This is a genomic window from Pseudomonas sp. W5-36 (genome assembly GCF_046540455.1).
GTDB lineage: Bacteria > Pseudomonadota > Gammaproteobacteria > Pseudomonadales > Pseudomonadaceae > Aquipseudomonas > Aquipseudomonas graminis_B.
The window spans coordinates 1-56255 of record NZ_JAXCIQ010000026.1 but is presented as its reverse complement, the minus strand read 5'-3'; the positions used below and the strand labels follow the sequence as shown (position 1 = coordinate 56255).

General features: G+C 60.4%; 53 protein-coding genes and 1 pseudogene. 29 read left to right on the top strand and 25 right to left on the bottom strand.

Annotation, left to right across the window (positions count from 1 at the left end; translation table 11 throughout):
* Positions 1 to 307 precede the first annotated feature (307 nt).
* The 5 genes from SLW74_RS25860 to SLW74_RS25840 all read right to left on the bottom strand — a co-directional run bounded on the left by SLW74_RS25860 (position 308) and on the right by SLW74_RS25840 (position 5305).
* Positions 308 to 1009, bottom strand: a complete 702-nt coding sequence (locus tag SLW74_RS25860; RefSeq protein WP_065992624.1) for an ABC transporter ATP-binding protein — start codon at positions 1007 to 1009, stop codon at positions 308 to 310.
* Positions 1010 to 1777: a high-affinity branched-chain amino acid ABC transporter ATP-binding protein LivG gene (gene livG, locus SLW74_RS25855; protein WP_065992627.1), complete on the bottom strand. Its 768-nt coding sequence runs from the start codon at positions 1775 to 1777 to the stop codon at positions 1010 to 1012.
* The gene (locus SLW74_RS25850) at positions 1777 to 3039 is read right to left on the bottom strand and encodes a high-affinity branched-chain amino acid ABC transporter permease LivM (RefSeq protein ID WP_065992632.1); all 1263 of its coding nucleotides are present in this window, start codon (positions 3037 to 3039) and stop codon (positions 1777 to 1779) included. The genes livG and SLW74_RS25850 overlap by 1 nt, the downstream gene beginning before the upstream one ends.
* The gene (gene livH, locus SLW74_RS25845) at positions 3036 to 3962 is read right to left on the bottom strand and encodes a high-affinity branched-chain amino acid ABC transporter permease LivH (protein WP_065992637.1); all 927 of its coding nucleotides are present in this window, start codon (positions 3960 to 3962) and stop codon (positions 3036 to 3038) included. The genes SLW74_RS25850 and livH overlap by 4 nt, the downstream gene beginning before the upstream one ends.
* Positions 3963 to 4177: 215 nt before the next feature.
* Positions 4178 to 5305, bottom strand: coding sequence for a branched-chain amino acid ABC transporter substrate-binding protein (locus SLW74_RS25840; RefSeq protein WP_065992639.1), 1128 nt, complete (start codon positions 5303 to 5305; stop codon positions 4178 to 4180).
* Positions 5306 to 5632: 327 nt separating this feature from the next.
* Here SLW74_RS25840 and SLW74_RS25835 point away from each other — a divergent pair, with 327 nt between their 5' ends.
* On the top strand, positions 5633 to 5932 hold the full coding sequence (locus SLW74_RS25835; protein ID WP_065992641.1) for a DUF2288 domain-containing protein: 300 nt from the start codon (positions 5633 to 5635) through the stop codon (positions 5930 to 5932).
* A gap of 346 nt (positions 5933 to 6278) precedes the next feature.
* The gene (locus tag SLW74_RS25830) at positions 6279 to 7634 is read left to right on the top strand and encodes a spinster family MFS transporter (RefSeq protein ID WP_410930533.1); all 1356 of its coding nucleotides are present in this window, start codon (positions 6279 to 6281) and stop codon (positions 7632 to 7634) included.
* Positions 7635 to 7721: 87 nt separating this feature from the next.
* Here SLW74_RS25830 and rapA read toward each other — a convergent pair whose 3' ends face one another.
* Positions 7722 to 10568 carry an RNA polymerase-associated protein RapA gene (gene rapA / locus SLW74_RS25825; RefSeq protein ID WP_410930532.1) on the bottom strand — a complete coding sequence of 949 codons (2847 nt, stop codon included), beginning with the start codon at positions 10566 to 10568 and terminating at the stop codon, positions 7722 to 7724.
* Between the two features lie 205 nt (positions 10569 to 10773).
* Between rapA and SLW74_RS25820 the strand changes: the two genes are divergently transcribed.
* From SLW74_RS25820 to ccoM, 3 genes are all read left to right on the top strand, one after another.
* The gene (locus SLW74_RS25820) at positions 10774 to 11121 is read left to right on the top strand and encodes an aspartate-semialdehyde dehydrogenase (RefSeq protein WP_065992645.1); all 348 of its coding nucleotides are present in this window, start codon (positions 10774 to 10776) and stop codon (positions 11119 to 11121) included.
* 66 nt (positions 11122 to 11187) lie between these two features.
* Positions 11188 to 11349, top strand: coding sequence for a hypothetical protein (locus tag SLW74_RS25815; protein ID WP_167355831.1), 162 nt, complete (start codon positions 11188 to 11190; stop codon positions 11347 to 11349).
* A 132-nt stretch (positions 11350 to 11481) separates the two neighbouring features.
* Positions 11482 to 11598, top strand: coding sequence for a cytochrome c oxidase subunit CcoM (gene ccoM / locus SLW74_RS25810; protein ID WP_296310393.1), 117 nt, complete (start codon positions 11482 to 11484; stop codon positions 11596 to 11598).
* A gap of 111 nt (positions 11599 to 11709) precedes the next feature.
* Here the strand turns inward: ccoM and SLW74_RS25805 are convergent, their stop codons facing one another.
* Together SLW74_RS25805 and SLW74_RS25800 are read right to left on the bottom strand one after the other, a co-directional pair.
* Positions 11710 to 12180, bottom strand: a complete 471-nt coding sequence (locus tag SLW74_RS25805) for a MaoC family dehydratase (protein WP_065992646.1) — start codon at positions 12178 to 12180, stop codon at positions 11710 to 11712.
* Between the two features lie 40 nt (positions 12181 to 12220).
* Positions 12221 to 13165 carry an alpha/beta hydrolase gene (locus tag SLW74_RS25800; protein WP_296310396.1) on the bottom strand — a complete coding sequence of 315 codons (945 nt, stop codon included), beginning with the start codon at positions 13163 to 13165 and terminating at the stop codon, positions 12221 to 12223.
* 226 nt (positions 13166 to 13391) lie between these two features.
* Between SLW74_RS25800 and fadD2 the strand changes: the two genes are divergently transcribed.
* The 4 genes from fadD2 to SLW74_RS25780 all read left to right on the top strand — a co-directional run bounded on the left by fadD2 (position 13392) and on the right by SLW74_RS25780 (position 23096).
* Positions 13392 to 15080: a long-chain-fatty-acid--CoA ligase FadD2 gene (gene fadD2 / locus SLW74_RS25795; protein WP_410930531.1), complete on the top strand. Its 1689-nt coding sequence runs from the start codon at positions 13392 to 13394 to the stop codon at positions 15078 to 15080.
* 356 nt (positions 15081 to 15436) lie between these two features.
* Complete coding sequence (gene fadD1 / locus SLW74_RS25790) at positions 15437 to 17134, top strand: long-chain-fatty-acid--CoA ligase FadD1 (protein ID WP_065992652.1); 1698 nt, start codon at positions 15437 to 15439, stop codon at positions 17132 to 17134.
* Between the two features lie 682 nt (positions 17135 to 17816).
* Positions 17817 to 21728, top strand: a complete 3912-nt coding sequence (gene hrpA, locus SLW74_RS25785; protein WP_410930530.1) for an ATP-dependent RNA helicase HrpA — start codon at positions 17817 to 17819, stop codon at positions 21726 to 21728.
* 228 nt (positions 21729 to 21956) lie between these two features.
* The gene (locus tag SLW74_RS25780) at positions 21957 to 23096 is read left to right on the top strand and encodes a beta-ketoacyl-ACP synthase III (RefSeq protein ID WP_410930529.1); all 1140 of its coding nucleotides are present in this window, start codon (positions 21957 to 21959) and stop codon (positions 23094 to 23096) included.
* A gap of 338 nt (positions 23097 to 23434) precedes the next feature.
* Here SLW74_RS25780 and SLW74_RS25775 read toward each other — a convergent pair whose 3' ends face one another.
* Positions 23435 to 24754 (bottom strand): putative porin, encoded by a 1320-nt coding sequence (locus tag SLW74_RS25775; RefSeq protein ID WP_410930528.1) that lies wholly within the window; start codon positions 24752 to 24754, stop codon positions 23435 to 23437.
* A 279-nt stretch (positions 24755 to 25033) separates the two neighbouring features.
* Between SLW74_RS25775 and SLW74_RS25770 the strand changes: the two genes are divergently transcribed.
* On the top strand, positions 25034 to 26158 hold the full coding sequence (locus tag SLW74_RS25770) for a GNAT family N-acetyltransferase (RefSeq protein ID WP_065992666.1): 1125 nt from the start codon (positions 25034 to 25036) through the stop codon (positions 26156 to 26158).
* Between the two features lie 73 nt (positions 26159 to 26231).
* Here SLW74_RS25770 and SLW74_RS25765 read toward each other — a convergent pair whose 3' ends face one another.
* From SLW74_RS25765 to SLW74_RS25755, 3 genes are all read right to left on the bottom strand, one after another.
* Positions 26232 to 28064 carry an ABC transporter ATP-binding protein gene (locus SLW74_RS25765; protein WP_369319767.1) on the bottom strand — a complete coding sequence of 611 codons (1833 nt, stop codon included), beginning with the start codon at positions 28062 to 28064 and terminating at the stop codon, positions 26232 to 26234.
* Positions 28065 to 28253: 189 nt separating this feature from the next.
* Positions 28254 to 28811 carry a peptidylprolyl isomerase gene (locus SLW74_RS25760; protein WP_065992670.1) on the bottom strand — a complete coding sequence of 186 codons (558 nt, stop codon included), beginning with the start codon at positions 28809 to 28811 and terminating at the stop codon, positions 28254 to 28256.
* Between the two features lie 358 nt (positions 28812 to 29169).
* On the bottom strand, positions 29170 to 30096 hold the full coding sequence (locus tag SLW74_RS25755) for a LysR family transcriptional regulator (RefSeq protein WP_410930527.1): 927 nt from the start codon (positions 30094 to 30096) through the stop codon (positions 29170 to 29172).
* 50 nt (positions 30097 to 30146) lie between these two features.
* Between SLW74_RS25755 and SLW74_RS25750 the strand changes: the two genes are divergently transcribed.
* The 3 genes from SLW74_RS25750 (at position 30147) to SLW74_RS25740 (ending at position 32106) form a co-directional block, all read left to right on the top strand.
* Positions 30147 to 30461 carry a 3-phosphoglycerate kinase gene (locus SLW74_RS25750; protein ID WP_065992674.1) on the top strand — a complete coding sequence of 105 codons (315 nt, stop codon included), beginning with the start codon at positions 30147 to 30149 and terminating at the stop codon, positions 30459 to 30461.
* Positions 30462 to 30850: 389 nt separating this feature from the next.
* On the top strand, positions 30851 to 31717 hold the full coding sequence (locus SLW74_RS25745; RefSeq protein WP_296307597.1) for a carboxylate/amino acid/amine transporter: 867 nt from the start codon (positions 30851 to 30853) through the stop codon (positions 31715 to 31717).
* A gap of 152 nt (positions 31718 to 31869) precedes the next feature.
* Positions 31870 to 32106 (top strand): hypothetical protein, encoded by a 237-nt coding sequence (locus SLW74_RS25740; protein WP_410930526.1) that lies wholly within the window; start codon positions 31870 to 31872, stop codon positions 32104 to 32106.
* Positions 32107 to 32178: 72 nt separating this feature from the next.
* Here the strand turns inward: SLW74_RS25740 and SLW74_RS25735 are convergent, their stop codons facing one another.
* The gene (locus tag SLW74_RS25735; protein ID WP_410930525.1) at positions 32179 to 32523 is read right to left on the bottom strand and encodes an antibiotic biosynthesis monooxygenase family protein; all 345 of its coding nucleotides are present in this window, start codon (positions 32521 to 32523) and stop codon (positions 32179 to 32181) included.
* Positions 32520 to 33677: a cytochrome P450 gene (locus SLW74_RS25730; protein ID WP_410930524.1), complete on the bottom strand. Its 1158-nt coding sequence runs from the start codon at positions 33675 to 33677 to the stop codon at positions 32520 to 32522. Before SLW74_RS25730 ends, SLW74_RS25735 begins: the two co-directional genes overlap by 4 nt.
* Positions 33678 to 33752: 75 nt before the next feature.
* Here SLW74_RS25730 and SLW74_RS25725 point away from each other — a divergent pair, with 75 nt between their 5' ends.
* The gene (locus SLW74_RS25725) at positions 33753 to 34466 is read left to right on the top strand and encodes an ArsR/SmtB family transcription factor (RefSeq protein WP_410930523.1); all 714 of its coding nucleotides are present in this window, start codon (positions 33753 to 33755) and stop codon (positions 34464 to 34466) included.
* 13 nt (positions 34467 to 34479) lie between these two features.
* Here SLW74_RS25725 and SLW74_RS25720 read toward each other — a convergent pair.
* Positions 34480 to 35768: pseudogene (locus SLW74_RS25720) on the bottom strand (mechanosensitive ion channel family protein).
* A gap of 180 nt (positions 35769 to 35948) precedes the next feature.
* On the opposite strand from SLW74_RS25720, the gene SLW74_RS25715 reads away from it, so the two are divergent.
* The gene (locus tag SLW74_RS25715) at positions 35949 to 37301 is read left to right on the top strand and encodes a DEAD/DEAH box helicase (RefSeq protein WP_192134008.1); all 1353 of its coding nucleotides are present in this window, start codon (positions 35949 to 35951) and stop codon (positions 37299 to 37301) included.
* Positions 37302 to 37426: 125 nt separating this feature from the next.
* Entirely contained in the window at positions 37427 to 37750 is a 324-nt protein-coding gene (locus SLW74_RS25710) for a hypothetical protein (protein WP_065992690.1), read from the top strand.
* A 17-nt stretch (positions 37751 to 37767) separates the two neighbouring features.
* Here the strand turns inward: SLW74_RS25710 and SLW74_RS25705 are convergent, their stop codons facing one another.
* The 4 genes from SLW74_RS25705 to SLW74_RS25690 form a co-directional block, all read right to left on the bottom strand.
* The gene (locus SLW74_RS25705) at positions 37768 to 38640 is read right to left on the bottom strand and encodes a DUF6279 family lipoprotein (protein WP_410930522.1); all 873 of its coding nucleotides are present in this window, start codon (positions 38638 to 38640) and stop codon (positions 37768 to 37770) included.
* 63 nt (positions 38641 to 38703) lie between these two features.
* Entirely contained in the window at positions 38704 to 39447 is a 744-nt protein-coding gene (locus SLW74_RS25700; protein ID WP_083233260.1) for a TorF family putative porin, read from the bottom strand.
* A 161-nt stretch (positions 39448 to 39608) separates the two neighbouring features.
* On the bottom strand, positions 39609 to 40094 hold the full coding sequence (locus tag SLW74_RS25695) for a hypothetical protein (RefSeq protein WP_410930521.1): 486 nt from the start codon (positions 40092 to 40094) through the stop codon (positions 39609 to 39611).
* A gap of 195 nt (positions 40095 to 40289) precedes the next feature.
* A complete protein-coding gene (locus SLW74_RS25690) occupies positions 40290 to 40469 on the bottom strand; it encodes a hypothetical protein (protein ID WP_037012170.1) in 180 nt (59 codons plus the stop codon).
* Between the two features lie 370 nt (positions 40470 to 40839).
* On the opposite strand from SLW74_RS25690, the gene SLW74_RS25685 reads away from it, so the two are divergent.
* Positions 40840 to 41676 carry a S1 RNA-binding domain-containing protein gene (locus tag SLW74_RS25685; protein WP_410930520.1) on the top strand — a complete coding sequence of 279 codons (837 nt, stop codon included), beginning with the start codon at positions 40840 to 40842 and terminating at the stop codon, positions 41674 to 41676.
* Positions 41677 to 41738: 62 nt separating this feature from the next.
* Here the strand turns inward: SLW74_RS25685 and SLW74_RS25680 are convergent, their stop codons facing one another.
* Positions 41739 to 42119, bottom strand: a complete 381-nt coding sequence (locus SLW74_RS25680; protein WP_410930519.1) for a hypothetical protein — start codon at positions 42117 to 42119, stop codon at positions 41739 to 41741.
* Between the two features lie 385 nt (positions 42120 to 42504).
* Here SLW74_RS25680 and SLW74_RS25675 point away from each other — a divergent pair, with 385 nt between their 5' ends.
* The 3 genes from SLW74_RS25675 (at position 42505) to def (ending at position 44563) form a co-directional block, all read left to right on the top strand.
* A complete protein-coding gene (locus SLW74_RS25675) occupies positions 42505 to 42696 on the top strand; it encodes a CsbD family protein (protein ID WP_065992700.1) in 192 nt (63 codons plus the stop codon).
* 268 nt (positions 42697 to 42964) lie between these two features.
* A complete protein-coding gene (locus SLW74_RS25670; RefSeq protein WP_410930518.1) occupies positions 42965 to 43963 on the top strand; it encodes a YihY/virulence factor BrkB family protein in 999 nt (332 codons plus the stop codon).
* A 60-nt stretch (positions 43964 to 44023) separates the two neighbouring features.
* On the top strand, positions 44024 to 44563 hold the full coding sequence (gene def / locus SLW74_RS25665) for a peptide deformylase (protein ID WP_410930517.1): 540 nt from the start codon (positions 44024 to 44026) through the stop codon (positions 44561 to 44563).
* 228 nt (positions 44564 to 44791) lie between these two features.
* On the opposite strand, the gene SLW74_RS25660 is transcribed toward def, so the two are convergent.
* Positions 44792 to 45607 (bottom strand): class I SAM-dependent methyltransferase, encoded by an 816-nt coding sequence (locus SLW74_RS25660; RefSeq protein ID WP_410930543.1) that lies wholly within the window; start codon positions 45605 to 45607, stop codon positions 44792 to 44794.
* 136 nt (positions 45608 to 45743) lie between these two features.
* Positions 45744 to 46157, bottom strand: a complete 414-nt coding sequence (locus SLW74_RS25655; protein ID WP_296306750.1) for a GNAT family N-acetyltransferase — start codon at positions 46155 to 46157, stop codon at positions 45744 to 45746.
* Positions 46158 to 46280: 123 nt separating this feature from the next.
* Here SLW74_RS25655 and SLW74_RS25650 point away from each other — a divergent pair, with 123 nt between their 5' ends.
* From SLW74_RS25650 to SLW74_RS25620, 7 genes are all read left to right on the top strand, one after another.
* A complete protein-coding gene (locus SLW74_RS25650; RefSeq protein WP_410930516.1) occupies positions 46281 to 47222 on the top strand; it encodes a fatty acid desaturase in 942 nt (313 codons plus the stop codon).
* Positions 47223 to 47265: 43 nt separating this feature from the next.
* Positions 47266 to 48045, top strand: coding sequence for a phosphate/phosphite/phosphonate ABC transporter substrate-binding protein (locus SLW74_RS25645; RefSeq protein ID WP_410930515.1), 780 nt, complete (start codon positions 47266 to 47268; stop codon positions 48043 to 48045).
* Positions 48046 to 48162: 117 nt separating this feature from the next.
* Complete coding sequence (locus SLW74_RS25640) at positions 48163 to 48672, top strand: sigma-70 family RNA polymerase sigma factor (RefSeq protein ID WP_410930514.1); 510 nt, start codon at positions 48163 to 48165, stop codon at positions 48670 to 48672.
* A 73-nt stretch (positions 48673 to 48745) separates the two neighbouring features.
* Positions 48746 to 49759 carry an ABC transporter substrate-binding protein gene (locus tag SLW74_RS25635; RefSeq protein WP_410930513.1) on the top strand — a complete coding sequence of 338 codons (1014 nt, stop codon included), beginning with the start codon at positions 48746 to 48748 and terminating at the stop codon, positions 49757 to 49759.
* 61 nt (positions 49760 to 49820) lie between these two features.
* Positions 49821 to 50405, top strand: a complete 585-nt coding sequence (locus SLW74_RS25630; RefSeq protein WP_410930512.1) for a GNAT family N-acetyltransferase — start codon at positions 49821 to 49823, stop codon at positions 50403 to 50405.
* Between the two features lie 239 nt (positions 50406 to 50644).
* Positions 50645 to 51142, top strand: a complete 498-nt coding sequence (locus SLW74_RS25625) for a hypothetical protein (RefSeq protein ID WP_369319755.1) — start codon at positions 50645 to 50647, stop codon at positions 51140 to 51142.
* A 59-nt stretch (positions 51143 to 51201) separates the two neighbouring features.
* Positions 51202 to 51639: a nucleoside deaminase gene (locus tag SLW74_RS25620; RefSeq protein WP_065992720.1), complete on the top strand. Its 438-nt coding sequence runs from the start codon at positions 51202 to 51204 to the stop codon at positions 51637 to 51639.
* 7 nt (positions 51640 to 51646) lie between these two features.
* Here the strand turns inward: SLW74_RS25620 and SLW74_RS25615 are convergent, their stop codons facing one another.
* The 3 genes from SLW74_RS25615 to SLW74_RS25605 form a co-directional block, all read right to left on the bottom strand.
* On the bottom strand, positions 51647 to 52648 hold the full coding sequence (locus SLW74_RS25615; protein ID WP_410930511.1) for a diaminopimelate epimerase: 1002 nt from the start codon (positions 52646 to 52648) through the stop codon (positions 51647 to 51649).
* A gap of 66 nt (positions 52649 to 52714) precedes the next feature.
* Positions 52715 to 53317: a LysE family translocator gene (locus tag SLW74_RS25610; RefSeq protein WP_410930510.1), complete on the bottom strand. Its 603-nt coding sequence runs from the start codon at positions 53315 to 53317 to the stop codon at positions 52715 to 52717.
* A gap of 54 nt (positions 53318 to 53371) precedes the next feature.
* Positions 53372 to 54208 carry an AraC family ligand binding domain-containing protein gene (locus SLW74_RS25605; protein WP_410930509.1) on the bottom strand — a complete coding sequence of 279 codons (837 nt, stop codon included), beginning with the start codon at positions 54206 to 54208 and terminating at the stop codon, positions 53372 to 53374.
* A 259-nt stretch (positions 54209 to 54467) separates the two neighbouring features.
* Between SLW74_RS25605 and SLW74_RS25600 the strand changes: the two genes are divergently transcribed.
* Both SLW74_RS25600 and SLW74_RS25595 read left to right on the top strand, forming a co-directional pair.
* Positions 54468 to 54809: a hypothetical protein gene (locus tag SLW74_RS25600; protein WP_296306770.1), complete on the top strand. Its 342-nt coding sequence runs from the start codon at positions 54468 to 54470 to the stop codon at positions 54807 to 54809.
* Positions 54810 to 54850: 41 nt separating this feature from the next.
* Positions 54851 to 56032, top strand: coding sequence for a PQQ-dependent sugar dehydrogenase (locus tag SLW74_RS25595; RefSeq protein WP_410930508.1), 1182 nt, complete (start codon positions 54851 to 54853; stop codon positions 56030 to 56032).
* Positions 56033 to 56255: the final 223 nt, after the last annotated feature.

Genomic DNA, 56255 nt, shown 5'->3' with positions numbered 1-56255 from the left:
CTTTGATCTGCTTTAAAAGCGCTTTTGATCTTCAAACACAAGATGCCCAGACACCACCAAACGCGACTTGGGTGCAGGCTGAACGGAGGTTTCGCGCAGTGGGCCGAGCCGCATGGATGCGGCGAGAGCGCCGTCAGGACAGGGATGTCCGTTCGGCGCGGGCCCACGGAGCGAGACCGGAGTGAAGGAACCCGACGAAGTCGGGCCCAACCGAGAGCAGGCACTTTTGGTTACTTTTAGTGCTTTTTAAAAGTAACTCGCCGAAGGCGAAACAGTCTGCCCCCAGGCAGACGCCCTTGATCCTGCTTTACCCGCCTAAATAAGCATCCCGCACTTTCGGATCGACCAACAACTCCGCCCCCGACCCCTGCATCACCACCCGGCCATTCTCCAGAACATACGCACGATCAGCGATCTTCAACGCCTGATTCGCATTCTGCTCCACCAGAAACACCGTCACCCCATCCCGCCGCAACTGCTCAACAATCTCGAAAATCTGCTGAATAATAATCGGCGCCAGACCCAGCGAAGGCTCATCCAGCAACAACAACTTCGGCTTACTCATCAACGCACGCCCGATCGCCAGCATCTGCTGCTCGCCGCCCGACATCGTCCCGCCGCGCTGATTGAACCGCTCCTTCAAGCGCGGAAACAACTCAAGCACCTTATCCATCTGCACCTGATAATCGGCCTTGTCCGTAAAGAACCCGCCCATCGACAGATTCTCCTCCACCGTCAGACGCGCAAACACCCGACGGCCCTCCGGCACCACCGCAATACTCTTGCGCATGATCACCGACGACTCCAGACCCACCAGCTCCTCACCCATATAACGGATGCTGCCACTGTGTGCGCGCGGCGAACCGCACAGCGTCATCAACAGCGTCGACTTGCCTGCGCCATTGGCGCCGATCAGCGTGACAATCTCGCCCTGCTGCACATCGATGCTGACACCGTGCAAGGCCTGGATCTTGCCGTAGAACGTGGAAACGTTATCGAACTGCAGCATTTACGCTTCCCCCAGATAGGCTTTGATCACTTCAGGATTGTCACGGATCTGCTCGGGTGTGCCATCGGCCAGCGGCGTGCCCTGATTGATCACCACGATATGGTCGGAAATACTCATGACCAGCTTCATGTCGTGCTCGATCAACAACACTGTGGCGTTGTGCTCGTTGCGCAACACGCCGATCAGCGCTTTCAAATCTTCGGTTTCTTTCGGATTCAGACCGGCCGCCGGCTCGTCGAGCATCAGAATGCGCGGGCGCGTCATCATGCAGCGGGCGATTTCCAGACGGCGTTGCTGACCGTAGGCCAGGGTGCCGGCAGGACGGTTGGCGAACTCCTTCAGATCGACCGCTTCCAGCCAGTGCTCGGCGTACTCCATCGCCTCGCGCTCGCTTTTGCGATACGCCGGGGTCTTGAACAGGCCGGAGAGGAAATTCGTGTTGAGGTGGCGATGCTGGGCCACCAGCAGGTTTTCCACCGCCGTCATTTCCTTGAACAGGCGCACGTTCTGGAACGTTCGCACCACGCCTTTACGGGCGATCTCATGGCCAGCCAGGCCCTGGATCGGCTCGCCGTCCAGCAGAATCGTCCCGGATGAGGGTTTGTAGAAGCCTGTCAGGCAGTTGAACACAGTGGTCTTGCCGGCGCCGTTCGGGCCGATCATCGACACCACCTGTTTCTCGTGGACGGTCAGACCGACGCCGTTGACGGCCAGCAGACCGCCGAAGCGCATGCACAAGCCGGACGCTTGCAGAAGTGGACGGCTCATCAGCGCTCCCCCTTGAGTTTCATGACGGGACGCTGCATCGGCAGGAAGCCCTGGGGACGCCAGATCATCATCAGCACCATCAAGGCGCCGAAGCCGAGCATCCGGTATTCGCTGAATTCGCGAAGCAGTTCAGGCAACAGAATCATCACGACGGCGGCGAGAATCACCCCCAGCTGCGAGCCCATGCCGCCCAGGACCACGATGGCCAGGATGATCGCCGACTCCAGAAAGGTGAACGACTCCGGCGTGATCAGACCCTGACGCGCGGCGAAGAAACTGCCGGCGAAACCGGCGAATGCAGCGCCGAGGGTGAAGGCCGACAGCTTGATGATGGTCGGATTCAACCCCAGCGCGCGGCAGGCGATTTCGTCTTCACGCAAGGCTTCCCAGGCGCGGCCGATGGGCATGCGCAACAACCGGTTGATCACGAACAGCGCCAATAGCGCCAGCAGCAGGGCGATCAGGTAGAGGAAGATCACCTTGTTGATGGAGTTGTATTGCAGGCCGAAGTATTCGTGGAACGTCTGCATGCCTTCTGCTGCCTTGCGCTCGAACGACAGGCCGAACAGCGTTGGCTTTTCGATGTTGCTGATGCCGTTCGGGCCGCCGGTGATGTCGGTCAGGTTACGCAGGAACAGGCGAATGATTTCACCAAAACCCAGCGTCACGATGGCCAGATAGTCACCTCGCAGCCGCAGGACCGGGAAGCCCAGCAGGAAGCCGAAAGTCGCCGACGCCAACCCCGCCAGTGGCAGACAGATCCAGAAACCGAAGCCGAAATAGTGCTGCAGCAGGGCGTAGGTGTACGCGCCCACGGCGTAAAAGCCGACGTAGCCGAGGTCAAGCAGACCGGCCAGACCGACAACGATGTTCAGGCCCAGGCCCAGCATCACGTAGATCAGGATCAGGGTCGCGATGTCCACTGCGCCGCGCGAACCGAAGAACGGCCACACCAGTGCCGCGATTACCAGCGCGCCGAGGAACCAGCGCTGGGTCGAAGGCAGGGTCAGAAAGTTGCTGGTCTTGTCGGACATCAGCTGTTTCTGCGGACGCGAACGCCACATGGCGCTGATCTGTTCGTTGAACAGCACGCGCAGGAACATCAGAAACGCGGCGGCGAAAATCACCAGCACGGTGGTGGTGCTTGCGCCGACCACCGCGAGATTGATCCCGACGATGTCCAGTTTGAGCCCGAGGATCGGGTAAGCGACGGCCAGCACCAGCACTGCGCTGAAGAGGGCCGATTTGAGATTCCTGGTCATACTTTTTCAACCTCCGGACGGCCGAGCAGGCCGGTTGGCCGGAACAACAACACCAATACGAGAAGACCGAACGCCACCACATCCTTGTACTGGTCGCCGAAGATGTCGGCGCCAAAGGCTTCGGCGATGCCCAGCACCAGACCGCCGAGCATCGCGCCCGGGATACTGCCGATGCCGCCCAGTACCGCGGCGGTGAAGGCTTTGATGCCGACGAGGAAACCGGCGTTGGGGTTGATCACGCCGTACTGCATGCTCAGCAGGACCGCAGCAACCGCCGCCAAAGCCGCGCCGATGACAAAGGTCAGGGCGATGATGTTGTTGGTGTTTATCCCCAGCAGGTTGGCCATCTTGATGTCTTCGGCGCAGGCACGGCAGGCGCGACCCAAGCGAGAGCGGGAGATGAACCAGGTCAGACCAAGCATGGCCACCAGCGTGACGATGAAGATGAGGATCTGCATGTACGAGATCACCACTTCATGGGTGCTGCCGGGGCCGAAAACGAAGTTGCCGGGAATGAGGTTGGGGATCGATTTGTCTTTCGAGTCCTGCGACAACAGCACGGTGTTCTGCAGGAAAATCGACATGCCGATGGCGGAAATCAAGGGGATGAGGCGGTTGCTGCCGCGCAGCGGGCGATAGGCCACTCGCTCGATGGCATAACCGTAGGCGCTGGTCACCACAATACTGGCGACGAAGGCTGCGGTAATCAGCAGGGGCAGGCTGTCCAGGCCAAGCATGGTCAGACCGGCCAGGGCGATAAACGCCACATACGACCCGATCATGTACACCTCGCCGTGGGCGAAGTTGATCATGCCGATGATGCCGTAAACCATGGTGTAGCCAATGGCAATCAAGGCGTAAGTGCTGCCAATGGTCAACCCATTAACCAGCTGTTGAAGAAAGTGATAGAGATCTATCGGCATTGCTGAGTGCTCCTAAAAACCTGCCTGGTGTTTCACTGGTGGTGTCTTTTTCCCGCTCGCGCGTCGTGATCTACGTCCGCGTCCGGCACGAGCCCAGTGGTTCACTGGTGCGGTTTCAAGATGTTCAGGGATCGGAATTCTTATGAAATTCGCTGCCCAGCTAAAACAAAGCCCACTGCGGTTGCAGTGGGCTTCGGGTAAGCATGAAGGCTGCGTTATTTCACAGGGGCTTCAGTCTTGGTGCCATCTTTGTGCCAGGTGTAAACGACGAATTTGAAGTCTTTCAGGTCACCCTTGGCGTCGAACGACAGATCGCCGGTAGGGGTCTTGAACGTACCGGCGTGGATGGCCGCTGCCACTTTGGCGGTGTCTTCGGACTTGGCGGTCTTGATCGCGTCGGCAATCACCTCAACAGCGGCGTAGGCCGGGAACACGAACGGACCGCTCGGGTCTTCTTTCTTCGCCTTGAACGCGGCGACCAGCTCATTGTTGGCCGGGTCCTGATCGAAGGATTTCGGCAGGGTGACCAGCAGACCTTCGGACGCGTCCTGAGCGATCTGCGAGATGGACGCGTTGCCCACGCCTTCCGGACCCATGAAGCCGGCTTTCAGGCCTTTTTCCTGCGCCTGACGCAGGATCAGACCCAGTTCAGGGTGGTAGCCGCCGTAGTAGACGAAGTCAACGTTGGCTTGCTTCATCTTGGCGATCAGCGAGGAGAAGTCCTTGTCGCCGGCATTGATGCCTTCGAACAGCGCGACTTTCACGCCGTCTTTTTCCAGGGTCTGCTTGACGGCGGTGGCGATGCCTTCACCGTACTGCTGTTTGTCGTGGATGACCGCAACGATCTTCGGCTTGACCTGCTTGGAAATGTACTCGCCAGCGGCCGGGCCCTGGGCGCTGTCCAGGCCGATGGTGCGGAAGATCATTTTGTAACCGCGGGCGGTGATTTCCGGGCTGGTGGCCGCCGGGGTCACCATGATGATGCCTTCGTCTTCGTAGATGTCCGAAGCTGGCTGAGTGGAGCTGGAGCAGAGGTGACCGACCACGAACTTGACGCCGTCGTTGACCACTTTGTTGGCGATGGCGACCGCTTGTTTCGGGTCACAGGCATCATCGTAATCAACCGCTTCAAGCTTCTTGCCGTCGACGCCGCCTTTGGCGTTGATCTGGTCAATGGCCATCTTGGCGCCGCTGAACTGCATGTCGCCGTATTGGGCCACAGCACCGGTTTTCGGGCCGGCGATGCCGATCTTGATGGTGTCAGCTGCGAACGAGTGACTGGCAACCCCCGCCAGAACCAGTGCGGCAAACAGCTTGGAAATCTGATTAATACCCTTAGTCATGATGCTCCACTCTTGCGTTGTAGTTTTTATAATCCTGACGGCCGAAGCGGCAGGACCGGATTGAATCTCCAGGCCGCACCCCCAGCAACTGTACCGGAACAGTTTAGAGCGCCGGTCGAGCGCTTGAATAGCTGGCTGCGGGGGACAAAACCTGCGGATGTCGCTTAATCGACAGAAAGATACACAATCAGGCTGGTGGTTTCGCCTTGTCGGACGACGAACCGGTTGGCCTGCGTGAACTTCTCTGCAATCAATCACTTGAATCCGGGTTTGTCGGTATGAAAGGCGGCGCTATCATTGCGCCGATTTCCAATACGGTGAAAACCCATGACGCAAGAACCTAGCACCCTCTATGCCAAACTGCTTGGCGAAACCGCTTCGATTACCTGGAAAGAATTGCAACCGTTCTTTGCGAAGGGTGCCCTGTTGTGGGTCGAGCCGACGCTGGATTTGATCGCCGTGGCACAGGCATTTGCCGAGAACAGCGAGGCGCAAGTGGCGGCATGGGTAGCGAGTGGAGAAGTCGGCAAGGTCTCTGAATCAAAGGCTCTGGATCTTTTGGAGCGCGATCCGACGCTGTGGGCCGTGGTCGTTGCACCCTGGGTGCTGATCCACGAAAGGGCGTGACGCGCTTCTGTGCTCAAAAAGGGTGCGTCCAATGATGGCGAAGTGGGTAGGGCGGTAACTCCCCGTGTGTCCCCGGTAGCGAAATCGCTCACCTACTGACTGATCGGGCGGTGGGAGTTCTACGTCATCGAGAGGGTCAATCGCAATCTATCCAGATGGTCAGGTATCAGCGGGGCGAATCTTTGCAGACAAGATAGAAAGGGGCGACTACACAGATCAGGAATCACAAACCGGGGACAGATTTATTTACACAAACCGGGGACAGATTTATTTACGGTGAAGCGATGTAAATAAGGTCAGTCCCCTCGCCGACGTCCTTGCCTTAAAACAAGAAAGAGATCGCCCCATGGACCACTCAACTCAGGCAAGGAACGCTTGGCGCGTTCTGTTTCTGCTGTTTCTGGCCAACCTGTTTAATTTCTTCGACCGCACGATTCCCGCGATCATCATCGAGCCCATCCGCAAGGAATGGTCGCTGAGCGACTTTCAACTCGGCATCATCGGCACCGCCTTCACGCTGGTTTACGCCGTGGCCGGGCTTCCGTTGGGCCGCATGGCTGACAACGGTTCGCGGCGCAAGTTGATGGGTTGGGGCCTTGCGGTGTGGAGTGGGCTGACGGCGGTGAACGGTCTGGCCGGCAGCTTCTGGGGGTTTCTGCTGGTGCGCATGGGCGTGGGCATCGGCGAGGCCAGCTATGCACCTGCGGCCAACTCGTTGATCGGCGACCTGTTCCCGGCCCACCGCCGGGCCCGTGCCATGGGCATTTTCATGCTCGGTCTGCCACTCGGGCTGCTGCTGGCGTTCTTCACCATCGGCGCGATGGTCCAGGCGTTCGGCAGTTGGCGCGCGCCGTTCTTCATCGCAGCGGTGCCGGGGCTGGTGCTGGCGGTGTTCATGTTCTTCATTCGCGAACCGGCCCGGGGCGCCGCTGAAAGCGTGGCCATTTCCCAGGATAAAATCGACCGACCCATCCGCAGGGTGCTCTCGATTCCTACGTTTCGCTGGCTGGTGCTCGCCGGTCTGGCGTTCAACTTTGCCACCTACGCGTGCAACTCGTTCATGGTGCCTATGTTGCAGCGCTACTTTTTGCTGCCTTTGCAGGAAGCGGCAATGGCGACCGGCATGATCGTCGGCGTGACCGGGCTCGTTGGCCTGACGGCCGGCGGCTGGGTGGCGGACAAGCTGCACCAGCGCTGGAGCAACGGCCGTCTGATGTTTGCCGCCCTGAGCATGGTGGTCGCAACGCTGTGTACCGGTTATGCGCTGCACGCCGGGCGCATCGAGATCGGCGTGTTCGTCGGGGTGTTCAGCCTCGGTTGGCTGTTTTCCTACAACTTCTACACCTGCGTTTACACCGCCATTCAGGACGTGGTGCAGCCCCGGCTCCGCGCCACGGCCATGGCGCTGTTCTTCGCCGGGTTGTATTTGTTGGGCGGCGGGCTGGGCCCCGTGGTGGTGGGCTTGCTGTCGGACCATTTCGCTCACTCGGCCATGTACGCCGCGCAGGTCGAACAGATGACCGAACCGTTCAAGGCGGTGGGGTTGCACGATGCGATGTACCTGATACCGGTGGCGCTGTTTTTCGTGTTGGTGTTTCTGGTGAAGGCGTCGACGTGTTTCAGCGCCGATGCATTGCGGATGCGCGAGGGGATGGTGGCGGATGAGCCGGTAGGGCGGGGGGTGAAGCCGTCGGTGGCTTGAAGCGAAAAGGCACAAAGGGGACAGATTTATTTACGGTGAAGCGCTGTAAATAAATCAGTCCCATTTTACGGCCCGAGTCTTGTTGGTTTAGCCGGCGACAAGCACCCGAATCGCTTCGAGGCGCAGCGCGGCTTTTTCCAGCATGGCCAGGCCTTGCTCACGTTGCTCACGCAGCGCCGTCAGTTCGCTGTCGCGGACCGTCGGGTTGACCGCTTGCAGGGCCGTCAGACGCGCCAGTTCTTCTTCGGTGTCTGCGGCCAGACGTCGCTGTGCTTCCGCCACACGTTCAGCGTGCTTGGGCGTGATCTTGCTTTCAGCGGCGTTGATCTGCGGGTTCAGCACGTCACGCTGGGCCTGGATGAACTTGTTGGCGCTGGCCCGGGGCACGCTTTCCAGCTGACCGTTCAGGGTGGTGAAAGACACACGGCCCGACAGGTCGTTGCCGTTGCCATCCAGCAGGCAACGCAGTGCAGCCGGCGGCAGGTAGCGGCCCAACTGCAGCGAACGCGGCGCGACCACTTCACTGACGTAGAGCAACTCCAGCAGCACGGTGCCGGGTTTCAGCGCCTTGTTCTTGATCAATGCCACGGCGGTGTTGCCCATCGAGCCTGACAGCACCAGATCCATGCCGCCCTGCACCATCGGGTGTTCCCAGGTAATGAACTGCATGTCTTCGCGAGCCAGCGCCTGATTACGGTCGTAGGTGATGGTCACACCTTCGTCGTCGCCCAGCGGGAAGCTGGCGTCGAGCATCTTCTCGCTCGGCCGCAGGATCAGCGCATTCTCCGAGTGGTCTTCGCTGTCGATGCCGAACGCGTCGAACAGGGTTTCCATGTAGATCGGCAGGGTGAACTGATCGTCCTGCTCAAGGATGGCTTCCACCAGCGCTTCGCCTTCGCCCGCGCCGCCCGAATTGAGCTCCAGCAGGCGGTCGCGGCCGGTGTGAAGTTCACTCTCCAGACGCTCGCGCTCATTACGGGCCTCGTTCAACAGGGCCTGCCAGTCATCCTCGTCACCGCCATCGAGCTGCGGCAACAGGCGCGGGCCGAACGTATGCTGCAGCGCATTGCCGGTCGGGCAGGTGTTGAGGAACGCGTTGAGGGCTTCGTGATACCACTGGAACAGCCGCTCTTGCGGGCTGGTTTCCAGGTACGGCACGTGCAGCTCGATGATGTGCTTCTGGCCGATCCGGTCCAGACGACCGATACGCTGCTCCAGCAGGTCCGGGTGCGCGGGCAGATCGAACAGCACCAGATGATGGGAGAACTGGAAGTTGCGGCCTTCACTGCCGATTTCCGAACAGATCAGCACCTGGGCGCCGAACTCTTCGTCGGCGAAGTAGGCCGCCGCGCGGTCACGCTCGAGGATATTCATGCCTTCGTGGAAGACCGTCGCCGGGATGCCGGAGCGCACGCGCAGCGCGTCTTCCAGGTCCATCGCGGTTTCGGCGTGGGCGCAGATGACCAGCACCTTCACGCGCTTGAGCATTTTCAGCGTGTCGATCAGCCATTCCACCCGCGGATCGAAGCGCCACCAGCGTTCTTCTTCGCTGATCTCACCCTGGGCCTGGAAGCTGACTTCCGGGTACAGGTCGGCGTGTTCGCCAGTCGGCAGCTCGAGGTATTCGGCCGGGCAGGGCAGGGGATACGGGTGCAGTTTGCGCTCCGGGAACCCTTGCACGGCGGCGCGGGTGTTACGGAACAGCACGCGGCCTGTGCCGTGACGGTCAAGCAGTTCACGGATCAGGCGGGCGCTGGCTTCGGCATCGCCGGCGGCAACAGCGGTCAGCAGCGCCTCGGCTTCGGCGCCGAGGAAACCACGGATGGTCTCGTTGGCCTTGGGCGACAGCGTGCCCTTGTCCAGCAGCTCCTGAACGGCCTCTGCCACCGGGCGATAGTTTTCGCTCTCGGCGCGGAAGGCGTGCAGGTCATGAAAACGGTTCGGGTCCAGCAGGCGCAGACGGGCAAAGTGGCTGTCCTGACCGAGCTGCTCAGGGGTTGCCGTCAGCAGCAGAACCCCGGGAATCACTTCGGCCAGCTGCTCGACCAATGAGTATTCGCGGCTGGCCTTTTCTTCGTGCCAGACCAGGTGATGAGCCTCATCGACCACCAGCAGGTCCCAGCCCGCCGCAAACAAAGCGTCCTGGGCCTTCTCGTCTTCAACCAGCCATTCCAGTGACACCAGCGCCAGCTGGGTGTCTTCGAACGGATTGCTGGCATCGCTCTCGATGAAGCGTTCGGCATCAAACAACGCGACCTGCAGGTTGAAGCGGCGGCGCATTTCGACCAGCCACTGGTGCTGCAGGTTCTCCGGCACCAGGATCAGCACGCGGTTGGCGCGGCCCGACAGCAACTGGCGGTGGATGACCAGACCGGCTTCGATGGTTTTACCCAGACCCACTTCGTCCGCCAGCAAGACCCGCGGCGCGATACGGTCAGCGACTTCACGAGCGATGTGCAACTGGTGCGCGATCGGTTGCGCGCGTACGCCGCCCAGGCCCCACAGCGAGGATTGCAGCTGGCGGCTGGTGTGTTCGAGGGTGTGATAGCGCAGGGAGAACCACGGGAGTGGGTCGATCTGCCCGGCAAACAGGCGGTCGGTGGCCAGGCGGAACTGGATGAAGTTCGACAGCTGGGTTTCCGGCAGGGTCACCGGCTGGTTTTGCGCGTTGAGGCCGTGGTAGACCAGCAGGCCGTCGACGTCGTCGACTTCGCGGACGGTCATCTTCCAGTTTTCGAAGTGGGTGATGGTGTCACCCGGCGAGAAGCGCACCCGCGTCAGCGGCGCATTGCGCAAAGCATACTGGCGCGTGTCGCCAGTGGCCGGATAGAGCACGGTCAACAAGCGGCCGTCCTGTGCCAGAACGGTGCCCAAACCCAGCTCGGCTTCGCTGTCGCTAATCCAGCGTTGCCCCGGTTGATACTGCTGCGACATGCTGCCTGACTCCCGCCTTGAAAAAGCCGACTATGTTAACGGAACAAGGCGCCCAGGCCAAAGCCACATTGTAAAAACCCCCGGATATAGTGGGAGGCGTGGCTGAACGGGCACTTGCTGCGAAAAACATAGTCGAAACTCGCGCTTGAATCGGCTCAAGTCGACGAAACGGCAGCCGACAGCTTGATAACAGGAGACCATTACCATGCTGCCACCGCTGATCCCATTGAGCGCGGCCCCCGTGACTTCGCAGCTGGACCCGGTCAAACCCACCCCGGACATCCCGCCGGTAACGCCGATTCAAAAGAGTTCGAGCGAAACCAATATCGACATGGGCGAACGTGACCGCGAGCAGGCCGAATTGCTGCTGCGCGAAGAACAACGCCGCCATCAACGCCGCCGCAGCGACCGGCGCGTGGCTGACCGTCACCCCGATCTGCAAGAAGGCCCGGCCATTCCCGGGGATTTCCTCAATGCCGACGACACTGTGCCGGTGGTTCCGATCATCGACGACGAGCCACGCCAGGGCCTGTGGGTCGACCTGAAGGTCTGAGGCGCTGGTCAGCGCCGCTGCGATTGCGCATTATTGGCGGCAACAGGTATTCACGAGCGATACGCCATGAGCGATGACGACAAACTGGTAGACCTGAGTGCCGAACGCGCCAAGCGTGTTCACGACCTCAATGACAAACGGCTGAACGAAGTCCGAAGCGCGTTCGAACAGGCCATGCCGCTGGGCAAGGGCAAGAAGAAAGCCAAGAGCAAACCGAAAAAACGCTGACCACGCCTCCCGTTCGTCCCCCGCCTGCCGGCTGCTGTTTGCGATTCACGCCGGCATTGACCTGAGTCAATTTCTCCCGCTACCCCTCTGGTTACTCTGCGCCTGTCAAAGGCTGAAGCAGAGGGCACGCGCATGTTTCTCGACCACGCAGTGATAGCCGGCGTCATGGCGGTGGGGCTGATGATGGTGATTTATTCAAGCGTCGGACTGTTCATCTGGAAAGACTCACCCCGGCGCGGCAGACGCTGAGTTTTCTATACAAAGAGCACGCAAGGCATTTTGGGCAACTTCGGTTGCCCATTTTTTTTGCGCGGTGGCTGTGCGTGCTGATTGCTGCGCCGGGAGGATGCTGGCGGCGGCTCAACCCACGGTGATGGGCGGCAGATCGGCCAGGGTCACGGTCTGCAGCTTGCGTGGCGCAAGGATCTCGGCCTCGCCATCCACCACCAGTTCATCGTTCTGATTGAACACGCGAGTGGCGATGCGCACGCGGAATTTTGGCAGTTTCTCGAGGATCTCCAGGCGCACGGTCAGGGTGTCGCCGATCTTCACCGGCTTCTGGAAGGTCATCTGCTGACCCAGGTAAATAGTGCCCGGGCCAGGCAGTTCACAGGCCACTGCCGCGCTGATCAATGCGCCGCTGAACATGCCGTGGGCGATGCGATCCTTGAACATGCTCTTGGCCGCGAACTCAGCGTCCAGGTGCACCGGGTTGCGGTCGCCGGACATCTCGGCGAACAGCTGGATGTGACGCTCCTCGACGGTTTTGCTGTAGCTGGCGGTCTGGCCGACTTCAAGGGATTCGTACGGCGTGTTGGTGACTTGGGTCATGGGGCGTCCTGTGACAGTTGGGAAAGATGAACCACCGGGGTCATTCGCTGCGGCGCGGCCTTGGCTGCTGTAGCGCCTGTTCAAGCCAGGCAAGCAGGTCATGGGTGACCTCTTCACGATTGATCTCCAGGAAAATCTCGTGACGCGCCTGCGGGTAGACCTTCAGCGTAACAAACGGGTGGTCGGTGCCGCTCAGAGCGTCGGCCAGATGCGTGAGACGCTTGCCATCGCTCACCGGATCACATTCGCCACCGATAATCAGGATTGGCAGTCCGGAATCGATCTGCGCCAGGTTCGAACGCTTGCTGATCTGTTGCAGGCCGCCAAGCAGGTCCATCCACAACTGATTGGTGCAGCGAAAGCCACACATCGGGTCATGGCTGTACGCGTCGACCTCGGCCGGGTCGCGGTTGAGCCAGTCATAGCAGGTGCGTACGGGCTTGAATCGTTTGTTGAACGAGCCGAACGACAGGTGCTCGATCAACGCGCTGCGACCCGCCGGCCCTTGGCGCCAGCGTTCAAAACGAGCAACCAGCGCCGCCGAGCGGTAGAAGGCGACCGGATGGTAATTCGAGCCGCTGAGAATCGCCCCTTGCACACTGGCGCTGTGGTGCAGCAAATACCCCTGGGCGATGTAACTGCCCATGCTGTGACCGAGCAGGAACACCGGCACGCCCGGATGGCGCACCGCAATCGACGCTTTCAGCGTGGCGAGGTCGCCGACCACTTTGTTCCAGCCGTCCTGATCGGCGAAATGACCCAAAGTGCCATGGGAGGCCGAATGGCCGTGGCCACGCTGATCGGCGGCATACAAGGCGAAGCCTGCCCGCATCAGTGCCCCGCCGAGTCTGTCATAGCGCCCGCCGTGCTCAGCCATCCCGTGGGAAAGCATGACCACCGCCCGGGCATTGCCCATCGGCCTCCAGGTCCGCACATAGAGACGACTGTGATCTTGAGCGTCCAGCCAAAAAGCTTCGTGTTCCATCGCGTTTTCCTGGCCCCTGTAAAAAGTTGTCTCAAAAAACGCAGTGGCGAGCGCTTTGCTTGAGTGTATAGCGGTAGCCGGATGGCAGGCTGGTTACCCGCAAGATTCACACTGGTGATGACGTGGCGACGACTATTTGCCTTCTATGCCATAGCTGCTAACGTCCGGCAAACGCCCGTTTAAATACCACGGGGCCAGTACACTCAGGTAAGAGGATAAAAACAACATGCAACCTGAATTCTGGAACGACAAGCGGCCCGCTGGCGTTCTTTCTGAGGTGGACCTGCAGGCGTACACATCGGTGATCGAAGTGTTCGAGCGCAGTTGCCGCCAGTACGCCGATCGGCCGGCCTACAGCAACATGGGTGTCACCCTGAGTTACGCAGAGCTTGAGCGCCAATCGGCGGCCTTCGCCGGTTACCTGCAACAGCAGACTGACCTCAAACCCGGCGACCGCATCGCCGTGCAGATGCCCAACCTCATCCAGTACCCCATCGCCGTGTTCGGTGCCATGCGCGCCGGCCTGATCGTCGTCAACACCAATCCGCTGTACACCGCCCGGGAGATGCGCCACCAGTTCAAGGATTCCGGCGCCCGCGCACTGGTCTATCTCAACGTCTTCGGCAAGAACGTGCAGGAAGTGCTCGCGGACACCGATATTCAGTACCTCATCGAAGTGAAGATGGGCGACATGCAGTCGGCGGCCAAAGGCTGGCTGATCAACACCGTGGTCGAAAAGGTCAAGAAGCTGGTGCCCGCGTACCACTTGCCCCAAGCCATCCCGTTCAAACGTGTGCTCAAGCTGGGCAAGGGCGATCGTCTGCAACGGGTGCCAATGGCGCTGGATGACGTCGCTGTGCTGCAGTACACCGGCGGCACCACCGGTTCGCCGAAAGGCGCGATGCTGACCCACGGCAATCTGGTCGCCAACATGCAGCAGGTCTATGCCTGCATGCAGCAGCACGGGCCCGACGGGCGGCCGATCTTCAAGCAGGGCAGCGAGATCATGGTGGCGCCGCTGCCGCTTTATCACATCTATGCGTTCACCTGTAATTGCATGTGCATGATGGTCAGCGGCAATCACAACCTGCTGATCACCAACCCGCGGGACATCGGCGGCTTCATCAAAGAGCTGAAGAAGTGGAAGTTCTCGGCAATGCTCGGCCTCAACACGCTGTTCGTGGCGCTGATGGACCATCCCGAATTCAAGAATCTGGATTTCTCGACGTTGCGCCTGACCAATTCCGGCGGCACCGCGCTGGTCAAAGCCACCGCCGAGCGCTGGCTGCAATTGACCGGCTGCCCGATCGTCGAGGGCTATGGCCTGACCGAAACCTCTCCCGTCGCCACCGCCAACCCCTATGGCACTCAGTCCAGGCTGGGGACGGTGGGCATGCCGGTGCCGGGCACCACGGCGAAGGTCATCAGCGACGACGGTGCCGAGCTGCCTGTGGGTGAGCGCGGCGAGCTGTGCCTCAAGGGGCCGCAGATCATGCTCGGTTACTGGAACAAGCCAGAGGCCACCGCCGAAGTGCTGGACAGCAAAGGCTGGCTGAAAACCGGGGACATCGCGGTGATCGACCCGGACGGGTTCATTCGTATCGTGGACCGCAAGAAGGACCTGATCATCGTTTCGGGCTTCAACGTCTACCCGAACGAGATCGAAGACGTTGTCTCGCGGCATCCGAAAGTCGCGAACTGTGCGGTGATCGGCGTTCCGGACGACCGTTCGGGCGAAGCTGTGAAGCTGTTCGTGGTGCCGAGGGATGCCACGCTGACCAGCGAGGAGTTGAAGGCATACTGCAAGGAGAACTTCACCGGCTACAAGATTCCCAAGCAGATCGTGCTGCGTGAGTCGTTGCCGATGACGCCTGTGGGGAAAATCCTGCGGCGCGAGCTGCGGGATATCGCCTGATCGGGCATCGCTTCCTTCCCCTGAGCTTTACCCGCACAAAACGGCGTGATGATCACGCCGTTTTTTTGCCCGGTGTTTGGCTTCAGGGTTTGAGGGGGCCGCATAAATGAACATCACCGTAGGATATTTCCGACATTTAGGTTCATTGCTCTAAACGTGACCGTGGCCTATTCAAGAGTCAGGTATGTGACTGGAGAGCCCGCTTTTGGCTCTAGGCGGCCTTTGGCAAAGCTGATACGCTCGCCCCGCTTTTTGTGCCAACGGTCAACAAAAAGCGGTTACTACAATATTCCAAACACAAGAAATCATCGCATCAAGCGGTGTGTAGAAACGCTGTTGCTGAGGAGTCGGCTTTTATGCTCGAAAACTTCTGGAAGGATAAATATCCGACAGGTATCGCTGCCGATATCGATCCGGATCAGTATCCGAACGTACAGGCCGTATTGAAACAGTCCTGCGAGCGTTTCGCCAACAAACCTGCGTTCAGCAACCTGGGCAAGACCCTCACCTACGGCGAAATGTACGCGCTGTCCGGTGCCTTTGCGGCGTATCTGCAACAGCACACCGACCTGCAACCGGGCGATCGCATCGCCGTGCAGTTGCCCAACGTGCTGCAGTACCCGGTCGCGGTGTTCGGTGCCATTCGTGCCGGGCTCATCGTGGTCAACACCAACCCGCTGTACACCGCGCGGGAAATGGAACACCAATTCAACGACTCCGGCGCCAAGGCGCTGGTTTGCCTGGCGAACATGGCGCACCTGGCCGAGAAGGTCGTGCCCAAGACCGGCGTCAAGCACATCATCGTCACCGAAGTCGCCGACCTGCTGCCGCCCCTCAAGCGCCTGCTGGTCAACAGCGTCATCAAGTACGTGAAGAAGATGGTCCCGCCGTTTCACCTGCCCAAGGCGGTCAAATTCAACGCCGTGCTGGCCAAGGGGCACGGTCAGCCGGTGCGGGATGTTTCGCCGACCGGCGACGACGTCGCGGTGCTGCAATACACCGGCGGCACCACCGGCGTGGCCAAGGGCGCGATGCTGACCCACCGCAACCTGATCGCCAACATGCTGCAATGCCGGGCGCTGATGGCGGCCAACCTCAATGAAGGCACGGAGATTCTGATCACGCCGTTGCCGCTGTACCACATCTATGCGTTCACCTTTCACTGCATGGCGATGATGCTGAGCGGCAACCACAACGTGCTGATCAGCAACCCCCGTGATTTGTCGGCGATGGTGAAAGAGCTGTCGAAGTGGAAGTTTTCCGGCTTCGTCGGGCTCAACACGCTGTTCGTCGCGCTGTGCAATAACGCCGACTTCCGCCACTTGGATTTCTCCTCCCTCAAACTCACCCTGTCGGGCGGCATGGCTCTGCAAACCGCGGCGGCCGAGCGCTGGAAAGAGGTGACCGGCTGCTCGATCTGCGAAGGTTACGGCATGACCGAGACCAGCCCGGTGGCGTCGGTCAACCCGTTCCAGAAGATCCAGATGGGCACCATCGGCATTCCCGTGCCTTCGACCCTGTGCAAGACCATTAATGACGCTGGCGAAGAGCTGCCGGTCGGCGAAGTGGGCGAGCTGTGCATCAAGGGTCCGCAGGTGATGAAAGGCTACTGGCAAAATCAGGCCGCCACCGACGAGATGCTCGATGCCGACGGTTGGTTGAAGACCGGTGACATCGCGATCATCCAGCCGGATGGCTACATGCGCATTGTTGATCGCAAGAAAGACATGATCCTGGTCTCCGGCTTCAACGTGTACCCGAACGAGCTGGAAGATGTGCTGGCGACCCTGCCGGGCGTTCTGCAGTGCGCGGCCATCGGTATCCCGGACGAGAAATCCGGTGAGGCGATCAAGCTGTTCGTGGTGTGCAAGCCGGGCACGACCCTGAGCAAGGATCAAGTCATGCAGCACATGCGCGCCAACGTCACGGCTTATAAAGTGCCGCGTAGCGTGGAATTCCGCGACGCCCTGCCGACCACCAACGTCGGCAAGATCCTGCGCCGCGAACTGCGTGACGAAGAACTGAAAAAGCTGGCGCTTAAGAAGCCGGCCTGAGTCAGCCCTGACACCAACAGACCCCGCCAGCGTGGTCGGCCTAACGGCCTCGGGTTTCGCCTTCGGCGAGTTACTTGGAAAAGCACCCCCCTCTCGGTTTTAAAGAGCAGCCAAGGGTGCTTGCTCTCGGTTGGGCCCCTCGTTCCTCGGGGTTCCTTCACTCCGGTCCCGCTCCGTGGGCCCGCGCCGAACGGACATCCATGTCCTGACGGCGCTCTCGCCGCATCCATGCGGCCCGGCCCACTCCGCGAGACCTACGTTCAGCCTGCACCAAGGTCGCGATAGGTGTCGTCTGGACTTTCTCCGCATGAAGATCAAAAGCAGATCACAAGCTTCCCGGCTAAAGCCGGTCCCACAGACTTACTGCGCACCCACTGTAGGACTGGCTTTAGCCGGGAAGAGGCCGGTGTGATCGCCACATATTTTACTCAATGCACGCGCTGCTCTTAGTGGGACCGGCTTCAGCCGGGAAGAGGCCCGCATGACCGCCATTAATTTTTTGGCACAAACCCCCCATGTGGAAGCCGTCACGACCTCGTGGGAGCGACCGGGGTGGCGCTCCACCTTGCGCGCGAGGCTTACACCCTGCCCGTGAATGCCTTTGCGCCACAGACCTGCCTCCACCCCACCAAATCTGCGACAATCCGCGCCCTGCATTCAGATAGAAAGATTCCGCGCCCTGATGACCGACGATTCGACCTCCATCGACCAACTCTTCAAAAATCTCGACCACGCGATGATCAGCGATCGTCATCGCTTGCGCCGGCAATTGCATGAGCTGCGCAAGAAACCGGACGAGACGAAGCTGGCGCAGTGGGTCGAGCGCGTGCAGGCATCGTGCGCCCGTGTGCTGAGTCGCGCGCAAAGCGTGCCGACCCTGCGCTACGACGAAAACCTGCCGATCGCCGCCAAGCGCGACGAGATCAAGAAAGCGATCCTTGAACATCAGGTGTTGATCATCGCCGGCGAAACCGGCTCGGGCAAAACCACGCAGCTGCCGAAAATCTGTCTGGAAATCGGTCGCGGGCAGCACGGACTGATCGGCCACACCCAGCCGCGTCGCATCGCGGCACGCAGCGTCGGCAGCCGGGTCGCCGAAGAAATCGGCACGCCGCTGGGCGGTCTGGTGGGGTACCAGGTGCGCTTCGAAGACCAGAGCGACGAAAACACCCTGATCAAGCTGATGACCGACGGCATCCTGCTCGCCGAAACACAGCACGACCGCTTTCTTGAGCGCTACGACACGATCATCGTCGACGAAGCCCACGAACGCAGCCTGAACATCGACTTCCTGCTCGGTTATCTGAAAACCCTGCTGCCCCGTCGCCCGGACCTGAAAGTCATCATCACCTCGGCGACCATCGACCTCGAACGCTTCTCGGAGCATTTCGACAAGGCGCCGGTCATCGAAGTCTCGGGCCGGACTTTCCCGGTAGAGACCTGGTACCGGCCGATGACCGCCCAGCAGGACGAAGAGGGCAACAGCATCGAGGAGGACCTGACCGTCGATCAGGCGATTCTCGCCGCGCTGGACGAGTTGGCCGCTTTCGAACGCAGCGAGCGCAAGTCCCCCGGCGATGTGCTGGTGTTTTTGCCCGGCGAGCGGGAAATCCGTGACGCCGCCGAGATGCTGCGCAAGGCTCAACTCAAGCACACCGAAGTCCTGCCGCTGTACGCGCGCCTGTCGCCGGCCGAGCAGCAACGAATTTTCCAGTCTCACCCGGGCCGTCGCGTGGTGCTGGCGACCAACGTCGCCGAAACCTCGCTGACCGTGCCGGGTATCCGCTACGTCATCGACACCGGCACCGCGCGCATCAGCCGCTACAGCTACCGCGCCAAAGTGCAGCGCCTGCCCATCGAAGCGATTTCCCAGGCCAGCGCCAACCAGCGCAAGGGCCGTTGCGGTCGGGTCGAGCCGGGCCTTTGCGTGCGGCTGTACAGCGAAGAAGATTTTCTGTCGCGGCCTGAATTCACCGACCCGGAGATTCTGCGCACCAACTTGGCGGCGGTGATCCTGCAGATGCTCCACCTGCGACTGGGCCAGATCACCGATTTCCCGTTCATCGAGCCGCCGGACGGCAAAGCCATCAGCGACGGCTTCAACCTGTTGCAGGAGCTGTCGGCGGTCGACCGCGAGAACAACCTGACGCCGATGGGCCGGCAACTGGCGCGCCTGCCGGTGGACCCGCGCATGGGCCGCATGTTGCTCGAAGCGGCGAAGCAGGGCAGCCTGCAGGAAGTGTTGATTGTCGCCAGCGCCATGTCGATTCAGGACCCCCGTGAGCGTCCGCCGGAGCGTCAGCAGGCCGCCGACCAAGCCCACGCGCAATGGAAAGATCAGGACTCCGACTTCGCCGGGCTGGTCAATCTATGGCGCGGTTTCGAAGAACAGCGCCAGGCCCTGACCGCCAGCCCTCTGCGTAACTGGTGCCGCCGTAATTTCCTCAATTACTTGCGCCTGCGCGAGTGGCGTGACTCCCATCGTCAATTGAGCCTGATCTGTCGCGACCTGCAACTGACGGTCAATAAAGAGCCGGCCGATTTCCCGAAATTCCACAAGGCGGTACTCTCGGGCCTGCTCAGCCAGATCGGTCAGAAGACTGAAGAGGGCGACTACATGGGCGCGCGTCAGCGGCGGTTCTGGGTGCATCCGTCGTCGGGGCTGGGCCGCAAGCGTCCGCAATGGATCATGGCAGCCGAGCTGGTCGAGACCACCAAGCTGTATGCACGCATGGTGGCGAAGATCGAACCGGACTGGATCGAACCCCTCGCCGGGCACCTGATCAAGAAAAACCACTTCGAACCCCATTGGGAAAAGAGGCGCGGCCAGGTCGTCGCCTTCGAGCAGATCACCCTGTTCGGCCTTATCGTGGTTGGGCGTCGGCCCGTGCATTTCGGGCCGATCGATCCGGTCGTGTCCCGCGAGTTCTTCATACGCGAAGGGCTGGTGCGCGGCGAAATCCAGTCCCGGGCCCAATGCCTCTCAGCCAATGCCAAATTGCTGGAGCAGCTCGACGAACTGGAAGCCAAGGCGCGTCGCCGAGACATCCTGGCCGACGAAGAAACCCTGTACCGCTATTACGACGAACGCTTGCCGGCGGAGATTCACCAGACCGCGACGTTCGACGCCTGGTACCGGATGGAGAGCCAGAAGAACCCGCAGTTGCTGATCATGCGCGAGGAAGATGTGCTCGCCCGTGAAGCCAGCGAGGTCACGGCCAATCAGTACCCGGACACTTTGCGCCTGGGCGAACTGACCCTGTCGCTGACCTATCACTTCGAGCCCAACCATCCGCGTGACGGCGTGACCCTGCGGGTGCCGGCGCCGCTGTTGCTGTCGTTACCGGCCGAGCGCCTGGAGTGGCTGGTGCCAGGGGTGCTGGAAACCAAATGCGTGGCGCTGGTGCGCAACCTGCCCAAGGCGCTGCGCAAGAATTTCGTGCCGGTGCCGGACTTCGTCAAAGCCGCGTTGCAGCGGATGGTCTTCGCCGAAGGCTCGCTGCCCCAGTCGTTGGGCCGCGAGCTGTTGCGCATGACCGGCGTGCGGGTGACCGACGAAGCCTGGGCCGAAGCGGCGCAGCAGGTGGAAAGCCACCTGAAAATGAACCTTGAAGTGGTCGACGCCAACGGCAAGTTCCTCGGTGAAGGCCGTGAGCTGGATGAGCTGACCGCCCGTTTCGCCGAGGCCGGACAGGCTGCACTCGCAGTGCCGCACTCGGCGAAAGGTCAGCAGCCGGTCGAGGCCAAGGGCTTCGCAAAGGTGGCCGAGAAGACTCAGCAGAAGATCGCCGGGCTGTCGATGACGGTGTATCCGGCACTGGTGGAAGAGGGCGGCGCGGTCAAAGAAGGGCGTTTCTCCACCCAGGCCGAGGCCGAATACCAGCACCGCCGAGCCCTGCAACGGCTGTTGTTGCAGCAACTGGCAGAGCCGGCCAAGTTTTTGCGCAGCAAGTTGCCGGGACAGACCGAGCTGGCCTTGCTGTACCGCGACTTAGGTCGGGTCGATGCATTGATCGAAGACATCCTGCTGGCGAGTCTCGACAGCTGCATTCTTGAGGGCGAAACGACGTTGCCCCGAGACGGCGCCGGCCTGCTGTCCCTGGCCGAGCGCAAGCGTGGTGGTCTGACCGAGCATGCCGAGCGGCTGGCGAGGCTGACGCTGGAGATTCTCAAGCTGTGGCATGGCCTGCAGAAGCGCTTCAAGGGCAAGATCGATCTGGCCCAGGCCGTGGCGCTGAACGACATCAAAGGTCAGCTGAGCAAGCTGGTCTATCCCGGTTTCATCCGCGAGACGCCGGCGGTGTGGCTCAAGGAACTGCCGCGTTACCTCAAGGCCATTGAAATGCGCCTCGAGAAACTCGGCAGCCAGGCGCAGAAGGACAGGGTCTGGAGCATCGAACTGGGCAATCTCTGGGCGCAGTACCAGGCCCGCGCCGACAAACATGCCCAGGAAGGCAAGCGCGACCCGGAGCTGGTGGTGTATCGCTGGTGGCTGGAGGAATACCGCGTCTCGCTGTTTGCGCAGCAACTGGGCACCAAAGTGCCGATCTCGGACAAGCGCCTGAACAAGCAGTGGACTCAGGTCGAGGGGTGATCCCCTCGGCCCGCAGTGCCGATTACATTACCCGATAGCGCGAAATGGCGGCCGTTATGGCAAACTTCGCGGCTAAACTTCATAGCGTCATAAAACATCCGTCGTCCGCCAAGCGGGTTGCTGCCCCGTTGCATTGGGACCTTCGTCCCAGATCGCCAACGCCCCCGCTTGTGCTGGCTGTTCAGCTGCTGCCGTCAATGAGCTGCTTTTATCTCGAGAGGAACGACCGTGTACGAAGTCGTGATCAGTGGCACCGGGCTTTTCACCCCCGCCAACAGTATTTCCAACGATGAGCTGGTGCAGTCTTTCAACACCTACGTTGCCCAGTTCAACGCCGAAAATGCCGCCGCGATCGAAGCGGGAGAGGTCCAGGCACTGACGGAATCCAACGCGGCGTTCATCGAAAAAGCCAGCGGCATCAAAAGCCGTTACGTGATGGACAAGGACGGCATTCTCGACCCCCAGCGCATGAAGCCGCGTCTGCCCGAGCGTTCCAATGACGAGTGGTCGATCCTCTGCGAGATGGGCGTTGCCGCGGCCAATCAGGCCCTGCAGCGTGCCGGCAAGACTCCCGCTGACATCGACGGCGTGATCGTCGCCTGTTCCAACCTACAGCGCGCGTATCCGGCGATCTCCATCGAAATCCAGGCGGCGCTGGGCGTTGAGGGCTTCGGCTTTGACATGAACGTGGCGTGCTCCTCGGCCACGTTCGGCATCCAGACCGCATGCAACAGCGTCAAGCTGGGCCAGGCCCGCGCGTTGTTGCTCATCAGCCCTGAGATCTGCACCGCTCACCTTAATTTCCGCGACCGTGACAGCCACTTCATCTTCGGTGATGCGGCCACGGCGGTGGTGGTCGAGCGTGCTGACCTGGCAACCTCCCAGCACCAGTTCGACATCGTTGGCACCAAGCTGCTGACGACGTTCTCCAATAACATCCGCAACAACTTCGGTTTCCTCAATCGCACGGCGGAAGAGGGCCAAGGCAGGCAGGACAAGCAGGACAAGCAGGACAAGCTGTTCGTGCAGGAAGGCCGCAAGGTGTTCCGCGACGTCTGCCCGATGGTCGCCGAACTGGTGGCCGCGCACCTGGACGAGAACCAGTTGAACGTCAGCGACGTGCAACGCTTCTGGCTGCATCAGGCCAACCTCAGCATGAACCACCTGATCGTGAAGAAACTGCTGGGCCGCGACGCCACTGTCGAAGAAGCGCCGGTGATCCTCGATCGCTACGCCAACACCAGCTCCGCAGGTTCGGTGATCGCGTTTCACGAACACCAGGACGACCTGCCAAGCGGCGCGCTGGGCGTACTCAGTTCGTTCGGCGCGGGGTATTCGATTGGTAGCGTGATCTTGCGCAAGAAGTGATGCGCGCGGCATGACCGCGGTTGATGACGTAGGAGCGTGGCTTGTCCCGCGATCTGGCGCGAAGCGGCAGCAACACAATGAATGCGGTGTGTCAGCAAGAATGGCGTGGCGAGGTTTAACGACTGCTGCGCAGCCGATCGCGGGACAAGCCATGCTCTTACAGAGTTCGGCGTATGGCATCGCAACAAAAAAGCCCGGCGTCGCTCTGTCGGAACGGATGATGGGGATCCGACAGGGCAACGGCGGGCTTGAGTTTTTTAGCAGCTTCAAACGGCAGCAGCACGCCGCTTGAGGCTTTTAGCTTTTAACGTGTCGCTTGCAGCTTGAAGCTCGCTTTCTTAAAACTTCGCCAGTACGTCCAGCTGCAGCGTGTTGGCATCCTGATCACGCGGCAGCGCAGAGGTCGTGAAGTCCGCTTTGGTCAGGAAGTACGTCGCGCCGACGGCGAAGTTCTTGTCGATGTCGTAGGAAATGGCCAGCTTGTGACCGCGCGAACCGGTAGTGCCGTTGGCGAAATCGGAGTCGGTGAAAGCACCCACCACAGCGTTACGCTGCGTGTCGCGGTAGTTGTAGTCCAGACCGAAACCGAACACCTTGGTTTTTACACCCGCCAGCCAGGCGGTGTCTTCGTCGCTGTTGGTGGCGCTGTTGACCACGTACTGACCGTACAGGCCGACCGGTACGACAAAGCCGGTCAGGTCCAGTTGACCGAAGCCTTCGTACAGGCGGAAGTCAGTGGTGTTGTTGCCGTTGATGCTCAAGCCACAGAACGTTGTGCTGGTGCTGGCAGCCGCCGGATTACAGTCGTTGGAGTTTTCGTAGTTGTAGACCGAACCGCCGACAGTCATCTTCACGTTGTCGGTGATGGCGACCCGCGTACCCAACTGAGCCGCGTTCAGGCGCAGGTCGTTCTTGAACTGCGTACCTTCGCCGCTGATGTTGTCCTTGAGGGTGTAGGTACCGGCGCTGCCGAACAGCTCGAAGCCCTTGTTGATCGGCAGGCTGTAAGTGGCGGCCAGACCTTCAGGGTTGATGTCGTTGTCCCAGATCACGTCGCCTTCGCTGACCCATGGCTGAGCCATCTTGCCGCCGATGACGTGCAGGTTCTGGATTGCGGTCGGGTGGTAGTCGATGAAGCCCTGATCCAGCCACAGGTCTTTCTTGGTGAAGTAGTCGTTCTGGTCAACGTTGGTGGAGTTGGCCTTGTTGTCACCACCGGTGGCGATACGGATGCCGGTGCTGACTTGCGGGTTGATCTCGCTGTAGGCGCCGAGACGCACACGGATACGCTGACGATTTTTGTCCTGGCTGTTGTTCTGGTCGTCGATCTTGACCGTCTCTTGCCGAACGCGAACGTCACCTTTGAATTGAGTCTTCGCTGCCCATGCCACTTTCTGCTCGAAGGCAGACAGTTCGGAGGACTTGGCCGTGGTGGCGGCGGCGATCTGGTCGGACGTGGCTTTCTGAGCCTGTTGCTGAGCCAACTGGTCTTTGGTCAGCTCGGTTTGCAGTTCGGCATACTGGGCAGGTGAAATCGAGCCATTGGCCTTGAGCATGTCCAGCAGTTTCGCGTCGACTGCGGCGCTGGCCGGAACGCTCATGGCCAGCAGCACACCACCACACAGGGCTGCCGCAGTTTTCGTGGAAGCAAGACGCATATCAATCTCCGTAACTGAGAGGGGATGACCGGATCATCCAGGGATCAGCCGACCAAAGGCGGGCGGAAGAAAATTGGCGTTCTTAGAACCTCTGGCTCTAAAAACTGGCGCCAGTATTGCCAGCGTTTATGACGATACGGTGGCGAACTGATGTCGTGTGGGTGACATGTGAAAATTTCGTTGGAGCTGCGGGCTAGAGCGGTGCCGCGAGTAATTTCATGTGCAGAACAGATGAATAGGTGATACTGCGCCCACGTTGGCGCGACCTGGAGTGGTGGGATGTCGTTACACCGATTGGATAAGCTTTCTGACCTTGCGCCTGAACAGTGGGACGCCCTGATACCTGGCGATTCACCGTTTTTGCGCCATGCCTTTCTCAGTTCGCTGGAAGACAGCGGCAGCCTCGGGCCGCGTTCCGGCTGGCGCGCCGAGCACTTGCTGCACTACGAGGGTGAGCGACTCATCGCTGCGCTGCCGGCGTACCGCAAGTGGCACTCTTATGGCGAGTACGTGTTCGATCACGCCTGGGCGGACGCTTGCCGTCGCGCCGGTCTGGCCTATTACCCCAAGCTGCTGGTGGCGGTGCCGTTCAGTCCAGTGAGCGGGCCCCGGCTGTTGGCGAAGACCCCCGAAGATGGCCGTGAACTGCTCGCTTGCCTGCCGGGGTATGCCCAGGGCGAGGAGCTGTCCAGCGTTCACGTCAACTTCACCGACCCGGTCGCCGATGCGTTGCTCGCCGAACAACCCGGCTGGCTGCAGCGCATTGGCTGTCAGTACCATTGGCAGAACCGCGGCTATCGGGATTTTCAGGATTTTCTCGACGCCTTGAGCTCACGCAAGCGTAAGCAAATGCGTAAGGAGCGCGAGCAAGTGGCGGGGCAGGGTTTTGACTTCGACTGGCTCGAAGGGCATGAACTGAGCGAGGCGCATTGGGATTTCGTCTACGCCTGCTATTCCAATACCTACGAAGTGCGTGGGCAAACGCCTTACCTAACGCGGGAGTTCTTCAGTCTGGTTGCCGAGCGCATGCCCGACGCGATTCGTGTGGTGCTGGCGCGGCAGGGTTCGCGCCCGGTGGCGATGGCGTTCAGCCTGGTCGGCGGCGACAGTTTTTACGGTCGCTACTGGGGCTGTTTGGCCGAGTTCGATCGATTGCACTTCGAGACGTGTTTCTATCAGGGCATGGATTACGCGATCGCCCACGGCTTCAAGCGCTTCGACGCGGGCGCCCAAGGGGAGCACAAATTGATCCGCGGCTTCGAGCCGGTCATCACCCACTCATGGCATTACCTGGCGCACCCGGGATTGCGCGAGGCGGTGGCGGATTTTCTGACCCAGGAACGGGCGGGGATTCTGGCGTACGCCGAAGAAGCGCGCGGGGCGTTGCCGTATCGGCAGGTGTAGTTGAATCGCGGGTGTCAGCGTAGCGGAGACAATGGGAGCGACTGGGTCGCTCCCATTGAGTGACGGCGACAGGTCAATCCACCCCGACGAACCCGCCCGTCTGATGCGCCCACAGCCGCGCATACAAGCCTTTGTGGGCCAGCAGTTCGCCATGGGTCCCGCTTTCCGCAATCACGCCGTTTTCCAGGACGATCAGGCGATCCATCCGCGCGATGGTCGACAGCCGGTGGGCAATCGCAATCACCGTCTTGCCCTGCATCAGCGTCTCCAGACTCTCCTGAATCGCCGCTTCCACTTCCGAATCCAGCGCTGACGTCGCTTCGTCCATGATCAGGATCGGCGCGTCCTTGAGCAGCACGCGGGTGATGGCGATACGCTGACGCTGACCACCGGACAGTTTCACGCCGCGCTCGCCCACATGGGCGTCCAGCCCGGTGCGGCCTTCGGAGTCCGTGAGCAACGGGATGAACTCGTCGGCGCGGGCCTTGCGCATCGCTTCCCACAGTTCGGCGTCGGTCGCATCCGGTTTTCCGTACAGCAAGTTATCGCGGATGGAGCGGTGCAGCAGCGACGTGTCCTGGGTGATCATGCCGATGTGCGAACGCAGGCTTTCCTGAGCGACGTGGGAAATGTCCTGATCGTCGATCAGGATGCGGCCGCCTTGTACGTCATACAGACGAAGCAGCAGATTCACCAGGGTCGATTTACCAGCGCCGGATGGCCCGATCAACCCGATTTTCTCGCCCGGCTTGATATCCAGGTTCAGGCCGTGAATCACGCCCTTGCCCTTGCCGTACTGGAAGTTGAGGTCTTCGAATTTCACCTCGCCACGGCTGACCGCCAGCTTCGGTGCAGCGTCCCGGTCGGTGATGCCCACCGGCTGCGCGATGCTCTGCAGACCGTCCTGCACCATGCCGATGTTTTCGAAAATGCCGTTGACCACCCACATGATCCAACCGGACATATTGACGATCCGAATCGCCAGACCGGTCGCCAGCGCAATCGCGCCCACGGATATCAACGACTGGGTCCACAGCCACAATGCCAGGCCTGTGGTCGTCACAATCAGAATGCCGTTGAGGCTGGTGATCACGGTGTCCATTTCAGTGATCACGCGACCTGCCAGCTGGGTCTTTTCTGTTTGTTCGCTGATGGCCTCGCGGGCGTACTGCTGCTCCGAGTTGGTGTGCGCGAACAGCTTGAGCGTTGCGATGTTGGTGTAGCCATCGACGATGCGGCCCATCAGCTTGGAGCGCGCATCGGAGGAAATGACCGAGCGAGCCTTCACCCGAGGCACGAAGTACCACAGCGCCAGAATGAATGCGAAGATCCAGCTCAGTAGTGGAATCATCAGGCGCCAGTCGGCTTCGGCGAACAGCACCAGCGCGCTGATCGAATAGATCAGCACGTGCCACAACGCGTCCACCGACTGCACCGCCGAATCACGCAGCGCGTTGCCGGTCTGGACGATGCGTTGGGCGATGCGCCCGGCGAAGTCGTTCTGGAAGAAATTCAGGCTCTGCTTGAGCACGTAACTGTGGTTCTGCCAGTTGATCATGCTGGTCATGCCGGGGCTGATGGTCTGGTGCACCAGCAGGTCGTGCAAGGCAACGAAGATCGGGCGCAGCACCAGCGCGACGATGACCATCCACGTCAGCTCGAACGCATGTTCGCGGAAGAAATTCGGGTTGGGCGTGCCTTGGGCCAGATCAATGATGCGGCTCAGGTAGCTGAACAGCGACACTTCGATCAGCGCGCCGATCAGTCCGACCACCAGCAGCGCGGCAAAGCTGGGCCACACCTGACGCAGGTAATACAGGTAGAACGAGGCGACGGTGTTGGGCGGGGCGGCGGAAGGGGCTTCGCGGAAGATATCGATCAGCTGTTCAAAACGGCGATAGAGCATTGGCAATGACGCCCACGCTTGAGCGGGCTCTCCTTTGGATGGGGATTGGATACAGCGGCTTGAGAGCAGCCCGGAGACAGTCTTGCGATCAGACCACATGGAAACGCGATTGCTCACGCTGAATCAAGGGCCCTTGTCCTTAAAATGCAAAAGCCGGGCAGGCGCCCGGCTTTTACGCTTGCGACAGGCTTAGTTCACGCGCTTGGCCGTCTTGATCAGGATCGGGTCAAGGGGCACGTTCTGCATGCCGCCCTTGTTGCCGGCTTGCGCATTGACGATCTGGTCAACGACGTCCATGCCCTTGACGACTTTGCCGAATACCGCGTAGCCATAGTCACGGGCGCCGTGGTCGAGCATCGCGTTGTCCTTCACATTGATGAAGAACTGGCTGGTGGCCGAATTCACGTCCGAGGTCCGCGCCATGGCGACGGTGCCGCGCACGTTGTGCAGGCCGTTATCGGCTTCGTTCTTGATCGGGTCGTTGGTCGGCTTCTGTTGCATCTGCGCCGTGAACCCGCCGCCCTGAGCCATGAAGCCCGGGATCACACGGTGGAAAATGGTGTTGTTGTAGAAGCTGCTGTCGACGTACTTGAGGAAGTTCTGGGTGCTGACGGGCGCCTTGTCCTGGTTCAGCTCGATTTCCACATCGCCGAAGCTGGTGGTCAGCACAACGTGAGGCGCCGGAGCGGCCATCAAATTGCCGGCGAACAACACGGCAGCGGCGGAGAGGGCGATTTTCTTCAGCATGGGCAGAGTCCTGAAATTGATGTCGACTGCGAAAAAACAGGACGTAAGGGAAGCACGTTTGCCGGGATTTGGACAGTGGGCGTGTGGCGCGCCCTGTTTTAGTGGGACCGGCTTTAGCCGGGAAGGGGCCGGTTTAATCACCCCCAATCCTGCGGTGTAACGCCCGACGCTTTCCCGGCTAAAGCCGGTCCCACAGGGTAATGCGGTGCATTCGTAGGACCGGCTTCAGCCGGGAAGGGGCCAGTGTGAACACCCTCAAATTTGCGGTGTGACCCCCGATGCATTCCCCAGGGACTGAGGGGACTGATTTATTTACAGCGCTTCACCGTAAATTAATCTGTCCCCGGATAGAGCCTATTCAAAGCATCTGCTGCGGCCCCGGGAAGGGCGCATCCAGCGGCGCGGCATCAAAACTCTGAATCAGCTCAATCAGAATCTGCGTCGCAGGCCCGAGCGGTTTGTCCTTGCTGGAATACAGATAAAACGTCGGATGCCGACTGCCGCCTTTATCCAGCGGCAGAATCTTCAGCACCCCCTCCTGAATCTCCCGGTCAATGATGTGGCGTGGCAGCCAGGCAAACCCCAAACCGCTGCTGACGAACGCAGCCGCAGTGGCCAGGCTTCCGACCGTCCAGCGCTGTTCGGCGCCGAGCCAGCCGACGTCCCGCGGTTGATTACGCCCGGAGTCACGAATCACCACCTGCAGCTGGCTTTCGAGGTCCTGGAAATTCAGCTCACGTTGCAACTGATGCAACGGGTGCCCGGGATGGGCGACGGCGACGAATTCCACCTTGCTCATCTCATTGCCCAGATACCCCGGAATACTGAATCCGCTGATGGCGAGATCGGCGACGCCTTCCAGCAACACTTCCTCCACTCCCGACAGCACTTCCTCACGCAGCCGCACCCGACATCCGCGGCTCTGCGGCATGAAGGCTGTCAGCGCCCGCACCAGTCGCGCGTTCGGGTAGGCGGCGTCTACCACCACACGCACCTCGGCCTCCCAGCCCTGTTCCATGTGGTGGGCCAGGTCTTCCAACTGGCTGGCGTTCTTCACCAACTGCCGCGAGCGCCGCAGCAATACCTCACCGGCCTCGGTCAGCACGGCTTTGCGGCCGTCGATGCGCAACAGCGGAACGCCGAGCTGGTCCTGCATTCTGGCGACGGTGTAGCTCACCGACGACTGCGAGCGGTGCAGCGCTTCGGCGGCCTGAGCAAAGCCGCCATGGTCGACAACGGCTTGCAGCGTGCGCCATTGATCAAGGGTCACGCGGGGCGCTTTCATCTCTCGCTCCTGTTGTCCTAAGCTGGCGGTCCCTGAATGGAGACTGCCCCATGAAAAGAATCTGTTGTGTGCTGCTGGCGATGCTGCCGCTGAGCGCGTTCGCCTACCCGATCGACGTCGAGAAAGACATCAAGGGCGTGCAGGTCGACTACAACAGTCATGACGTCGCCTACGACATCGGCAATATCACCCTGAATAACTTTGGCGACGTCCCCGCCAAGTGCAGCGTGGTCTTCCGCAACGGGCCGGAAGCCCCACGCACGCGCCGGGTCCAGGTCGCGCCGAAGAGCAGCACCGAAGTGACCGCCAAGTTCACCCGCGACATCGTCAAGCTGCGCATCTCCCTGAGCTGCGAGCCTCTGTAACCCACGTCTCAGCGTCGACCGAGCGTACTTCGGCTTCGGCGATAAAACAAATTCTTAGATGGGTTCGGGTCGATAGTCGGCTTCTTTGATCGAGACGCCGGCCGCTGACAGGGCAGGGTGATGAGCGCTCACGTGCTGGAGTGACATCCAACGCGCCTCTTAATCGCCCGTTAATCCCGCCGCCCGATGATGCTCGCGTTCATCGACACTCCATTGGCACTCGTTCGCTCCTGAGTGCATTGCCCGATCGACCCGCAGGACTGCGCCGGGTTGATCGGGTTTTTTCTTTTAGGGTTAGGCATCGCCGCAAACGGTGGCCCAGCCGACCTGTTCAATAGACACGCCGTGGCCAACCCGCTAAGGTCGCCGCCTTCAAAAAAGGGGCAACCATGGGCTATCTACTTTTCGTGACGCTGATTCAGGCGTTTTCCTTCAGCCTGATCGGCGTTTATCTGGCCGGGCACGTCGACAGCTACTTCGCTGTTCTGCTGCGGGTTGTCCTGGCCGGATTAGTGTTCATCCCGCTGACGCGCTGGCGTCGAGTCGAGCCGTCATTCATGCGCGGCATGCTGTTGATCGGCGCGCTTCAGTTCGGCGTCACCTACGTCTGCCTATACCTGAGCTTTCGCGTGCTGACGGTTCCCGAAGTGCTGCTGTTTACCATCCTGACGCCGCTCCACGTCACGCTGATCGAGGACGCCCTCAATCGGCGCTTCAATCCGTGGGGCCTGCTGGCGGCGTTGGTCGCGGTGCTCGGCGCGGTGATCATCCGTTACGACCGGGTCGATCCGAATTTCCTCGGCGGCTTCCTGTTGCTGCAGGTAGCAAACTTCACTTACGCGGCGGGCCAGGTGCTCTACAAACACCTGGTCGCCCGCCACCCCAGCGATCTGCCGCACTACCGCCGCTTCGGTTATTTCTACCTCGGCGCCCTGGCCGTGGCGTTGCCGGCGTTTCTGCTGTTCGGCAACCCGCAGCATCTGCCGGATGCGCCTCAACAGTGGGTGGTGCTGCTGTTCCTCGGCCTGTGTTCCACCGCGCTCGGCATGTACTGGTGGAACAAAGGTGCGTGCCTGGTCAACGGCGCCACACTGGCAGTGATGAATAACCTGCATGTGCCGGTGGGGCTGCTGATCAATCTATTGATCTGGGGGCAGAATGAGGACTTGGGCAAGCTGTTTTTGGGCGGGCTGGTGATTGTTTCATCGGTGTGGATCAGCCGTCGCGGTGTTGTTCAACGCCGGGCTGTTCTCTGAAACAGCCGGGTTAGACGCCCGCGTTACCGACATCAGCGAGGGTGATGTTAGATATCTTCATGGGTGGTTTTTCATGTTGGGATCAACCGAATAGATTGGCCCCAACGAAACGACTTAAACCACTTACCATCAACTACGCGGAGATCTACATCATGAAAAAGTCCATCGCCTTCAGTTTCGCCTTGTCCATCCTGGCTACGGGTTCTGCATTCGCCAGCCCACAGCACATTAACCAAAGCGCTATCGTCAACGCTTCCAGCGCTACCGTTCTGGACAGCAAAGTCGCCAGCAAAGAGGCGGTCAAGCCTTTCGCCACTCAGACTTCCGGCACCGTAACCGTTGCTGAAAACCGCAAAGAGTTCGGTTCCAGCTACCAGCGTGATCGTTAATTCTTTGGGTGTTTGAATACCCGAAACATAAAAGCCCGGCATAGGCCGGGCTTTTTGCTCTTTCATTTTCTTTTATTCATGAACGCGTCTGCTATCGGCGGGCGCTTGAGCACGATTCTCCAGACTGTAATCTCGCATCACGTCAGCAATGCGCAGGTGGTAATCATCGAATACTTGCCTACGCCCCGTAAGTTGCGCGGCACGATGCAACTCAAGGCCGCGCCACCGTTCAATGGCTTCCTCATCACGCCAAAATGACAGCGACAGAACTTTTCCTGGCTCACTCAGGCTCTGATAACGCTCCACTGAAATGAACCCATCCAAACCTTCCAGCAATGGCTTCAGTTCAGCCGCAAGATCAAGATACCGCTGGTATTGCTCCTCATGTGGCCACGCTTCAAAAATAACCGCGATCATTGTTGAGTATCCCGGCTGCGATGGAAATGAGGAATTCGAGCATTAAGCGAGGGCAAGTAGCGCCATTGATGAGCGCGGACAGCGGTGGTGGGCTGTCTACGCAATAGCTCTGAAACCGCTTCAGAGGCAATACGCAAAGCGAGTTGCTGACCTGGGCATTCATGTCTGCCTGAGCCAAAGCTGAATATTCGACGGTGTGACCGTGTGAGCAAAAAGTTGTCAGGATCCGGGTTTGCGCAAGGATCCCTGTTCGCCGAAGCCAGCAACAAAAGAACCGTATCCCCGGCCTTCAGGACGCTGCCTTCGATTACACACTGCTCGGCGACGAACCGCCGGGTGTTTTGTATGGGGGAGTCGTGGCGCGCCGCCTCGGCTACCCACTCTGCAACACGCGGCGGTTGTTGAGGGGGGGCAAACAGGTCGGGGTTACGATGAATCGCTATGAGGGTGTTGCCGATCAAGCCTGCGGTGGCTTCGCAGGTCTGTGACAACAGGCCGATCAGATTAGCGATCAATGCGTCTCTGTCTCTCCAGCCCGTCACGTCACATTCCCTCAACACGTGGCTCATGAAGCGACTTCTTTCATCCTCGCAAAGCAGCAACTCTGCGAACAGTTGACTCAACCGAGTCGCTCCGGCATCGGCCTCATCCAGCTTGGTCTTGTCGCTTAAGGGGGAAAGGCAGCCCACAAAATTCTGGGTCAGGGTCACAACTTCACGTAACTGGGTGAAAGGAATGCCCATCAAGGTTGCCATGACGGATACGGGCAACGTCCACATCAACTCATTGAGGGCGTCGACCGGGGCATTGAGGGACTCGAATACCTGCGACACAATTTCTGCGATGTTTTCGTCATGCACAGAAGCCAAAGTGGGCGCGATGGCCATTCTTGGACACTGGTGTTCAGCTCCCTCGTTCATGCGCATGAGACGACCGAAAACACGACCCGCGGCGCCCTGTGCAATTGCGAGAGGAACCGGCTCATCAAGAGGACGGACTCGACAGTCCGAATGTTCCAGAATGGCCTCTACGGCACTGGCATCACTGGCGATCCACAGGCGTAGATCTGCATCGAACAACAGCCCCTTTCGTTGCCTTAAACCTGCGTAATAAATATAAGGGTCGGCATGGCTGGCTGCTTCAAACGGCGTCATTTCTGAAAGTCCTGTTCACAAAGAACGGCTAATATCTGGCACTGCGCACGTTTACGATTCGTTCAGGAACGAAATATGGACTCCCCAGGCAATGACACCGCCATTTCAAGGGTCGCCGGCGCAATCGCCGAACCAGCAAGGACGAAGATGCTCTGTTCGTTGATGGATGGGCATGCACGTACCAGCACAGAAATGGCTGTCATCGGCGACGTAAGTGCCTCTACTGCAAGCGCGCATTTGGCAAGGCTCAAAGAGGACGGGCTGCTGAAGCTGCACACGCAGGGCAGGCATCGATATTACAGTCTGGCGGACGCAGACGTGGCCAGAGCGATAGAGGCCCTCATGGTGATCAGTCATAAGCCGTACACCAGGTTTGTCCCGAATACCCCGGGTCGACTGCAAATCGCACGCACCTGTTATGACCACATGGCGGGCTCATTGGCCGTAAAACTGCACGATCGTTTCCTCGAGTCAGGCTGGCTGACCATGTCAGCTGCTGACGACGGTAATTATCAACTTACTGTCAGCGGCGAAAAAGCGATGGTCGACTTAGGGCTTGACGTGGAGAGCATCAGGGCACAACGACGTCGCTTCGCCTGCTCATGCCTGGATTGGAGCATGCGCCGCCCGCATCTCGCTGGAGCACTGGGTGCTGCCTTTCTGCACATTGTGACCAGCCGCAAATGGGTTATCCAGGACCTTGGCAGCAGGACGCTCGCGTTGACACCCAAGGGAGCGAAAGAGTTTTCCGTTCGATTCGGGGTCAGCACTGAAAACAATGCGCCATAGCTGCACTTGTGCGTCAAATGCTGCCCGGTTGCTGCACACTCTCATTCGACGACATCTTCGCCAACCCCATCCGCAAATCCGCGCCACTCGGCTGCTGATAAACCCCCAGCCCAAACTCCGGCAGCACCGCCAGCAGATAATCGAAAATATCCCCCTGAATCCGCTCGTAGTCGCCCCAACTGGTGGTGCGGGTGAAGCAGTAGATTTCCAGCGGCACACCCTGCGCCGTGGTTTCCATCTGGCGGACCATGCAGGTCATGTCCGGGTGGATGTCGGCGTGGCTTTTCAAATACGCCAGCGCGTAGGCGCGAAACGTGCCGATGTTGGTGATGCGGCGGCGATTGGCTGACATTTCGGCGACGTTGCCCTGCGCCTCGTTCCACGCCCTGAGCTCGGCTTTTTTGCGGCCCATGTAATCCGTCAGCAAGCGAACCTGTGTCAGCTTCTGTTCTTCTTCATCGGAGACGAACCGCACGCCGCTGGCGTCGATGAACAGGCTGCGCTTGATCCTGCGCCCGCCGGACTGCTGCATGCCGCGCCAGTTCTTGAACGACTCGGACATCAGGCGCCAGGTGGGGATCGAGACGATGGTCTTGTCGAATTCTGCACTTTCACGGTGTGCAGGGTGATGTCCACCACGTCGCCATCAGCGCCGACCTGTGGCATTTCGATCCAGTCGCCGACGCGCAGCATGTCGTTGCTGGTCAGCTGCACGCTGGCAACGAAGGACAGCAGGGTGTCTTTATAGACCAGCAGAATCACCGCCGACATCGCGCCAAGTCCGGAAAGCAGCAACAACGGCGATCGGTCGATCAACGTGGCGACGATGATGATCCCGGCGAACACGTACAGGATCATTTTCGTCAGCTGCACGTAGCCCTTGATTGAGCGGGTGCGGGCGTGTTCGGTGCGCGCTTAGATGTCCAGCAACGCGTTGAGCAGCGCGCCGACGGTGAGCATGAGGAAGAGGATGGTGAACGCCAGCGCGATATTGCCGAGCACATGATTGGCGGGATTGCTGAGGTTCGGGACCAGGTTGAGCCCGAATTGAATGACCACCGAGGGCGTGACCTGGGCCAGTCGATGGAAGACTTTGTTGTGCAGGAAGTCATTGAGCCAGAACAGCGATGGCTGGCGACTCAGGGCTTTCATGGCGTAGAGGATCACCCACCGCGCCAGCCGCCCGAGGGCGAAAGCAGCGACGAGCAGTAACAGCAATCCGGTGATCGTGCGCAGCATTGGCTGGTTTTCCAGCAGCGTCCAGATTTCCTGGGCGCGTAGCCAAAGCGAGTGGGTGTCCATGGGCGCTGGATCTCCTGATCAGAAATGGGGGGCGCGATTAGAGCATTGATAGGGAAGCGAGGGCAGGGTAGGCCAAATCCGGTAACAAAATAGGCCCTTTGAGCTAAAGAGACTCGGCGAATCCGGCTTAAACCGGTACCCTATGCGACTGTTTTTTTGTATTACGCCGAGGTAACACCCGTGTTCTCCCAATTCGCCCTGCACGAACGCCTGCTAAAAGCCGTGGCCGAACTCAATTTCGTCGAGCCTACGCCTGTGCAAACAGCGGCCATTCCGCTGGCGCTGGAGGGACACGATCTACGGGTGACGGCGCAGACCGGCAGCGGCAAGACTGCCGCGTTCGTATTACCGATGCTCAATCGCCTGATGGGCCCGGCCAAGGTTCGCGTCGACATCCGCGCCGTGATCCTGCTGCCGACCCGCGAGCTGGCCCAGCAGACGCTCAAGGAAGTGGAGCGTTTCTCCCAGTTCACCTTCATCAAGGCCGGCCTTATCACCGGGGGCGAAGACTTCAAGGTCCAGGCCGCGATGCTGCGCAAGGTCCCGGACATCCTGATCGGCACGCCGGGCCGCCTGCTGGAGCAACTCAACGCCGGCAACCTCGACCTCAAGCAGGTTGAGTTGCTGGTTCTCGACGAAGCCGACCGCATGCTCGACATGGGCTTTGCCGAAGACGTCGAGCGTCTGGCCGGCGAGTGTGCCAATCGTGAGCAGACCATGCTGTTCTCGGCCACCACCGGTGGTTCGGGCCTGCGCGAAATGATCGGCAAAGTCCTGAAAGACCCGCAGCACCTGCAGGTCAACAGTGTCAGCGAACTGGCTCCGGGCACCCGTCAGCAGATCATCACCGCCGACCACAACGTACACAAAGAGCAGGTCCTCAACTGGCTGCTGGCCAACGAGACCTACCAGAAAGCCATCATCTTCACCAACACGCGCGCCATGGCCGACCGCATTTACGGTCGTCTCGTGGCGCTCGAGTACAAGGCGTTCGTGCTGCACGGCGACAAAGACCAGAAGGATCGCAAGCTGGCGATCGATCGTCTGAAGCAGGGCGGCGTGAAGATCCTGGTGGCGACCGACGTCGCGGCCCGTGGGCTGGACGTCGACGGCCTGGACATGGTCATCAACTTCGACATGCCGCGCACCGGCGACGACTACGTTCACCGCATTGGCCGCACTGGCCGTGCCGGCGGCGAAGGGCTGGCGATCTCGCTGATCACCCACGGTGACTGGAACCTGATGTCCAGCATCGAGCGCTACCTGAAGCAGAAGTTCGAGCGCCGCACGATCAAGGAAGTCAAAGGCACCTACACCGGGCCGAAGAAGGTCAAGGCATCGGGCAAGGCTGTCGGCGTTAAGAAGAAAAAAACCGATGGCAAAGGTGACAAGAAGGGCGACAAAAAGAAAGCCGTCGCCAAGGGCCCGACCAAACGCAAGTCGGTAAATCGTCCGAAGGCCGAGCCTTTGGTCAGCCAGGACGGGATGGCGCCGCTGAAAAAGCGTGTCACGCGTCCGCCAGTCGCTGAATAACCCCCTTCTGCCTCCCGGCCAGCCCGCTGAACGGCTGGCCCTCCGCTGGGTCACAACCACTGAGCATCAAGCCCGATGACCGGACGTCACGGGTATTGCCCTGTTGGCCCACTGGAGGTTGAAACATGTCTAAACGATACGACTGGGACCTGATCGAGCGTCTGCTGCACCACGTACAAAACAGCGTCGCAATCGAGGATGCGTCAGAAACCCATGCCGCAGAGTTGAGAGCGCTGTTGCTCGAACGTGGATTCATTGCCGCCCACACCAGCGGTGCAGGCGGGAATGGCGAAGGCGCCAGCCTTACCCCACGAGGCGCAAGCCTGCTGGCGATGATCGACAGCAGCATTCCGGGCAATGACCATCCGCGTCAGGTCTTGAACGATCAGGCCGATGCGCTGGATGAGGCGACCTTTGATGAGGTGGCCTCCAAGGCGCAAATCGCCTGATGCTGAAAGCGTCCCGATCAGGACGCTTTTTTCATGCTCTTGTAGCAACTCAAATCCGTGAAGTCCTTGCGCACGTCGGCGATCTTCGCCAGCAACTTCTGCCGTTGATCAGCCGTACTTTGCGCCATCAGGTCCGCAATCAGAGAAATCGCTGCCTGCTCGGTATGGTCATAGGCTGCTCGGTATTCGGGCGTCCAGAAGGTCTGGCGGTCCTGCAGGAGGCTGGCAATCTTCTGATCGAAATCGGCGGCATTGCGCTGTTTCACGGCCGCCAGCAGCAGTGACTGCCAGTGCGCGCGGTTATCGATCCACAGCCGGTTCTGCTCGCCCAGCGAGGTCGACCATTGCATCACCCGCGCCTGCTGCGCGGCGTTCAGTTTGCCCATCCACGGCGTCAGACGTTTCTCCATGCGTTGAGCGCGTTCACTGATCTGCTTGTCCAGCGGCTGGTCGACGAACTCATCCTCATGCTTGCGCAGGTCCTTGGCGAACGCCGCCTGCATCTCGCCCACTTGCTGATCGTCCAGCTGACGCAGCAGCTCGACCGCCGAGGGCGTGATTTCTTTGGAGAGGGTAGCGATGGCTTGCCGTGCTTCAGCTGTGCGTGCTTTGAGCTGCTCTTGATTGACCTGATTGTTTTCGACCATCCCTTGCAGACGGTCCAGCCAGTCGAGGTAACCGGGAATCTGGGTGGTGCAGTGCCAGCTCAAGTGCTCTTTCAAGCGCTCATCGAGCCAGTCCTTCTGCGACGCATTCATGTCCAGGTAGTCGTTGAGCGACCAGGGGATGATGAAGTCCAGATGTCGATACGTCAGACCAATCTGACTGCACCCCGCCAGCAGCGTCAGGCTCAGCCACAGCGAAATAAAGGTCTTCAACACAATGCCCATGACAGCTCCTTGCCGGTTCGTCTCCCCGTTATAGAGCAAGTCAGGTCACAGCGGTTCAACCCATCAGAAAAACGAGCGGACGACCTTCAGCGTGACGGTGCTTTCGCACTGCGTGTTATGCCCGCTGTAGGCGCTGCAATCGGCGCCGGTCAGGCTCGAACCGCTGTACATCAGGTTCATGTCCATGCCCAGCACCGGGCGCGATACGTTGAAGGACCAGTCGCTGTAGGCATTGACCACACCGCCGCCGTCGATGATCGTGGGTGAGTCGAGCTGGTGGTTGCCGTACTGCATGCGCAGGTCCAGGCCCAGCGGAATCATGTCGCCGAGGTCGAGGAACAGGGTGCTGTCCTGGCGACCGGCGTCAGTGCTGAAGGCGGTGCCGATACGGCTGTCGAAAATGCGGAAGCCGGCGTACAGCTCGTGGCTGTCGAGCTGATCGGTGTTCGGGTAGCTGTAGCGAATCACGCCAAGCTCATAACCGAGGGTTTTGTCGAAGGGCTTCTTGAAGCCCATGTAGGAGTCGACTTCCAGCGAGGTATCGGGCGCGAGCCCGGTGCTGGGTGACCATTGCCCGAAGTAGAAGCCGCTTTCGTGGGTCAGGTCGAGTCCGCCATGGAATTTGGAATCGGCACCGCTCGGCGTCACCAGGCCCTGGGCCATGGTGCGGCTGGGCGTGGTGCCGAGCTTGAGGCTGAAGTCGCCCAGCTCCCGCTCGATGACCTGAGCGCTGGCGGCGTGATGCATGAAGGCGGCGCAGGCAAACACCGCACCGGTCCAACGGTTGAAACAGCGAGCATAAGGCATGCTTCACTCCTTTCAGGTTTCGGAGGAGTGGGTCGAAGGTATCTATGCTGACGGCGAATGGCCCGACAAGAACCGCGATCTAGAGCGTCGCAAGGATACCGCCGATTGGCGATATCTCGCGACCATTGGTCGATTCGATGCAGATGGGCTGAACGTTGCGATCAGTTCGCGGTGGAAATCAGCTGGTTGACGACGATCAACGCCTGGGGGAAAGAAGGATAACCGCTGGTGGCGACATCCAGTTTTTCGTACCTGGCGCGATAGGCGCGGGCCTTGTCCTGATCCTCCGTTCCGGCCCGTTGCGCCTGCAGGGCGATGGCCAGCGGGTAGTTGCGGTCGGCGGAGTCATCGAGCTTGGCATCAACCTCTTTCGGGCTGGCGTTCTGACGCAAGAGCAGGATCGCTTGATAAAACTCCGCCTCGCCGGACGTGTCTTCGCGCGCCGCCCGTTCCAGCAGGGCGCTGGCGAGCTCGTCGTTTTCAGCGCGGCGCTCGTTGATCAGCAGCTTGGCCTGGAGCATGTCGTTCTGGTACAGCAGATAGTCGGCGCGGCATGGGCTGCCCGCCACCGAGGTGTCACATCCGTGGGTCGCACAACCGGTCAGCCCGAGGCTTAGCAGGGCGCCGATGATCATCCGTTTGTTCATATCGGTTTCCGCAGAGACTTCAGCAGTTCAGGGCATCGTCCGTTCTGTTGCCATATCATGCGCGGCGCCATTGACAGGCAGCTCGGTGCGTCATGTGACAAGAGAGTAAAGCAGAGCTTTGTGCAGCGAGGAGCGATGGACCTGGCGCCTTGTGATCAAAGCGCCTGGATGTCGACCGCGGAGGCGGGAGAAAATTTACTTTTTGCCGAGGGAGATCTGCTTGGATGGGCCGAAGGTCTGGCCGCTGACACCTTTGGCGATCTGCTGGATCTCGCCACCGGATTTCAAGAAAGCTGCAATTTGCGCGTTGATCGAATCGCTGGTCTCAACGGCAGGAGCTGGCTTGGCTTTCGAGTTGGATGCTTTTACACGCATGGCTGCAATTGACCTATATAAATTTAATACGGCCGGCCATCCTATCGGAATTGGCCGGAAATTGCTTGGGTATTATCCGATGAGGGGAGGGCTGTTGCTCGCGCGGTGGTGCAGACATATTCTTCGACATTAGCCGCTAACTGACTGTTTTAATTGCGATGTTCAATCGGGCGTTCCGTGGTGTTCGACCAGCCTTCATGGCTGATGCCAGATTCAACGACCTGACGAATGGCTTGAGCTCGGCACCGTCTGCGCGGTGACGTTCATCAACCCCTTGATTTTCAAAGCAGGCAGCCGACGCCAGAGGCCGATCCGGAACGCCCGCCGGAATTCGGGTAGAATGCCGCCCACGTAACGAGGGTATCTGCACATGGCTTTAGTCGGGCGCTACAACAGTTTGCAAGTGGTGAAACACACTAACTTCGGTTTATATCTGGACGGGGCACAAGATGGCGAAATTCTGCTGCCCAATCGATATATCCCCAAAGATATTCCCAGCGAAGATGAAGACTGGCTCAACGTCTTTATTTATCTGGACAGCGATGACAAGTTAATCGCGACCACGGAAAAACCCAAGGTTCAGGTGGGTGAATTTGCCAGCCTCAAAGTGGTTGAAGTCAACAGCATCGGCATCTTTCTGAATTGGGGGCTGCCCAAAGATCTGCTGCTGCCGTACTCGGAAGAAAAGCAGCCGCTTAAGGCCGGCGATTACTGCGTGGTGCATGTCTACCTCGACAAGCACACGCGCCGCATCACCGCGACCACGCGTCTGGATCGGTATCTGGACAAGGTGCCCGCCAACTATGCAGTCGGGCAGGAAGTGGACTTGCTGGTGGCGGAAGAAACCGCGATGGGTTTCAAGGCGATCATCAACAATAAGCACTGGGGCTTGATTCACAAGAACGAGGTGTTCAAGTTCCTGCGTTCGGGCAAACAGGAAAAAGGCTTCATCAAGGAAGTGCGCAGCGACGGCAACATCAGCCTGAGTCTGCAGCCAGTGGGCGAACAGCTTGCCAGCAGCCTCAACGCGCAGATCCTCGGCAAGTTGCGTGACAGCAACGGCGTATTGCCTGTCAGCGACAAGAGCGATCCGCAGGTCATCAGCAACCTGTTCGGCGTCAGCAAGGGCAACTTCAAGAAAGCGATCGGCGCACTGTACAAGCAGGGCCAGATCGTCATTCACGCCGACCGTATCGAATTGGTCTGACGTGATACTCGAGTGCAGCGCCGGGTGATCGGCGCTGCACTCGTCAGATCAACGCGGGTTGATCATTTCTGCACGAAGCTGCCGAAGCTCAGGTTCGCGCCGTTCGGGCGCATGTCCTTCAAGTACGAATCCTTGTCAGCCGAGAGCTCCAGGCTCACGGTGGACTTGCGCTTGCCTTCGTTGCGAACCACCACCGCGTCTTTCTGATCGCGCAGGAACTTGGTCGTCACCTTCAGGTGAATCAACTCATCCGTGCTAGGCGTGTGCAGAAGCAGATGCAGCCACTCGTACTGACCCACTGCCAGACGGCTCATGGGCAAATCAAACCACCAGATATTGCGCTTGGGGTCGAGCACGGCGAAGTGTGTGTTATTGGTGCCGAGCACGGCGCCGCCGAGCTGTTCATTACGGCGCGCAATGGCCTGCTGCTTATCGAGTTTCATAACATTCCTGGATCACGGTCTCGTCAACCTGGCCCGACGCCCTGAGCGCCGCCGGTTCGGTCGCGCATTCTCCGGGGTTCTCGGGGAAACATAAAGGCAAAATTGGCCGGCGCGATTCGCGGTCTTCGACAGGGACGCGGAGCGCCCCGGGCTGCATTCCCGCGCGGAGCGTGGGAACGATCAAATGTCAGCGCCTGAACGGGCCTCTTCCCGGCTAAAGCCGGTCCTACAAAAGCGCCGCGTAACTGCGTAGGACCGGCTTTAGCCGGGAAGCTGTGGATATGCTTAACGCGGCGACGCGAATTAATTGAACCTCTGATTCACCGCTCCGGTCAGTTCTAGTGTCGAGTTAATGACATCCTATTTCCACCCTGGAGTGAACCCTATGAGCAGCACCGGCGATAAAGTCAAAGGCATGGCTAACGAAGCAGTAGGCAACGTCAAGCAGGGCGTCGGCAAAGTGACCGACAACGACAAACTGCGTGCCGAAGGCAAAGCGCAAGAAATCAAGGGCGAAGCCCAACAGACTGTTGGCGAAGCCAAAGACGCTGTGAAAAAAGGCGTCGACAAGGTCTAAATCCCTTGCGCCCTGAGCCCAATGGCTCCAGGCGACCTGATTTGCGACACCGTAACGGCCATCCTCTGATGGCCGTTATCATTTGCGTCACCGACCGCCTGAAACACATCAAATGTAGCCAACACCCCGGGCACCCTGTAAAAAGCCAGCCCGTTCGTGTAACTGACGGAATTTCAACGCCATTGCCCGCTCGTATGCATACCGCTTGTAGATACGCTTGAATCAATAATCGTGCTTCGGCTACATCTGTGTCGCGAAAGGAGACGCCATGATATTCCCGGACTTGCGCCAGCTCAGCATCAAGACAGTGTTGGTCAGAACGGTCAAAGAGTTTCTCGATGACGAGATGTCGACCTACGCCTCGGCTCTGGCCTACCAGATGCTGTTTTCGCTGTTCCCGTTCCTGCTCTTCCTCATTGCCCTGATCGGCTTCCTGCACCTGCCGGACTTTTTCAGCTGGCTGCGACTGCAATCGGAACTGGTCCTGCCGCCCCAGGCCCTTGACCAGGTCAACCCGGTCATTGACCAGCTGCAACAGTCCAAGGGCGGTTTGCTGTCGATCGGTATCGTCATCGCGCTATGGACCGCCTCGGCTGGCGTGCGGCTGATGATGAGCGCCATGAACGCCGCGTACGACGTGGTCGAAGCGCGCCCGGCCTGGAAGCGCATCCCGCTGTCGGTGGTCTACACCATCGGCATCGCCGGCATGTTGCTCACGGTTGCCGCGCTGATGGTCACCGGCCCGGTGGTCATGAACTGGCTCGCCGCGCAGATTGGCATGGAAGATTTCATCGTCACGCTGTGGACGGTTCTGCGCTGGCCGCTGATCATCATCCTGCTAATGGTCGCGGTGGCGATCATGTATTACGTCATGCCCGATGTTAAGCAGAGCTTCCGCTTCATTACCCCGGGCTCGGTGCTCGCGGTCGTGGTGTGGATCGTCGCATCGCTGGGTTTCGCCTACTACGTCAAAACCTTCGCCGACTACAACGCGATGTACGGCAGCATCGGTGCGATCATCGTGTTGCTGCTGTATTTCTACATTTCGGCGGCGGTGTTATTGCTGGGCGCTGAGATGAACGCGGTGATCGAGCACATGTCCGCTGAAGGCAAGGAGAAGGGTGAGAAGGAAGAAGGCGAGCGCGATGGCACGGCCGACTTTAATACGGTGCACCTCAAGCAGCACGTCTCGGGTCTCGGCCGCGATCACACCCATGACCATGACTACACGCCAACGCCGCCGGTGCTGAAGACCGACAAGTTCTGATAACGCTCAAGGCAGACGGCGCCCGCTGATGGCGCCTCTGCCCGTTGCAGAGGTCCCGCAATGATTCGCGAAATTCTGAAAATGGGCGACGAGCGCTTGCTGCGCATCGCGCCACCTGTCCCCGAGTCGATGTTCGGCTCCCGTGAGCTGAAGACACTCATCGAGGACATGTTCGAAACCATGGAAAGCGTCGGCGGTGTCGGCCTGGCCGCGCCGCAGATCGGCATTGACCTGCAGTTGGTGATCTTCGGTTTCGAGAGCAGCGATCGTTATCCGGATGCCGAGGCGGTCCCCCAGACCATCCTCCTCAATCCGCTGATCACCCCGCTGGAGCAAACCCTGGAAGAGGGTTGGGAAGGCTGCCTGTCGGTGCCGGGCCTTCGTGGCGTGGTCGATCGCTACGAGCACATCCGCTACGAGGGTTTCGACCCGGACGGCAAGCTCATCCAGCGTGAAGCCCGCGGTTTTCATGCGCGGGTCGTCCAGCACGAGTGTGATCACCTGATAGGCCGTCTGTACCCGTCACGCATTACCGACTTCAGCCGCTTTGGATTCATCGAAGTGCTGTTCCCGGGGATGGACCCGAATTCGGACGATTAACGCTTCGGAATTTCACAAAATCTTGGGGCAGATGAGTACCTATGCGGGAATGAGCGTGCTCACGAAGAGGCCGGTACATCCGCTAAACATCCGGCGGCTGAACGAGCGCTTTCGTGAGCAAGCTCACTCCCACAGGTCTTGCAGCGGCATCGTAAACAACCTCGCTCCCACAGGTTCTTCAGCGTTATCAGGGCGAGCACATTCGGCTGAGATTCTCTGCAGCTCATATTATTTCGCTGGCTTGATGAACCGCAGCGTCATGCGGTCGGACTCGCCGATCGCCAGAAACTTCGCCTTGTCCTGCTCACCGTTGACCAACGCCGGCGGCAGCGTCCAGACGCCGTCGGGGTAGTCTTTGGTGTCCTTGGGGTTGGCATTGACTTCGCTCTGGCCAGCCAGCGTGAAGCCCGCGTTCTGCGCCAGTTCGATCACGTAATCCGTCGGCAGGTATCCGTTTTGTGCGTTGTCCCTGGCCGTGGTGCCGGGTTTGGCCCGGTGGTCGACCACGCCCAGCGTCCCGCCCGGTTTCAATACCTCGTAAAACGCTTTGAACGTCGCCGCTTCGTTGCCGGCGTCGACCCAGTTGTGCACGTTGCGGAAGGTCAGCACCGTGTCGGCTGAGCCTGCCTTACCGAAGACCGGCACCCGGGGCGCGTAGGCCACGACCTCGACCTTGCCGTAATGCGCTGGGTCGGCCGCGTATTTCTGCTTCAGGCTGTCGGCGGATTTTTTCGCGTCATCGCTGGTGGCAGGGTCGACGATGGCTGCCACGTAATGGCCTTTATCTCTGAGCAGCGGCGCCAGCAGTTCGCTGTACCAGCCGTTGCCCGGCGTGATCTCGATAACCGTCTGATCAGGGCGCAGGTCAAAAAATGTCAGGGTTTGCTCGGGGTGACGGTATTGATCGCGGGCCGTATTTTGCGGCACGCGCCAGTCGCCGCTGAGGACGGTCGCGAACTGCTCGTGGCTGACGGTGGATTCAGGTGCAGCAGTTGCCGCCGCTGCCAGGCCCGTCGCCGAAAGTGCCGCGAGAGAGAAAACCATAAGCGCCGGGTTCATGTGCATCCTGCTTGATCGAGAAATGACCGGCGAGGCTAGCACGCGAGGCCGGGCCTCGGATGGCACGTTTGGTTTGATCCACCGCAGGAAAGGTTCTAAGCCTGCCAGCATCATCCGCCGATCAATCGGCACATCGAACAAGCGAGATCAACGATTTGGTCTGTCGATAACGCGCCAGCCGTGCGGCCAGTTCCTGAGGCAGATCCTCAACCCCCGTGAAGCCGAGCCGCTGATAGAACCCGCCGAGTTCAGGCTCACAGAACAACCAGACATTGCCTTCAACCGACGTCAGCGCGGCCGCGATCAAGCCCGCCGCGACACCTCGCCCGCGCTCGGCTGGCGCGATAAACAGCCCGGTCAACCAGTGCCCACCCGCAACAGGCGTCAGGCATAAGGCGCCAACAATGCCCGGCTGGCGCGCCACCCACACCTGCGCCTCGCCCCTGGCGCGCATGGACGATCGATGGGCGCGGTAGAACTTCTCCAGCAACGGGCGCTGCACGTCGGGAAGGGTTGAAAACTGGATGTCGGGCATGTGCGGCAGGCGTCGGCTTGAGGGTGGATTCAGCGCATCGTTCTACCGTCATAACCAATCGATCTACAAGTTTTTCCTGTGTCGTTGCACAACCGGTTATCAGCCCGAATGCAGGAACCGGCAATGTCCCACTACCTGGACGACGTGCAGCGCGAAGAGATCAAGCGCCTGCGTGCAAGCTTTACAGGCCGCACGGAATGGCCGACTTGGTTACTGCTGATCGGCGTATTCGCAGGCTGGCCGACGTTGCTGGTTGCCAGCCCGCAGCTGGGCGTTTGGCCGACCACGCTGTTGATGGTCCCGATGCTGGTGCTGTGGATGTCGGTGCAACATGAGGTGCTGCACGGCCACCCGACGCGTTCGTTGCGACTGAACAAGGTGCTCGGTTACGCGCCATTCGCGGTCTGGTACCCGTACACGCTGTATCGCGACACCCATATGCAGCACCACTGCGATGAAGACCTCACCGTTCCCGGTCGCGACCCGGAAAGCCGCTACCTAAGCCAGTTGGAATGGAAGCAGACCGGCATGCTGATGCGTGCGCTGCGCTGGCTCGACAAGACACCGCCCGGGCGTCTGGTGTTTGGCGTGCCGTTGGCGCTGAGCAGTCTGATCGTCGGCGAAACCCGTCGATTGCTGCGTGGCGAGCGTCAGGCCTGGGCGATGTGGTCGACCCATGGTGGATTGCTGGTGCTGATGTTCCTATTCATCGAGCATTACGCCGCGATCTCGGCCCTGCATTACGTGCTCTTTTGCAGCGTCCCGGCGCTGGCGGTGTCGATGGTTCGCTCCTATTACGAGCACCGTCCTGGCGTGCAACCCCAGGAGCGCACTGTCATCAATGAGGCGTCGTGGCCGTGGGCCTGGCTGTTCCTGAATCTGAATCTGCACCTCGTCCACCACGACTTGCCTGGCTTGTCGTGGTATCACATGCCCGTCGTGTATCGGGCGCGGCGCGAGGAGTGGCTGGCACGCAGTGGCGGTTTTCTGGTGGCCGGTTACGCGGAACTCTTTCGTCGCCACAGCTTCAATCCTATCGACAGCCCGCAACATCCCCATGTTTGAAACCCTATGTCTGAAACCCCAGGTCTGATGAGGAACACCGAACATGCCCCAAGGCTTCGCTGAACTGTTGATGTACGTCGCTCCGCCGCGCGTTCAGCAGGCGCAAGAGCAGTGGCTGAAACGAACAGTGGAAATCCTTGGGGTGGAGCGTCTCGATGCGCAGGCTCTGGACCTGAAAGCGCTGTGGCTGTCGCCGCACTTGCTGCTGGCCCAAACCTGCGGTTATCCGCTGATGACGGAATTACAGGGCAAGGTGCAGGTGGTCGGGCGGCCTGTTTATCAGTTGCCCCACAGCGCCAATGGCAACCACTGCAGCCTGTTGATCGCCCGCGAGGACGATCCGCGTCAGGCACTCGTCGAATTCAGGGGCAGCCATGGCCTGCTCAATTCACGGGATTCCAATTCCGGCATGAACCTGTTCCGCCACGCCCTGGCGCCGCTTCAACAAAACGGGGCGTTCTTTGCTGATGTGACGCTCACCGGCGGCCATCGCAGCAGCCTAGCTGCGATCAAAGCGGGTGACGGCGATCTGGCCGCCATCGACAGCGTGACCTTCGATTATCTGGCGCGCGACGGTAGCGAGGAGGTCGCCGGCGTGAAAGTGATGGGTCGAACAGCGGAGGGGCCGTGCCTGCCGTACATCACCCGCCTCGGCGCCGAGGCTGATGTCATCCGCGAGGCAATGAATCAGGCGCTGACTGAACTCCCCGATGTCGCCCACGTGTTGGCGATCAGCGAGGTAATGTCTGCGAGCGTGGAGGATTATCAGGTGTTGCTGGATTACCGGCAGCAGGCGGTATCACAAGGCCTGGCTTCGCTCTAGTTATTCCCCGATGGTCTATAAAGAACACTTTTAAGTATTTTTACTGCATAACCGCGCTTGCTAGCATGCCCACTCGGAAGGTCCCGATGATAAAAATTTCAGGGCAGGGGATGTCTTATGGCTGGCGCCGATATGATGCATCGCCACTACCTCGGCGAACTGTTTGTGCAGCACCACTCGTGGCTATGCCTGCGCCTGCGTCGGGTTCTCGACTCCGAGCAGAGCGCTGAAGACGTTGCGTCCGAAACCTTCCTGCAACTATTGGCCTCGCCCAACGTTGTGCCGATTCGCGACCCACGCGCGCTGCTGACTACCATTGCCCAGCGACGGGTGTATGAGCGCTGGCGGCGGCGTGATCAGGAGCGCGATTATCTGGAGGGATTGGCCCTGGAAGATGCTGTTCCTTGTGCATCCGCAGAAAGCCACGCCGCTACGCTGCAAATCCTTGACCGTCTGGATCGCCGCCTTGACCGCCTGCCTGCGAAGATCAAATCAACCTTTGTGCTCTCCCGTCGCGGCGGGCTGACCTATCCTGAAATTGCCGCGCAGCTGGGCATTTCGCAGCGTTCGGTGAGCGACTACATGGATCAGGCTGAAACCTGTTGCCGCCGCGCTTGTCTGGAATAAAGCGTGTGCTGTGCCCGGCCAACTGTGCCAAACCGATTGAGCTCCTCCCATCCCCGAGCGACGAGAGACATCCATGACACCAATCAAAAAACTGCTGGGCGGCTCGCTGCTGGCACTGGCTGCCCTGACGGGCTCGGCGTACGGCGCAGAAAAAACCGCGCCGATTCATTTCGGCGACATCACCTGGGAGAGCGGCAGCCTGATCACCGAAATCCTGCGCACCATCGTGGAAAAAGGCTACGGCTATCCCACCGACACATTGCCCGGCAGCACGGTGAGTCTGGAAGCAGCCCTGGCGAAGAACGACATTCAGGTGATCGGCGAAGAGTGGGCGGGCCGCAGTCCTGCGTGGGTCAAGGCGGAAGCCGAAGGCAAGGTCCACGGCCTGGGCAACATCGTCAAAGGCGCAACCGAAGGCTGGTGGGTGCCGGAATTCGTTATCAAGGGCGACCCGGAGCGCGGCATCAAAGCGCTGGCGCCAGACCTGAAATCGGTATCCGACCTGCCCAAATACAAGGACGTGTTCAAGGACCCGGAATCCCCGGACAAGGGCCGCTTCCTCAACAGCCCGACCGGCTGGACATCGGAGATCGTCAACACCCAGAAGCTCAAGGCCTACAAGCTCAACGACAGCTACGTGAACTTCCGTACCGGTTCGGGGGCGGCGCTGGATGCTGAAGTTGCATCGTCGATTCGCCGCGGCAAGCCGGTGTTGTTCTACTACTGGTCGCCGACGCCGCTGCTGGGTCGCTTCAAGCTGATCAAGCTGGAAGAGCCGCCATTCAACGAAGCCGCCTGGAAAACCCTCGCCGACGCCAGCAATCCCAACCCGATCGGCTCCAGCTCCCTCGCTGCGCACCTGGCCATTGGCGTGTCGGAACCGTTCCGTCAGCAGTACCCGGATCTGGTGAGCTTCTTCGAGAAGGTGGACCTGCCCATCGACCAGTTGAACAAGACCTTGGGCGAGATGAGCGAGAAGCGCCAGGAGCCCAGCGTTGTGGCGAAAAGCTTCTTGAAGGATCACCCGGAAGTCTGGTCTTCCTGGGTGCCAGCTGAGGTTGCCAGCAAGGTGAAAGCCAGCCTGTAAGCGCTTTCCGTTCAAGCTGTGGGCAAGCGGGCTGCCGCTTGTCCCACAGGCAACCCTGTTCATGCACGAGTCACGCTTCATGAACCGTTTATGCCTTCCCCTTCATACCGAACGCCTGATCCTGCGCGAACTCACCCCTGACGACACCCCGGCGCTGGCGCATATTCTGGGCGATGCCGAGGTGATGCGTCATTCGGTGGCGGGCGTATTGTCGGAAAAGGCGACAGGGGAGTTCATCGACTGGTGCCGGATTTCCTACCGTGAGCGCGGCTTCGGTCCGTGGGCGGTGGTGGAAAAATCCACCTCAACCCTGGCCGGCTTCTGCGGTCTCAATGCCGAGCGGGTCGATGGGAAGGACGAGATCGAGATCGGCTATCGGCTCGCCACCGGGTTCTGGGGGAAAGGCCTTGGCACTGAAGCGGCGCGCAGCGCTCTGGCTTATGGTTTTAAAGAGCTCCAGGTGCCGTCGCTGATCGCCATTGTTCAACCGGCCAATTTCGCGTCGGTGAAAGTGATTCAGAAGCTCGGGTTCGGCGGGTTCGTTCACAGCCAGTATCACCGACAGGGCGTGAGAATTTACCGCATGACCGCGCAGCAATGGGCGCTGGGTCGTTCAGCAGAATCACAAGATACGCAATTCCCGTAGGGCCGGCTTCAGCCGGGAAGGCGTCAGGCATTTCAATGCAGAACTCACGGCGTGCGCGCTGGCCTCATCCCGGCTAAAGCCGGTCCCACAAGGTATGCATCGTTCGGCCAGAGATCGCTCACCGATGGATATCTCGCCCCTCAACTGTTAGCGTCCAGCAGACAATCAAAGCGTTGATCACCGATAAAAAGTCGCCGGGAGAGGACATGGAATATTGCAGATCGACAGCAATGACGATAATGAAGGCGTCACTCGGGCTGACTTTAGTGGGGGTGATGGCCCTGCAGAGCGTGGCATTGGCCGGCGAAACCGCACCCGCCCCCGCTCCCGCACCCGTGGCCGGGGATTCCGCGCTGACCTTCGTGCAGGAGCGGCATCTGGGCGAAAGCCTGGGCTGGCTGGGTTATCAGGTCGCGTCCCATACCGTGACCTTCGCCACGATCGTCGAGACCGTCGGCCGTACCAAGGCCCAGGAAATCGTGCAGGACGAACTGCAAAGCCTGCAGCCGCAGTATCAGCAGGAATGGGACCGAAACCTCGCGGCCGCCTACGCCGCATCCTTCAGCCCTGAAGAGCTGAAGGCACTGGACGCCGCAGACCCGGCGCCGGACGTCGCCAACACATTCCGCAACAAGCAGCGCGATGTCGGCGCTGACATGAAGGACCGCTCCAGCGAGCTGCTCAAGGTTTACGTGTCCACCGCGCTGGACAACGCATTGAAAAAAGCCAAGCCTTGAGCGCGCGTTTTTATGAAGCGTTTTTTCGATCATCCCCGTCACGAAGGAAAGGAGAGACCATGGACCCGTTCATGCAAGCGGCCATTGATGAAGCGCAGAAGGGCCTGGACGAAGGCGGTATCCCGATCGGCTCGGTCATCGTCCACGACGGCAAGATCATCGGCCGTGGCCACAATCGTCGCGTCCAGGAAGGCAGCGCCATCAAGCACGGCGAGATGGACGCCTTCGAAAACGCCGGTCGCCAGCCCGCCCGCGTTTATCGCGAAGCCACGCTTTACACGACCCTGTCGCCCTGCGCGATGTGCAGTGGCGCGATCCTGCTGTACGGCATCCGCAAAATCATCGTCGGCGAACACGAGACGTTTATGGGTGAGGAGGAATTGCTCAAGTCCCGTGGCGTGGACGTGAATGTGCTGCACGACAAGACGTGCGTCGGACTGATGAAGCAGTTCATCGCGGACAAGCCCGAGCTGTGGAATGAGGACATTGGGGAGTAGGTCAGCGTCAGGCCTTGACTCGCGCCGTCCCGAATAACTGCACCTGCTGCAACTGCCCGTCGCGCTCGATCAGGCGCAACGGTGCGGTGCCGCCGGGCATCACCACGTCCACCAGACCCGCTTGGACCCAGCCGCAGAACCACGCTGCCGACGCGACCGCGCTGGCGCTGGTGCCCGATGACGCCGTCGGGCCTTCGCCCCGTTCGAACACCCGCGCTGTGATGCGGTTTGGCCCCGAACGCGCGGCCCATTGCAGATTGACTCCGCCAGGGCAGGGGTCGCCGCTCCATGATTCGCCGGCGACGAAGGCGATGCGAGTCAGGGCGGCGTTCAACTCGGTTTGGTGAAGGTTTACGAAGCTGGGCAGATCATCCACATCCGCCACCAGCGTGACGCAATGGGGGTTGCCCACCCTGACGAACACGCTGGTCTGCCATGCGGGGTGCAACGCCGCTATACGCTCGACCCGGTTAATCTCCCGCTCATTGAGCATCGCCTTACCGACACCGGCTCCTGTCGCGCCCACCGCCTGTGGGCCGAAAGTGGGGCCGCCGATGTCCAGCCAGAACCCGTTCACGCCGTCGACGGTTGCAGAAACCGCCTGGGTTGCTACGGGGCTGGGCATGTCAGCATTGTCGTGATGAACGCGCAGGCTGAATGGCGCGCTGTCGGTGCCAAGGGCTGAGTCTTTGAGTGATTGAGCGAAGATGGTCAGGCCGTTGCCGCTGCGTTCAGCGAGGGTGCCGTCGGTGTTGACGATCAACAGGTCGAACGGCGCGGTGTCCTGAAACGGGCCGACCAGAAGACCGTCCGAGCGGTGAGATTTGCTCCCCGGTGGACGCTGGCCAGCGGGCCAGTCACAGATCGCCGCGACGGCTTGAGCGGTCCAGGTGTGGCGGCCAGTGGCGGCTTCTATCGGTGACTGGGGCAGAGGGACGCCGAGGGTGCGCAGGGCATCGGGAGCAATCACCGCGTAGATATTGCCGCGAGCGTCGTAGAAGCGAGCCATGGTCAGTCCGGATCAGGGAGTCAGCGCGCATTAAATCACGCCGACCCGCGCGTTGCTGCCCACCCTTCACACCACCAACGTCAACCACGCCGATACCAGCAACAGCACCGCCATCGCCTGATTGAAGCGCTTCATGCTCTGCGCCGAGCGGCAGAATGTCGCGGCGCTGACGCCCAGCCAGGCCCAGGCGCTCATACACGGGATCGACACCAGGAAGAACGCCAGCGACAGCCATATCACCCGCAGCATGCGATCGGCGTCGGTGCCGGCGAACACGCTGACCACGGCCAGCGCCATCATCCAGGTTTTCGGGTTCACCAACTGCAGGCTCGCCGCGCCCCACAGGCCCAGGGTCGGACCGCTGCGGCGTTGCGTCGGGTCGATCGCTTCGGCGGGCGCGCTGAATATCTGCCACGCCAGCCAGGTCATCCAGGCGATGCCGACCCATGACATCAGCGTCTGCACCTGTCGATGCCGCGCCAGCACGTCGCCCAGCCCGGTGCCGACCATCAGCACCAGCAACGCCGCACCGGCGCAGGCCCCGAGGACAATCGGCAGTGTGCGGAGCAGGCCGTGGCGCGAGCTGTTGGTCAGTACGAGGATGTTCGTCGGGCCGGGCGTGATGGACGCGACGAAAGCGAACAGCAGAAAGGGCAGGAGGGTTTGCATAAGGCCACTCGGCGGTCATTGATCGTGGAGCAATGATCCGCGCGCCGTGGGCGGTCAGTCTGGAACAATTGAGCAGCGTCGGCGGTAGTCAGCCGGGGTCATGCGATAGGCGCGCTGGAACCAGCGGCCCAGATGGCTTTGATCCGCGAAACCCAGGGCAGCCGCGACGCTGACAGGCGCCTCGCCCCGGGCCAGCAGATGGCGGGCGCGGGTCAGGCGCAGCTGGATCAGGTAGGCATGGGGCGCCAGGCCGAACGCGGCCTTGAACGCGCGGCTCAGGCGGAAACGATCGACGCCGGTCACTTGCGCCAGATCGTCCAGGCCAATGTCCTGCTGCAAATGGCTGTGCAGATAGTCACGCGCTCGCTGGGCCACCAGCGGCAGGCGGGGATCGGGGTCGACCAAGGTGCGCCAGCGCAAGTGGCTGGTCAGGTTGGCCAGCAGGTGGTCCAGTGCGGTCTGGCGCACGATGCGCAGTTCGTCGTGGTGCATCGCTTCGAAGGCGTCGGCCGTCGCGATGGCGAGGCGCGGGTCGTCCGCCAGCGTTGCCGCGAAGCTGAGCTGGGCGTTGTCCGGCGCTTCTTCAAACTGCGCGCGTAACTCTCGGTCAAGCCAGCGCGGGTCCAGGTACAGCGTGCGGTAGGTAAAGCCGCCCGCTTCCGGGGCCGTGCCGTCGTGGATGTCGCCCGGCTCGAGCAGGAACACTTTTCCCGGCGTGCTGTTGTGCTGCTGCCGACGGCAATTGAATTGCTGCAGACCCTGTTCGGTGATGCCCACCAGATAACTGTCGTGCCAGTGTGGATCGTAGGCATGGCCCTCGAAATGCGCGCGCACTGTCTCGATGCCGGACGTGGCGTCCTGCTTGAGCTCGATCCAGTTGCGGTCGGACATCGCGGGGCCTCGGAAGGGGTAGCGGGTTTGGGTAGGCGGTCAAGCTTGAGTACGTTACCGCGCCGCTTACGGCAGGTCTGGAAGAATCGTGCAGCGGACGACGAAGTGTCGGCGCATGGGACGGTCCGGCGGGTCGGCGACTATTCTTGTTACAAAGCGAAAGGTCCTACACGTTGCTCATCCACCGTGACAGCGCGAACCTACGCGCTCGATCGCCATCAAAGACCGGAATCGTTACCCATCCCACAGAAGGTAAATGATGAACAGTTTTCCGCGACGCCTCGCCGTCGTCTTGCTCGGCGGACTGTTGTCCGCCGGGCTGGCGCAGGCCGATGATCACACCGCGCACTCGCCGCCGCTTCTGGCGGCCGCCGGTTACCCGAGCCGCTCGATCAACGTTCCCGATAATGGCGCCGTGCGCCGTGCCAATCCCAACAGTCGTCAGGGCACCGAGTCCATCGCGCCACGTGTCGGTGGCCCGAATCTCGGACCGACGCAGCCACGTCCGCCCACCCTTGAAAACGGTGGCATCGGCAACGGTTATCCGACCCGGCAGCAACCCGCCCGGCCTTCCGGCGATACCGAACGCCGCAGTAACTGAAATCACTGCCAGCCTCTCTTCCATTTCAGAAGGAACCGCCTATGTTGCGCGCCACCCCTTTTTACAAGCTCGCCCTCCGCAAGACATTGCTGGCGACCTTATGCGCCTCCGCATTATTGGGCCTCTCCGTGCAGGCCACTGCTGCGACCTATCAAAGCGAGGCTGGCACGCTGACCGTCGATGAGGTCGTCGGCGGGTTGCAGCATCCCTGGGCGGTGGCGTTTCTGCCGAACTCCCAGGGAATGTTGGTCACCGAGCGTACGGGCAATCTGCGTCGGGTGATGCCTGACGGCAAGCTGTCGGCGCCGATCTCCGGCGTGCCGAAGGTCTGGGTGCAAGGGCAGGGCGGTTTGCTGGATGTCGAGCTGTCTCCGGATTTCGCCAAGGACCGCATGGTGTACCTGACCTACTCCGAGGCCGCGAGCGACGGAAAAACCGGCGGCACGGCGGCGGGGCGCGCAAGGCTCTCTGAGGACATGACCAAGCTGGAAGGCTTCACGCGCATTTTCCAGCAGCAGCCGAAACTGTCGGTGGGCAACCACTTCGGCTCGCGCATCGTCTTTGATCGCGACGGCTACATGTTCATCGCCCTGGGCGAAAACAACGAACGGGCCACGGCTCAGGACCTCGACAAACTGCAGGGCAAGGTCGTGCGCCTGTACCCCGACGGCACCGTGCCCAAGGACAACCCCTTTGTCGGCCAGAAAAACGTTCGGCCGGAAATCTGGAGCTACGGTCACCGCAATCAACAGGGCGCCGCGCTCAACCCCTGGACCGGCACGCTGTGGACCAACGAGCACGGTCCGCGTGGCGGGGACGAAATCAACATCATCGAACGCGCCGGCAATTATGGCTGGCCGATCTCGACCTTCGGCATCGACTACAGCGGCGAGCCTATTTCCGAGTCCAAGGGCAAGGTAGTGGAGGGCGTGAAAAACCCCTTCCACGTGTGGGAGAAGTCCCCAGGCATCAGCGGCATGGCGTTCTACGACTCAAGCACGTTCAAAGCGTGGGACCACAACGTCTTCATTGGCGCGCTGGCATCGGAGGAGCTGATCCGTCTGGAGCTCAAGGACGACAAGGTGGTGCACGAAGAGCGTTTGCTCGGCGAGCTCAAGTCCCGCATTCGCGACGTGCGACAAGGGCCGGATGGGTATATGTATGTGCTGACGGACGAGGACAACGGGAAGTTGTTGAAGGTCGGGTTGAAGGTAGAGCAATAGCCCTACCTTGAAATTATCGCCCAAGCGCCTGGTTAACTGCATCTAGTAGGACCCCCTTAAGCCGGGAAGGGGCTGGTACATCCGACGCAGTTGCTTCGCCACTTCCGCAGTCTTCCCGGCTGAAGCCGGTCCTATGTATGGACTCGCCCCCACATTCAACCTGCTTTTCGAACACTGCTACCCGGTTGCATCTATGTATAAGGCCTGTTCGAGGAAGCATCAT

Bases quoted from the DNA above. Each gene is read 5' to 3' on its own strand.
- SLW74_RS25800 (WP_296310396.1), bottom strand. From the start codon at position 13,165: ATGGAACACGAAGCTTTTTGGCTGGACGCTCAAGATCACAGTCGTCTC.
- SLW74_RS25820 (WP_065992645.1), top strand. From the start codon at position 10,774: ATGCTGCCACCGCTGATCCCATTGAGCGCGGCCCCCGTGACTTCGCAG.
- SLW74_RS25660 (WP_410930543.1), bottom strand. From the start codon at position 45,607: ATGGTTTTCTCTCTCGCGGCACTTTCGGCGACGGGCCTGGCAGCGGCG.
- SLW74_RS25740 (WP_410930526.1), top strand. From the start codon at position 31,870: ATGAAAAAGTCCATCGCCTTCAGTTTCGCCTTGTCCATCCTGGCTACG.
- SLW74_RS25700 (WP_083233260.1), bottom strand. From the start codon at position 39,447: ATGCCTTATGCTCGCTGTTTCAACCGTTGGACCGGTGCGGTGTTTGCC.
- SLW74_RS25605 (WP_410930509.1), bottom strand. From the start codon at position 54,208: ATGTCCGACCGCAACTGGATCGAGCTCAAGCAGGACGCCACGTCCGGC.
- SLW74_RS25755 (WP_410930527.1), bottom strand. From the start codon at position 30,096: ATGAAAGCGCCCCGCGTGACCCTTGATCAATGGCGCACGCTGCAAGCC.
- fadD2 (WP_410930531.1), top strand. From the start codon at position 13,392: ATGCAACCTGAATTCTGGAACGACAAGCGGCCCGCTGGCGTTCTTTCT.
- ccoM (WP_296310393.1), top strand. From the start codon at position 11,482: ATGTTTCTCGACCACGCAGTGATAGCCGGCGTCATGGCGGTGGGGCTG.
- SLW74_RS25655 (WP_296306750.1), bottom strand. From the start codon at position 46,157: ATGCCCGACATCCAGTTTTCAACCCTTCCCGACGTGCAGCGCCCGTTG.
- SLW74_RS25835 (WP_065992641.1), top strand. From the start codon at position 5,633: ATGACGCAAGAACCTAGCACCCTCTATGCCAAACTGCTTGGCGAAACC.
- SLW74_RS25650 (WP_410930516.1), top strand. From the start codon at position 46,281: ATGTCCCACTACCTGGACGACGTGCAGCGCGAAGAGATCAAGCGCCTG.
- SLW74_RS25610 (WP_410930510.1), bottom strand. From the start codon at position 53,317: ATGCAAACCCTCCTGCCCTTTCTGCTGTTCGCTTTCGTCGCGTCCATC.
- SLW74_RS25830 (WP_410930533.1), top strand. From the start codon at position 6,279: ATGGACCACTCAACTCAGGCAAGGAACGCTTGGCGCGTTCTGTTTCTG.
- SLW74_RS25645 (WP_410930515.1), top strand. From the start codon at position 47,266: ATGCCCCAAGGCTTCGCTGAACTGTTGATGTACGTCGCTCCGCCGCGC.
- SLW74_RS25685 (WP_410930520.1), top strand. From the start codon at position 40,840: ATGGCTTTAGTCGGGCGCTACAACAGTTTGCAAGTGGTGAAACACACT.
- SLW74_RS25745 (WP_296307597.1), top strand. From the start codon at position 30,851: ATGGGCTATCTACTTTTCGTGACGCTGATTCAGGCGTTTTCCTTCAGC.
- SLW74_RS25595 (WP_410930508.1), top strand. From the start codon at position 54,851: ATGTTGCGCGCCACCCCTTTTTACAAGCTCGCCCTCCGCAAGACATTG.
- SLW74_RS25630 (WP_410930512.1), top strand. From the start codon at position 49,821: ATGCACGAGTCACGCTTCATGAACCGTTTATGCCTTCCCCTTCATACC.
- SLW74_RS25730 (WP_410930524.1), bottom strand. From the start codon at position 33,677: ATGACGCCGTTTGAAGCAGCCAGCCATGCCGACCCTTATATTTATTAC.
- hrpA (WP_410930530.1), top strand. From the start codon at position 17,817: ATGACCGACGATTCGACCTCCATCGACCAACTCTTCAAAAATCTCGAC.
- SLW74_RS25670 (WP_410930518.1), top strand. From the start codon at position 42,965: ATGATATTCCCGGACTTGCGCCAGCTCAGCATCAAGACAGTGTTGGTC.
- SLW74_RS25635 (WP_410930513.1), top strand. From the start codon at position 48,746: ATGACACCAATCAAAAAACTGCTGGGCGGCTCGCTGCTGGCACTGGCT.
- SLW74_RS25620 (WP_065992720.1), top strand. From the start codon at position 51,202: ATGGACCCGTTCATGCAAGCGGCCATTGATGAAGCGCAGAAGGGCCTG.
- SLW74_RS25805 (WP_065992646.1), bottom strand. From the start codon at position 12,180: ATGACCCAAGTCACCAACACGCCGTACGAATCCCTTGAAGTCGGCCAG.
- def (WP_410930517.1), top strand. From the start codon at position 44,024: ATGATTCGCGAAATTCTGAAAATGGGCGACGAGCGCTTGCTGCGCATC.
- SLW74_RS25725 (WP_410930523.1), top strand. From the start codon at position 33,753: ATGGACTCCCCAGGCAATGACACCGCCATTTCAAGGGTCGCCGGCGCA.
- SLW74_RS25675 (WP_065992700.1), top strand. From the start codon at position 42,505: ATGAGCAGCACCGGCGATAAAGTCAAAGGCATGGCTAACGAAGCAGTA.
- rapA (WP_410930532.1), bottom strand. From the start codon at position 10,568: ATGTCGCAGCAGTATCAACCGGGGCAACGCTGGATTAGCGACAGCGAA.
- SLW74_RS25765 (WP_369319767.1), bottom strand. From the start codon at position 28,064: ATGCTCTATCGCCGTTTTGAACAGCTGATCGATATCTTCCGCGAAGCC.
- SLW74_RS25770 (WP_065992666.1), top strand. From the start codon at position 25,034: ATGTCGTTACACCGATTGGATAAGCTTTCTGACCTTGCGCCTGAACAG.
- SLW74_RS25775 (WP_410930528.1), bottom strand. From the start codon at position 24,754: ATGCGTCTTGCTTCCACGAAAACTGCGGCAGCCCTGTGTGGTGGTGTG.
- SLW74_RS25840 (WP_065992639.1), bottom strand. From the start codon at position 5,305: ATGACTAAGGGTATTAATCAGATTTCCAAGCTGTTTGCCGCACTGGTT.
- SLW74_RS25710 (WP_065992690.1), top strand. From the start codon at position 37,427: ATGTCTAAACGATACGACTGGGACCTGATCGAGCGTCTGCTGCACCAC.
- SLW74_RS25690 (WP_037012170.1), bottom strand. From the start codon at position 40,469: ATGCGTGTAAAAGCATCCAACTCGAAAGCCAAGCCAGCTCCTGCCGTT.
- SLW74_RS25625 (WP_369319755.1), top strand. From the start codon at position 50,645: ATGAAGGCGTCACTCGGGCTGACTTTAGTGGGGGTGATGGCCCTGCAG.
- livH (WP_065992637.1), bottom strand. From the start codon at position 3,962: ATGCCGATAGATCTCTATCACTTTCTTCAACAGCTGGTTAATGGGTTG.
- SLW74_RS25695 (WP_410930521.1), bottom strand. From the start codon at position 40,094: ATGAACAAACGGATGATCATCGGCGCCCTGCTAAGCCTCGGGCTGACC.
- SLW74_RS25815 (WP_167355831.1), top strand. From the start codon at position 11,188: ATGAGCGATGACGACAAACTGGTAGACCTGAGTGCCGAACGCGCCAAG.
- SLW74_RS25860 (WP_065992624.1), bottom strand. From the start codon at position 1,009: ATGCTGCAGTTCGATAACGTTTCCACGTTCTACGGCAAGATCCAGGCC.
- SLW74_RS25705 (WP_410930522.1), bottom strand. From the start codon at position 38,640: ATGGGCATTGTGTTGAAGACCTTTATTTCGCTGTGGCTGAGCCTGACG.
- SLW74_RS25680 (WP_410930519.1), bottom strand. From the start codon at position 42,119: ATGAAACTCGATAAGCAGCAGGCCATTGCGCGCCGTAATGAACAGCTC.
- SLW74_RS25735 (WP_410930525.1), bottom strand. From the start codon at position 32,523: ATGATCGCGGTTATTTTTGAAGCGTGGCCACATGAGGAGCAATACCAG.
- SLW74_RS25760 (WP_065992670.1), bottom strand. From the start codon at position 28,811: ATGCTGAAGAAAATCGCCCTCTCCGCCGCTGCCGTGTTGTTCGCCGGC.
- SLW74_RS25640 (WP_410930514.1), top strand. From the start codon at position 48,163: ATGGCTGGCGCCGATATGATGCATCGCCACTACCTCGGCGAACTGTTT.
- SLW74_RS25600 (WP_296306770.1), top strand. From the start codon at position 54,468: ATGAACAGTTTTCCGCGACGCCTCGCCGTCGTCTTGCTCGGCGGACTG.
- SLW74_RS25850 (WP_065992632.1), bottom strand. From the start codon at position 3,039: ATGACCAGGAATCTCAAATCGGCCCTCTTCAGCGCAGTGCTGGTGCTG.
- fadD1 (WP_065992652.1), top strand. From the start codon at position 15,437: ATGCTCGAAAACTTCTGGAAGGATAAATATCCGACAGGTATCGCTGCC.
- SLW74_RS25615 (WP_410930511.1), bottom strand. From the start codon at position 52,648: ATGGCTCGCTTCTACGACGCTCGCGGCAATATCTACGCGGTGATTGCT.
- SLW74_RS25750 (WP_065992674.1), top strand. From the start codon at position 30,147: ATGAAAAGAATCTGTTGTGTGCTGCTGGCGATGCTGCCGCTGAGCGCG.
- livG (WP_065992627.1), bottom strand. From the start codon at position 1,777: ATGAGCCGTCCACTTCTGCAAGCGTCCGGCTTGTGCATGCGCTTCGGC.